Below are 51,519 nucleotides of genomic sequence, written 5' to 3'. Positions count from 1 at the left end.
CATCGTGAAAAACTCCGCACCAGAAGCCGTCATATCAGGATCCTCAGCAGGTAGCCCGAAGCGGCCAGGTAAGCTTAGCTCAGAACGGCCAGGTTAGCTTTGCTTCTATAATCAAAGTGCGCATAATCATGATTATGTTAAATAAGGTATCGCAATACGCACTCCAGACCATGACCGGCTATCTCCTGCTGAAAATATGCCTTCGCCTCACCCCTCATGCGCGCCGCCCCTCATCCAGTTTGTAATCTATCTGGCGCGGCGGCGCCATTAATCACTCAAGGCTTAAAACGACTTAGTTTGAAAATGCGTCCGACCAAATCAGGTGCAGCGGATTCCTGGCCAGGGCCGTAAACTTGTACTCCCGTCTGCAGGGCATTTTCCGCTTTCAATGCATCTTCTTTGATCGACCGCCCCATGAATTTTGGCAACAGATTGACACAAACCAGAATGGCGCCAAAAGATCCAAACACATAGGTCACAGCATAACCAATGGCGACGTTGCCCTGCAGGCGTGTGGCTTCAGCGGCGGGCAGCCCGAGTTTAGCGATGGCGTCACCTGCTGTTCCGATAATCGCTGATTGCGTCAATGCGCCAGCGGCAACGCCTGCAGCCAGGCCTTTGTCCAATTCAAACATTCGGGCTAAGACGGATTGGCAAAAAACTGCGGGCCTCCGCTGTATCCCAGTGCGAAGATAAACAGCATAAAGAAAACATTTTTGAGATCGGTATCGACAGAAATATGGAGTTGTCCAATTAATAAAGCGGCAATCAACGTTCCGCAAACACCGCCAAGCTGAATAGGCCCTAAACGGATCTGACCAATGGCGTATCCCACTGTAAGAGTGAGAAAAATAGCCAGGCCAGGTAGGGTCTGCAACGCTTGTAATATCGTGCCGTAAAAAGTACCATACATAGTCAAATCCCTGGTTATGGAAATGCGTCGATTTGAGACGGACGTAAGTTTACCTATCAATAATCTGCTTGAATAAGAAGCGCCAAATCGTCCTTGAAACTAACAAATCATATTTCAGATTGCTTTTATCAGAGGTTGTCTCTTTTGGTTTGCAATCAATATTCGTACAGCCTTTGATTACAGTTAAATATCAGTAAGGATGACAGTGATTACAATGAGAATAATTAGCATGCAATTTAATTAATACCCTGCTTTCGCAGGGTATTGAATTTATTTGTAAACTGTTGCGGTGCCCTGGACTTTGCCATCAACCCTTGCCGACGTGATAACGTAATACTTTCCGCCCTTCTCATCGGCTAGTTTTGAGAGTTCATCCTTAGCGTCTTTGGGATCGGTAAAAGTACCCGAAGTGGAGACGGTGCCCACTTCAGTATAATTTTTTGCCTCATCCTTAGAGATTTCTTGTGCGGCCAGAACAGAAAATGACATCGACACAAAAACAGTTGCTGACAATGCTATCGTATTGAATTTATTCATATCACCACCCAGATTGATGTTTGCCCCACATTAGTGTGTAGGCAGTAATAATGACTAGATGACAAACATAAGAAATGCAAAATAAATATGTATCGCTTTTGATTGTTGTCGGGGAGATATTTTACCCAGATAATCATTTTCTAAGTAATTCATGGTTTTAAATGGAGCATGAAATTTAAATCACCAAATAGGATTATTCCTAGTGAAGGATTTCATTATTCAACAGGGAAAATGGAAGGTAGACCTTTATCACAATTTTAAAATGGCACTTGGCATTCCAGTTTTAACCCGCTATTGTCTTTTCATAATCAGACACATCTCATGTCAGCTTATTTATAAAAACAAACCGTTATTTTCTGTCTTGATTAGCGGCCCACTTTCCTACTCCCAGCAAGATGTGACATCAGCCGTTAATAAATCCATGGCGGTGTGAATAAAATTATATAGCGTTTCATGTCCCGGGCGCATGTCTTATGCATGCTAGCTCATGGATTTATAAGTTTATTTTCGTTCATGACAATCTATCCAGGAAGGTTTGATCAGCGCGTTAACTCACGTCGGGTTAATTACGTCGGTCAAAACCTACCTTAACCGGAGTGCAGAAATGTCCAGAATCCCTTTTGGCAAATCGCTTCTCGCCTCAATGTTGTCGGCTGCTTGCTGTTCATGGAGTGCACATGCCGCACCTGATAACAATGCAACCCCCACCCCGCCGGAACAAAACACAGATAAACCCAATATCGTGGTGATCTTTGGAGATGATATTGGTTACTGGAACATCAGTACCTATAACCAGGGAATGATGGGATACAAAACACCGAATATTGACAGCATTGCGGCGGAAGGAGCGAAATTTACCTCTTACTATGCAGAGCAGAGTTCAACCGCTGGGCGATCGTCATTCATCACTGGACAAATGCCCTTCCGCACCGGGATGAGTAAAGTTGGGATGCCGGGCGCCCCGCAGGGTTTGCAAAAAGAAGACCCAACCATCGCCTCCATTTTGAAGCAACTCGGTTATGCCACTGGACAATTTGGTAAAAATCATCTCGGCGATCGTAATGAGTTCCTTCCTACCGCTCATGGTTTTGATGAATTTTTTGGCAATCTTTATCATTTGAATGCAGAAGAAGAGCCAGAGAATCCTGACTATCCGAAAGATCCTGAATTTAAGAAACAATTTGGACCGCGTGGCGTCATTAAGTCCACGGCTGATGGCAAAGTTGAGGATACCGGTCCCCTCAACGTGAAACGTATGGGGACTGTGGATGAAGAGTTCCTGGCCGCTAACAATGATTTTATGGAACGTCAGGTGAAAGCGAACAAGCCCTTCTTCACCTGGTTCAATACCACACGCATGCACAATAAAACCCATATAAAACCGGAAGACAAAGGCGTCACAGGCCTGGGGGATTATGCGGATGGCATGGTCGAGCATGACAAAATCATTGGTGAGGTACTGAGGAAAATTAAAGACCTCGGCATCGAAGATAACACCATTGTGATTTATACCACTGATAATGGTCCGATGATTGCCACCTGGCCTGATTCGGGGATGACCCCCTTCCGCGGTGAAAAAAATACCGGCTGGGAAGGTGGTTTCCGCGTACCGGCCATGATCCGATGGCCGGGTCATATTAAACCGGGTACGGTCATCAACGATATGTTTGGCAGCAATGACTGGTTCCCAACGCTGGTCGCCGCTGCCGGTGTGGGTGATATCAAACAACAGCTGCTGAAAGGCTATAAAACCAGCGCGATGACCTATAAGGTCCATCTGGATGGTTATAATCAACTCGATTTCCTGCAAGGCAAAGCGCCGGATCAACGTCACGAGTTCTTTTACTGGAGTGACGATGGAGACTTACTGGCAATGCGTTATGGCCGCTGGAAAGCCCACTTCATGATTCAGGAACATACCGGACTGGATCTGTGGAAATACCCGTTCACTAAACTGCGCACGCCGCTGATCTTCGATCTTGAGATTGACCCACTGGAACGCGGTGATGATGGCATGGACTATAACCACTGGTTCTATGACCGCTTGTTCCTGCTCGGTGGCGCACAAAAATATGCCGCAGAAATGCTGCAAAGTTTCAAAGAGTTCCCTCCGCGGCAAAAACCTGGCTCCTTCACCGTTTCTGATGTGCAGAAACTGATTGATGAAGGCAGTCCGGCCACTAACTAAGCTCGCCGATGACAACCGGGCACGCGCGTGCCCGGTTAATGGAGGTTGCGATGAAACACAGCACCACGCTGGCGTTGCGCCCATTGCCCAGCGCCAACAAATACAATGGTAAAGGTCCAGCTTACACCCGACGTTTTCATGTGATGGCCAAACCTACGGGTTCTCGCTGCAATATTGACTGCAACTACTGTTTTTATCTGCACAAAGAACAACTGCTTCACCAGGATCACAGCGTCATGAGCGATGACGTGTTGGAAGCCTATATTCGCCAGTATATTGAGGGGCAGGATGGAGACCAGGTGGTATTTTCCTGGCAAGGCGGTGAACCTACGTTGATGGGATTAGCCTGGTTTGAAAAAGTCGTCGAACTCCAACGGCGATATCAAAAGCCCGGACAGCGAATCGAAAACGATCTGCAAACCAACGGTATTCTCATCAACGACAACTGGGCACGGTTTCTCAAACAGCATCATTTTCTGGTGGGATTATCCATTGACGGTCCACAAGAGCTGCATGATCGCTATCGCCTGACTCGCAGTGGTAAGCCCACTTTTGAGAAAGTAATGGAAGGTGCTGCAGCGCTGAAACGACATGGCGTCCCTTTCAATGCATTGGTTACTGTCAATCGGACTAACGCGCGTTTTCCGCTGGAGGTGTATCGTTTTCTGACACGTGAACTCGGCGCAACCTACATCCAGTTTAATCCCTGTGTCGAACCGGTGGATTTCAAACAAACCGCCCCACAATTCTGGCGCGATGATAGCATCCCGATGACAGGTAGCCGGCGAGCAAAACCCGGCGATCTGGACTCGATTGTTACCGATTGGTCAGTTGATCCTGACGATTGGGGAAAATTTCTTATCGCGACGTTTGAAGAGTGGGTCAATAACGATTTAGGCCGCGTGCAGGTCAATCTGTTTGAAACAGCCGTTGCGCAGACCATGGGGATGCCTGGACAGATCTGCGTGACCTCGGAGTTTTGTGGCAAAGGCCTGGCGATTGAGAAAAACGGTGATATCTACTCATGCGATCACTATGTTTATCCCGAATATCAACTCGGTAACCTGAAACACACCAAACTCAGCCGTATGGCATTTTCCGAGCGGCAGAAAGCCTTCGGTATGGGAAAACGCGATACGCTACCTTCTGCGTGTAAACGCTGTCCTTATCTCAAATTGTGTTGGGGAGAATGCCCGAAGAACCGCATCGTGCGCAGCGAAGAAGGTGAACTCGGCTTGAACTACCTCTGCCCTGGTATTAAGGCCTTCTTTAACTTCGCACAACCCATTCTGGTGGGCATCGCCTCGCTGCTGCAGCCGCAACAACGGGAGGCGGAGCATGACACTACGCGATAAGTTTCTGGCGCTGGAAGTCAGCATGAATCAGCAGGTTTTAGGCCAGCAGGAGCTCGTTCGCATGCTGATCATCTCGTTGTTATGTGATGGACATGTGTTACTGGAAGGTTTACCCGGGTTGGCGAAAACCCGCGCCGTACGTGAACTGGCCAATCATATCGAGGGGGAATTTAAGCGCATCCAGTTTACTCCCGACTTGCTACCCTCAGACATTACCGGGAGTGAAATTTATCAACAAAACGCCGTTCGGGAAGAGGACCAATTCCGTTTCCGTCCCGGTCCGGTGTTTGGCAATTTGATCCTCGCAGATGAGATCAATCGCGCTTCTGCTCGCGTGCAATCGGCATTGCTGGAAGCAATGGAAGAGCGGCACGTCACGGTTGCCGGTAAAAGTTGGCCCCTGCCAGGCGTATTCATGGTACTGGCTACGCAAAACCCGGTCGATCAGGAAGGGACCTGGCCGTTACCCGAGGCCCAGTTAGATCGGTTTTTAATGAAAGTACGGGTGGATTACCCGTCAAAAGAGAATGAGCAACGCGTCATGCAATTAGTGCGCGCTGAGCAACAGGCTAAGTATTTGGGCGTGGCCGCGACGGATAAAAAACGTGATGAGCCACGTTTAAGCCAGCAGGATATCGCCGCTTGCTGGCAGGCAATTTCCGATGTGTATGTTGCTCCCACGGTTGAAAACTACATCGTTTCATTAGTAGAGATGACTCGCCAGACGGCGCGGGTCAGTGAAACTTTTGCCAGCTATGTTGCGTTGGGTATAAGCCCGCGCGGTACGCTGGCGCTTGATAGAACCAGTCGGGCGCAAGCGTGGCTGGAGGGCCGGGATGCAGTGTTACCACAAGATGTTCAGCGTGTTGCGCCTGCGGTTCTGCGTCACCGTCTTTTATTGAGTTATCAGGCAAATGCCGAACGCATGAGTGCTGATCATGTGGTCCAAATGTTGTTAGACGCAGTGGTGGCCTGATGAGCGAGGCCATCACAGTGACCCTGCCCGGCTTATTATCACTCGCCACCGAGGCTCAAAAGCTTCAGAATCCACCGGGCCAGCTGCCGCCAACGGCGATGGCTGGAGAACGAGTGTCACGACAACAAGGGCGTGGCCTTAACTTCGATAGTCTACGGCGTTATCAACCCGGTGACGATGTTAGGCTCATTGACTGGCAGGCTACGGCGCGGCTGCGTTCACCGTGGATACGTCTCTACAATGAAGAGAAAGAGCGCCCTGTATTCCTGCTGATCGATCAGCGTTTGGATATGTTTTTTGCCACCCAAGGGCAAATGAAATCCGTAGCGGCAGCCAATATCGCTGCACTGCTGGCATGGAGAAGTTGGCACGATGGTGATCGGCTAGGCTTTGCGTTGTTTGATGATCAGTCTGTCGCACTACAACGTTGCCGTTCAGCCAAATTCGCGTTGCATCCCTTACTCTCGGATATTGTCCGTTTCAATCAGGCTTTAGCGCCAGGCTATGCGCAAGAGCCTGTATCTTCTCTGCCATTACATGAGGTGCTGCAGCGCACAACCAGCCTGATTCCTGCTGGCACCTGGATGGCGTTGATCAGCGATTTTCACGATCTGAATAGCCAAAGCGAGGCTTTGATTGCAGTACTGCGCCGGCGTTGTGAAATCACCGCTTTCGTTGTGCTTGATGACCTTCATCTCCGCCTGCCCGCTCGGGGAAATCTGGCGGCCCGCTATCAACATCAGCACGTTTCTTTTGCACTAAGCCCAGCTTTGCGCGAGCAAATTAAACAAAGTGTTAGCGCGCGCCTGTCACATCAGCAGAACCGCTTATCCCGGCTGGGCGTTGACGTTCGCCATATCGTGGTCGGAGAACCCCTCATGGCGCAATTACATCGGGGAGATGATCATGCTGGCAAAAGGCTTTAGTGTTCCCACACTACAACATCCCGAATTGCCGTCTGCTGTTTCATGGTTCCCTTTGCCCGAGGGTTGGTGGTGGCTGCTCTCGGTGATGCTAATTTGTCTGATGGCATTTTTACTAGTGAGAGCTGCACGCTGGTATCGAAATCGCTGGCGCCGTGAAGCACGAACACTGCTGCATCATGTTGAGGATGCTGACAGTTGGTTGAATCTAATCAAACGGATTCAGCTGGTGCATCATCCGCGTGCACTTATCAGCGAGCAGAGTGAGCCGGAATCCATACTCGCCGAGCTTCCCCTGACGGAATCACTCAGGCAGCAACTCTGCCGGCGTTATTGCCAGGCGGACAATCACCTGAGCAGCGCAGATAACCAGCAATTGCGTCAACAGATACAACGCTGGCTGGAGGCACTGCCCGATGTCTGAGTGGATGAGCCGCGTTGATTTTGCCTGGCCATGGGTATGGCTGTTACTCCCAATACCGTTATTGGGTTACTTTCTGCCACCCACAAAACCGCCTGTCTCGCAGGAAGTTCGTGTTCCTTTTCTTCCCGTTTTAATCGAAGAATTACAACTGGATACGCCGGTTCCCGACAGGAATCGAAGCCTGTCACTGCTGTTTTGGTTGAGCTGGTTGCTAATGATCTGCGCACTGGCGCGCCCCGAATATCTTTTGCCCCCTCAGGTACAGACTAAACCGATGCGCAATCTGGTTCTGATACTGGATGTGTCGGGTTCGATGGAGAAGAACGATGCAGGTGGCGGCATGACACGTTTGCAGGCGGTACAACAATCGGTGCGCCAGTTTGTGCAGCAACGCAAAAAAGATCGTATTGGCCTGGTGATCTTTGGTTCGAGCGCCTGGCCGTTTGCTCCGATCAGTGAAGACAAAGAAGCGTTGCTGGCACGGTTACAACAATTATCGCCCGGTATGGTCGGGCAGCAAACGGCGATCGGGGATGCGCTGGGTGTGGCCGTGAAGTTGCTCGACAGTTCACTCGAACAGGACGCCAGCCGTATGGCAATTATGCTTACCGATGGCAATGACACCGCATCACAATTGCCTCCCGCGATGGCGGCGCAATTGGCAGCTTCTCATCATGTACAGGTTGATACCATTGCCTTTGGTGACCCAGCCGCGGGTGGCGAAGGCAAAGTGGATGTCGCCCTGATGCAAAGGCTGGCTCATACAACCGGGGGGACTGCTTTTCAGGCTGCGACTTCAGGTGTGGCGCTGCAAAGCGTGTGGCGAACCATTGATGCCCAAACCCCAGCACAAGTCAAAACCCTGGGTTTCGCGCTGCGACAACCCCTCTTTATCTGGCCACTGGCCATGAGTATGTTGCTCATGCTGCTCATGACTTTCATCAGTCAGATTAGGGAGCGTAGGTGATGAACGCATTCCACATATTGCATCCCTGGTGGTTAACAGGATTGCCATTGTGCCTGGGGCTGGCCTGGTGGTTACGCAGAACGGATAGTCAGTGGTCACGCATTCTGACAAAACCCTTTCATCTCTTGATTATCGGAAAGCGCCTGCCTGCTCGTGCCCTATTGCCGTGGTTGCTGGCAACGGGATTCGTCGCGCTTGCTGGACCCAGTTGGCACAAACAACCGCCTGCGGGCGAATCCCCCCAAAGTAATGTCATGGTGGTTCTGCAACAGGATCTCAGCATGCTGGCACAGGATCTGCCTCCTAATCGCCATGAACGCATGCAACATAAGCTGACGTTACTAATGCAGCAACTCCCAGGAAGTCGTTTTGGTCTGGTGGTTTACAGGGCTGGAGCCTGGCTGACAACACCAATGACCACCGATCCGACCTTTTACACCCTATTTTTACAAGCCCAACAACCCACGTTACTCCCTGACAGTGACGGTGATGGATTGCAGCCAGCATTGGCGCTGGCAGAAAAAAACCTACCCGCCTCACCCCGTTCGATACTGTTAATCGCAGATTCCCTGAGTGCGACGGATGTGAGTTTGCTCAATAACACGACTTTGCCCATTCAGCTTTGGGTACCGGGAACCGCTCGCGGAGGTGCATTACCTGAAGCGCTTGCTCAACGTGGTATCGATACCCGTCTGAATGTGGCCCGGTTCAAGCAAATTCAGCAGCACGGGTTGCCCGTGACACTGGCAACCATTGATGATGATGACCTTGTCAGCATACGGCGTCACATTCGGCAAACGGTTATTGCTGAGCAGAATGATCGCGTGGATCTGCCCTGGCATAACAGTGGATATTTATTGATCCCTTTGATGTTGCTGTTGTCGCTGCTATGGCGCCGGCAAGTTGTCGCTGCGTGGGCCATCCTGTCATGGATTTGGATTGCACCTCCGGCACACGCCAGTCTGATAGATCGTTTTATTAGACCTGATATGCAAGGTCAGCAGGCCTTCAAGCGTGGAGATTACACATCCGCTGCCCGGCATTATCAGGATCCCTTAAGACGTGGCATCGCCCTCTATTATGCGGGTGATTTCGCCGGGGCCAGCGCCGCTTTTCGTCTTGTCCCACCGACCCCGGAATCTCTGTTGTGGGCCGGTAATTGTGAAGCCCAACTAAAACACTGGCAGCAGGCATTGAATATATACGATCAGGCACTCAGCCTTCGTCCTGGCTGGCCTATGGCACAGCAAAATCGCGCCAGTATTGCAAAAATTGTCATGCAGTTAAGGCAGAAAGAACGCGACCGCCAGGATGCCCAGGGAAAAGAGCAGGAAGAGAGTGCGGATGCGATCAAAAAGGATCTGGCGAAAAATCAGGGCGTCATGCAAAAAGATATGCAGCCCTTGCAGCAAGCGTCCCCTCAGATTAATCAGTGGTATCAAAATTTAATCCTCTCTCCCAGCGGGCTCCTCGAAAATCTGTACCATTCGGAGTCGCCATGAAACTGCTCTTATTGTGCTTGTTTATTCTGGCCTTTCCCGCACGTGCGGCGATGGATGTTACACGTGAGTTAGTGGTGCCCGATCAACTCGTACCGGGTCAACCCCTGCGTGTTGCCATCACTTTTTGGACGGATAGCTGGTTCAATCCTCCACCTCAGTGGCCTGATTTTCCAATCGAAAATGGCAATTTACTGCCCACACCTATTCCTAATCAATTAGTCAGCAAGACAGAACAAGGGTTGAGCTGGAGTGGTGTGCGTATGGAACGTCAACTCATGGCCTGGGATCAGGGAAAATTACGTCTCCCAGAGTTGGATATTACGCTGCAATCTGCCGGCCAACCGCCGAAAACAGCACAGCTGCCGCAGCTGGAAACAACGGTTAATTGGCCAACTGATGTCGAACAACCTGATAGATTTTTACCTGCAAGTGCCCTTTCACTGACGCAAAAAGTGACGTTTTATCGCGCGCAAAGTGATCAAACTCTGCATGTTGGTGATGTTGTTGAACGTCAGGTAACGCTGCAGGCACATGATGTCATTGCTGCACAAATTCCGCCGATACTGGCTGACTTACCGGGCCCCACCACACAAAAACTGATCACACTTAATTCGCCTCTGATTGAAGGCAGGGATGAGATTGTCGGTAGCCAACATATTGAACGGCTGCGCTATTTACCCGACACCCCTGGTTCACTTGATTTACCCGCAGTCAAACTGCGCTGGTGGAATACTTCGCAACATCAATGGCGACTCGCTGAGTTGCCCGCGATCCGTTACACCATTTTGCCTGCACGGGCGGCGGGTAGTGAAATGACCTTGCAATCGTCCCATTCGCTGACAGCCTGGCAACTGTGGACGATCACCCTTCTGCTTCTCGGCATGGGCGTGCTGGTTTGGTTTACCCGGCGATGGATATGGCGCGCGGCTCTGTTCGCTTATCACATGTGGCGGCATCTATGGCACGTCACTGCCCTCCCTTTATTGGTCCCACAGAACAGGAAAAGGTTATGAAGGGAAAATTATTATTAGCCTCATTATTGCTATGGGGCTCAGCTGTCCAGGCAGACGATCTTTCTGCATGGCGTGACTCCGCTGCGAAGCGAGCTATCGCACAGTGGGTTCAGGCAACGACAGCGCCTGGTAGCCGCGCCTTCATTCCTGTTAATGAACGTTATGTGGTCTTTGATAATGACGGCACGCTCTGGCCGGAAGCCCCTCTCACTTTCCAATTACAGTTTGCGGTTGATGAAGTGAAGCGGCTCGCGCCTTCCCACCCGCAATGGCAGCAAGATCCCATGGTTCAGGCCGTCCTGTCAGATGATAAAGCGGCATTAGAAAAAGCCGGGAAACAGGGGCTGCTGAAATTACTAACCCTGACGCACTCCGGAATGACCACGGATGAATTCGCCCAGCGCGTAGCGCAATGGGTTGATACGCACCGCCATCCCCGTTTTGGCTGCCGTTACGATACCTTGAGTTACCAGCCGATGCGTCAGTTGCTGGACTACCTGCGTAGAAACGGATTTAAAACATGGATTGTGTCGGGTGGTGGCGTCGATTTCATGCGTGTACTGGCTGAAAAAATGTATGGGATACCACCGGAACAAGTGATCGGATCATTCTCTTTGTCCGAATTTAGCTTGAGTGATAACGGTACGCAGTTACGTAAAACCATGCACGGCGCGTTTCTTGACGACGAGGCCGCAAAACCTGTAGCGATCCACCTTTTTATGGGCCATCGCCCAGTTGCGGCGTTTGGTAACAGCGACGGTGATGTGCCAATGCTGCAATACACTTCATCCAATCCGAAGATGAAAACATTGGGCCTACTGATACATCACACTGATCCCGCTCGGGAATACGGCTATGACGCACATCCGCCTGCCAGCGGTAAATTGGTCTCTGGACTCACACTTGCCCCGCGCTATGGCTGGGTCGTTGTTGACATGCATCACGACTGGCAAACGGTATTTGATCCTACACTGTGTAAACCTGAATAACGCCGCTGGAGGCTCTATGTTTCGGAAGATCAACGCTTGCTCACTATTGGTAATGCTCCCATTTCTGACACTGGCGAAATCACCCTATAGCAATCTGTCCTATGCGTTGCGTGAGCAGCAGATTATCACCGACCTGCGTAACCACTGCCATCTGGCGCAAGATATTCCTGATGAACGCATTAAGCAGGTATTTTTAAATAGCTCAGAAAATCACGACGCAATTGTGAACGCGGCTGATGCGCTGAAAAAGAATAATCAAACAACCTATCATCAACATATTAAACAGGTCAGTTGTCCAAAACTGGCGATGTTTTCGGGCGTTAAACCGTAGCGTTACGTTGGGGTGCTGAGTTATGCAACGCATCATACTGTTGTTGATCTGCCTGGTCGCTTCGACAAACGGCGCCTGGGCGGCTGAACCGCGGCAGGCCCCAACGCCGCAGGAGCGTGCCCGAACACTGATATTACTTAACCAACCTATTGTCATGCTGCAGGCGACCTTTGGCTTGACGACACCCGAAGAACGAATTAAACGGATTGTCGGCAATGTCCGTGCATTAAGTGACGAAGATCTAACACATCCGGTTGAGATTGAAACGCTTCATCGTTACCAGCAACAAGTCGTTTTATTTACCATCAACAACAAACCTTTTATGTTACTGGCCGAGCAGGACCTCGATGAAGGTGATGATTTGACACTTAATCAGGCGGCGCAGCATGTGCAGATGCGATTCGAAAATTTACGCCATGCCCTGATACAACAGTATTCTAGCCACTATCTCCTAATATCAGCGGGTAAAAGCCTACTTGGGCTAGCCAGTTTACTACTGTTGATCGGTGGCGTAGTCGGTGCTAATCGTCTGATGTCACGTCGTCTCCAGATTCAGGCCTTGAATTCTGAAGTAAGCGTGTTTCTCCCATTACGGCAAATTCTAAGATCGATAATGCGGCAATCCCTGAACATTTTGTCACTCCTCTTCGCGTTAATTGTGACTTATATCTGGCTGAGTTGGACACTGCGGCTATTCCCCTGGACGCGGACCTGGGGACAGGATTTAGGTGACTACGCGATGGCGCTGTTGCAGGGGATTGCGCTGACCTTACTGGCAGCATTACCGGGGTTGACCGTGGTCGCGGTGATTTTCCTGATCACTGCTGGCATCATGAAGTTGATTAATCTTGCTTTGACGCGTATCGAGCATGGCAAACTGAGAGTCGCTGGTTTTCACCCAGAAACCTTAGGCGTCACGCGTCGATTGATTGGGCTGGCCATTTGGTTGTTGGCATTGTCAGCCGCTTATCCTTTCTTGCCGGGCGCTAACACTCTGGCATTTAAGGGGATCAGCGTTTTCTTCGGCCTAATGCTAACGCTGGGATCGGCCGGAGTGATGAATCATGCCATGAGTGGATTGGTGCTCACTTACTCACGCGCGTTGCGTAAGGGCGATATCATTCGTATCCTTGAGCATGAAGGTGTAGTGACAGATGTGGGAATTTTGGCGACAAAAATTCAAACACGAGAAAATTACGACGTCACCATTCCCAACGCAGTGGTCGTAAGTGGCAAAATCATCAATCTCAGTAGCGCATCGGCAGGTAAAGGACTGAATCTCACCACGTCGGTAACCATTGGCTATGATGTGCCCTGGCGCCAGGTTCACGCCATGCTACAACTGGCCGCCAGCAGAAGTGATTGCGTGAGCGCGTTAACTGCGCCGTTAATCAGGCAATTAGCGTTGCAGGACTGGTACGTGAATTATGAATTGCAGGTGAGTTTGCTACCGGGCACTGCATTGTCCGCTGCACGCACAGAACTTCATAGCCAAATTCAGGACGTATTTAATGAATATGGCGTCCAAATCATGTCACCTAACTTCATTAGCCAGCCCGATCATCCTGTTGTCGTGCGTCGTGAAGCCTGGTTTACGCCACCGGCTTCTTCCTCTGATTTAAGCTGATGTGCGATTCCGTCCACCCTTTTTTGCCCGATACAGCGCCGCATCGGCTGCGGCAATGAGCTCGTTGACTGCCACACCGCCCGCTGAAGCTGCAATTCCGATACTCATCGTCACATGCTGACTGACTTCGGAGGCCGCGTGAGGTATCGCTTTTACAAGCAATTGTTGCTGGATGCGTTCGGCGACCAGCATAGCCTGCTGCTGATTAGCATCCGGCAACACCAGCGCAAACTCTTCGCCACCGTAACGAGCGACTAAATCTTCAGGCGTACGTATGGCCAGTTTTAGCACAGTAGCGATCTGACGCAGACAATCATCCCCCAACTGATGACCGTAATGATCGTTAAAGCGTTTGAAGTAATCGACGTCGAGCATCATTAGCGCAAAAGATTGATGCTGATCCACCATCAACGCCAGGTAATCATCCAATACCCGGCGATTGGCTGTGCCCGTCAATCCATCCTGATGCGCCTGAAGTTCAAGGCGTGAGATTAATAATTGGTTTTCACTGTGTCGCTGCCAGGCTTCGTCAAACCAGCGTTGCAGCAGGAATCGTCCGGTAAATAAAATAATGCTGAAGAACAACCACACAACAAGAAAGCGCATATTCACGCCGTCATTACGATGAAGGCTGGCGACGAACAAGGTCAACCACAACGGTGTGATAAACAGTAATAAACCCGCCGGAAAAAAATAGAGTGCCACCAGTGCGGTGAGCATCAGGATAATGCAAAAAGGATAGGCAAAAGCTAACTGCCACTCGGCGATAAAGTAATAGGCACATATTGACCACAACACACTTTGCCAGCAAAGCAGAATAGCAATCGTTAACTGTCTTACATGGCGTGATAACCTGCGCACATGTCCCGTCAGGCAGGCGGCCAGCGCGAAAAAGAGCACCGTCACCATGGAGCCATCAATCACCCATGCAGTGTGCTGAGCCAGCAGCAAACCACGGTCATAGCCGGGAAATAGCATATTCCGGCACAGAATCATTAAGGCGAATCCGGCATTGATAAATGCCAGCCATCTCAGATTGCTAATCAGCGCATGATGAACCATCTCCGCTTTATTTTGCCAATGGGCTTTTTGATGCTCACTTCTACGGCGCCAATTCTCGCTCATCAGATTTATTCCACAAATGCATAAAATTTTCTTTACTCAGCTTATGACAGTTACATGAATCCTGTAATATCCCTATCCACTCTGCCCACCTTTTCAGCATGCACAAAGAGTATCAATGCGTAAAAGTGTCCTCTCAGATAGCACCCCTCGTCTGCTAAAGACTTCTCTTGGAAGAAGTATGGCCGTATTTCTGCTTTCCATCAGTTTACTGGTGGTGGCTATTAATGCCTGGTCTCTTTGGCACTCCTGGCAGCAACACCTGACAGAAAAAGAAGAGGATGCACGCAATCTCTCGCTCTCATTAGCCAAACAAGCTGAAGATGCCTTTTTACAGGTTGATATTACCCTCGCGGATGCTGTGCGCCAGTTACGTCAAAACGGCAACAGCTTTGCTGCAACACCGCAGTTCCTGCATCAAATCAAAGACCAGCAAAGCAAGCTCCCTCAGCTGCACGGATTGTTTGTTTACGACACCGAGGGACATTGGGTGGCTTCATCTGGCAACTTCACGCCAACCAATGCCAGTAACGCCGATCGTGATTACTTTGTCTGGCATCGGACGCATCCCAGTCTGGATATCCATATCAGCCATGTCATCCGCAGTCGCTCCACCGGTGATCTGGTGATTCCTGTTTCGGTACGCCTAAATGATAATGCGGGGAATTTTGCTGGTGTCGCCCTTGCGACGGTCAAAGTGGATTATTTCCGGCAGTACTACAGCTACTACACGCTTGGCGATAAAGATGCACTGGGATTGATCCTGGCGGATGCCACGGCCCTTTATATTCGCCCTTTTCCTGACTCTTATATTGGCCGGACCCTTTCCGGCAGCCCGCTGTTTCAAACCGAGCTTAAATCGGCGTCGAGCGGCAGCGCGACCTGGCGTTCGACGCTCGACGGTGTTGAACGTGTGTTCGGCTATGCTCGACTAGAGCGTTATCCACTGATTGTGACGGCTGGCTATGACCGTGACCGGCTTCGTATGGAGTGGATGACGGCCAACCTGACGAATGTTTTGCTCAACATTGTGCTGCTCTTAACCATTACCGGCATGGGCGTCTTTGTATTGCGTCAGGTGGGTACCAATGTGCGTAATCAAATTGAACTGACCCATGTTCGTGATGAACTGACCACCATCAACCATACGCTGCAATCCCTGGCGTTGGTCGATGGTTTGACCGGGCTGGCGAATCGCCGTCAGTTCGATGCTCTGCTGGAGCAAGCGCTGCTTCGTTCAGAAAAGCACGCTGAGCCGCTCTCGCTGGTGATGATCGATATCGATTATTTCAAACGCTATAACGACACCTACGGGCATGTTGCGGGTGATGAGTGTTTGCAGGATGTCGGCCTGGCGTTAAAGGATAGCGTGCATTATCAAGGCGATATCGTGGCACGTTATGGCGGTGAAGAGTTTGCGATCATTCTGCCCAGCACCTCAGCCTTTGATGCCAAAAAAGTGGCTGAGCGCGCGGTCAGATTTGTTGCAGAAACCGGCATTGCACATGAAAACTCAGATGTTCCAGCTGGCGTAGTGACCATCAGCGCTGGCTACAGCACGCTGACGTCAACTGGTAAAACCGGCGAAGCAGACCAGCTGAAACAGGACGCCGACAAAGCCCTTTATCTGGCAAAACGCAGCGGGCGTAATCAAATTAAGCCCTGATGTTCGCTATCAGTTCGCTCTATTTCTTCACGCTGAGAGACAGGTGTTTAGCGAGCAAAAACGGCCTTAAATAGCCAACAGCATTGGATAGCGGCAATACATCGGCATTGAGTTTAATGCCGATTTCATCGCGCAGGTAATCACGTCGACATGTAATTCGCTGCCAAAGTTTCGGATACGCTTCAGCGATCTTAGCCTGAAGTGATGAATCGGCCAACGCAACACACTCTTCTGCGCTGACACCGTTATAGCCCGGTACCGATGGAATGATATCGAGCTGCAATATCATGCCACTTCTCAACAGTTCGCCGGAATTTGGGTAAACCGGCGATGACATCCACTCTTCATCAGCAACCAGATGGCCAGGATTAAGATGCCAGCCATATCGGGCTTTGGGCAGTACATTTTCGATCACGTCATAAAGCTCACCGCCAGACATACCCACGCGGATATTTTCCAGCCAGGCTACCTGTGCAGAGAAGTAGGGTTTAGCGATTCTGTCTAACCAATCTTTCTGAGCGTCAGGCAGTTCAGCAGGACTGGCGATAACGAAAGCAGCTCTGCTGGACAAGCCACCTTTAAATCCTGTGGTCAGCGACAAAGGATCGCCGTGCTGCACCCTTTTGTATGTTGGATAAAGGTTAGCATGATCGAAGCGGACGCCGGTGGCAGCGATGGAGACAACAGTATTGTATTGGCCTTCCGCCGTCAGAAGCGCGCCCAAATCAATTTCCCGCACTCCTACTTCCACCGCGTCCATCGCATTAAGAATACAGTTAGATGCCAGATTGGCCCCATACTCATAATGCGCGATTTCATTGGCGTTGTTGGTCACTCTTGCACCGCCAGCGCCGCTAATAAATAAATGCGCTGCATTTAGCAGTTCAGCCTCTTTTTTCAACGTGCGTTGCAACGCATCAACAATAAAATAAGGTACATCGAAATAGGCAGAACCATTGCCTGCGGCTGGGGTGAACATTTTCCATCCCACCAGGCCTACTTTACTTTTGTTACTCAAGCCGGCAGATGCAAGAAGGTTTTCAAGCGGTGTTTCATGATCCATTGGCTGGTTAGGCAGCGAAAACAACGGGCAGTGAAGCAACGTGACAGGTACGCGTGAAAAGCGAGCCAGTTTGAGATTCTCATTCCCGAGAATAGCGGTACATTCTCCACTGGCATCAACGATCAACAGCCCCTCTTCAAAACGCGGGATGAACCCTGTTAAGTATTCAAAATTCCCGCCGTGTTCTTTGTCTGCATAAATGACCAGCGCATCAAAACCGCCCTCGACCATCCTTTGCATAACCTTATTTTTTCGCTCCAGCATAGTCTTGTCGGAGAGGAAAACGGGTTCAACCTGGGTAAATTTTATCGGTGCTTTAGTCGGGCCAAGCTGAATTGGGGGAGACATCATGATGAATGACCTCAGGTTAACGTGTTTAAGGCTGGAGTGGCGGAAACTGATTGCCGCAGGATTAAGCAAGCTAGCACCTATTGATTTTAATTGTGCACGGATAATGTCTTTCCCGATTCCTTTCTCACTTCAGACACACAAATTTTGTGTGAGGCCACCCTCAATTTTTTCACTCAATGCTGGTTAAGCAAGAAGCTCAAGGCGCAGAATGGAATATATAACCGTTAGTGAATATATATTCATACATTATTGTAGCGCCTCGGATTACCCTAATCCCTAAGGAGAATGTCTTATGAGTGGTTACACCTACCCGAAATTTGGTGCCGGTTTGTGGCATTTTGCTAACTACATAGATCGTTATGCCGTCGACGGATACGGTCCGGCGCTCAGCACGCTAGACCAGATCAAACTGGCTGGCAGTGTTGAAGACTTATCGTATGTTGATGTGCCCTATCCCTTTACTGAAGGTGTTACCGTTGCCCAGGTTAAAGAAGCCTTAGACCAGGCTGGGCTGAAAGCGATTGGCGTGACGCCTGAAATCTATCTGCGCCGCTTTTCTCGCGGTGCCTTTACTAATCCTGATCCCGCACTGCGCAAACAGGCCTTCGACCTGATGCATGAAGCGGCCACAGTCGTGCGAGAATTGGGTGCTAATTATGTGAAAATCTGGCCGGGACAAGATGGATGGGATTATCCCTTCCAGGTTGATCATAAAAATCTTTGGAAACTGGCGGTTGATGGCATGCGCGAACTGGCGAGTGCCAATCCTGATGTCAAATTTGCCATCGAGTATAAACCGCGTGAACCACGCGTTAAAATGACCTGGGATTCCGCTGCACGCACCTTACTGGGGATTGAAGATATTGGACTCGATAACGTCGGCGTGTTGCTGGACTTTGGCCACGCGCTATTTGCCGGTGAATCACCAGCGGACTCAGCCCAGTTGATAATTGACCGCGGCAGGCTGTTCGGTATGGACGTGAATGACAACCTACGTGGCTGGGATGACGATCTCGTTGTCGGCACAGTGCACATGACAGAAATTTTTGAGTTCTTCTATGTGCTCAAAATCAATAATTGGGATGGCGTATGGCAGCTAGACCAATTCCCCTTCCGTGAAGACCATGTTGAAGCCGCCAATCTGTCGATTCGATTCCTGAAGCATATTTACCGTGCACTGGATAAGCTGGATATTGCTGCATTGCAAGCGGCGCAAAGTGAACAAAATCCACTCAAAGCCCAGAAAATCATTCAAAATGCGCTGTTAAGCAGTATTGAAGACTAGCCCTGTAGTGCCCGGCACTTTTTTGCCGGGCAAGCCTATAACCTCCGCTCGCCACCACCAAAATCAATAAACCCTGCTAATATGTAAACCGGCTAAAATGTAAGGATTCATCACATTTTTCTCGCCAATTAGTCCAATTCTTCGTTTAATTCATATCCAATCAGCAAAACACATAAGTGGATCTAAATTTTCATCTCAAAGTAATTCCATTGTTCATTTTTGTTTATTATATTAGCAGTACTTTAACGTGGATGGGTTGAGGTATACCGTGTATTTATCAAGGAAATCAGTTATTAGCAGTGCGATATCTGATGGCGTACTTAATAAGAGAACGCATAGAATCTGCAAAATACTTAATGATATTGATGACAGGATCAGCATTGCACCTGCCACCGGTTTTATAGAGTTTCTCAAGGGAATGGAAATGACCAACGGCGAGTATCGCCGCACTGGCATAGTTAAAGACAGCCGCTCTATTTTCCTCTACAACGAAGGTCTGCTTAATCCAAACAGCACCCTATTCCTCGCGAGAAAAGAACAAGATATTTTGGGCACCATCAGCGTGATAGGCCGCCATGAAAACAACATCCCCTGCGCCACGTTGTTTCGTGAAGAACTTGACGCGTTGCGCCTGGAACAACGCAAAGTGGTTGAGTTAGGCACCCTCTCAGTAAAACACCAATCAGATAGCGACAATTTGGTGTTTATGCTTTATCTCAAGATCATGATTTACACCATATTTGTTGAAAAAGTGGATGATATATTCATTCAGGTTAAGGCAAATGTGGCCTCATTTTATGTGCGTAATTTCTTGTTCAAAAAGGTAGGGCAGAACAAGCTGCATCCGGATTACAGCAATCTTGAAGCCTCCCTACTACGTGTGGACGTGAAAAGCATTCGCGAAAAAATCTATGAGCAGAAGTGTTATGGCTCAAGGGGTTGGCTGCGCATCCTGAACGAACTTGGGTTGTTGAAGCAATATCGGGTTATCTCTCACCAATGCCGACAGTGCTCTCGATTCACGCCAGATAAACGTGATGCTGAAGTTTATCAATACCTTTGTAATCTTTAACTGCCCCCCGATAACAGATCTTTAGATGCGCGCGATAAACTGCTGTTTAGCTTCAATCGACGCAGTGGCTTACTGATGCGCATCTTTCAGTGATTTTATTGGATGTTGTAACTTAATCCCGTAATAAACAAACGGAGCATTGCCAGAAAAATTTGCACCCGGTAGCATTTCTATTCTCTTATTAGAATGCTTCGCCCAAATTTTGTGATCCAGATGAAGGAATCGATTTTTAACGCGTTGACTAATTTCTAGCCTCATCTGAAAGTAATGTTACGCGCTCAAGGTCACAGCGAAAAATATACACAGCACTGTGTGTTGATACGCAATTTATTGCACCCGGGTGCACAAATACCCTATCCACCTTACAGAGATACAAACATGAATATAATCAAAGCAATAATAATCGCCTGTGGTTTACTCAGTGTGTTTGTCGTGCAAGCCAAAACGTATATGGTGGGCGTTGCTCTGGCGAATCTGGATCTTAACTTTGTTTCAATCCTTCGCAGTCAAATGGATACGCAGTTGAAAGAGAAAGGATTGAATAGCCAGTTTGCCGATGCCAAAGGCGATGTTTCACTGCAAATCCAGCAGGTTGATGATTTTATTAATCAGGGTGCCGACGCGATTATCGTGAACCCGGTAGACACGCAAGGTGTTATGCCTGTGATTGCGGCTGCAAAAAAAGCCAACATCCCTCTGATTTTTGTCAACCGTAAACCTGAAGTGCCCCTGAGCGGTAAGATGGCTTACGTTGGCTCCGACTCTGCTTTGAGTGGAAAAATGGAGATTGAAGCGCTGGCAAAACGCATGAACAACCAGGGGAACATCGCCATCCTGATGGGTTCACTCTCTACCGAGGAAGCTCGCCAACGCACTAAAGCCGTTGAAGATTATGTCAGCGCCCATCCAGGTCTTAAAGTCATTCAAAAGCAGACCGCTAACTGGCAACGCAATGAAGCCGTCGATAAAACCCTCTCCTGGCTACAGGATGGCAATTCGATCAACGCCATTGTTGCTAACAATGATGAGATGGCAATTGGTGCGATTATGGCACTGGATCAGTTGAAGAAGAGCGATGTGTTAGTGGCTGGCATTGATGGCACACCGGATGGTTTGCAATTCATCAAGAATGGCAAAATGGCGGTGACCATTTTCCAGGATGCGAAAGGCCAGGCCATTGGCGCAGTTAATGTGGCAAGCGATATGCTGACCGGCAAGAAAACCGAAGCCTATAACTGGGTGCCCTATCAGACCGTCACGAAAGAAAATTACCAGGCGTTTACAGATAAGAATCAAAAATGAGACGGAAGGCGGCCCGCTGGGCCGCCGGGAATGACGTTCGCTTCCACAGGCAGAGTTTACCCTGCTTCAGGGGCCTGATGATGACAGCAGCAAAGCCAAAACGTGTGCCGCTTTCAGTGATATTTTGAAGAGCACCTTGTCAGGAAGGATGACTTAAAGGCAACGATCAGTACGAATTTTGTTGCTTCCATTGCAGTGGCAACCCGCTATGTTGAGCTAAAAAAATGGAGGTTAACATGGTAAAACCGTCTTCGCCCTGGTGGTGGGATCTTTCCACTCGGGAATTTAGTGAACTCGATATGGCAAACATAGTGGCTGTCTTACCGATTGGAGCCGTTGAGCAGCATGGTCCACATCTGCCGGTACGCGTGGATGCCGCCATTAATGCGGGCATTATTCAACGCGCCGTTGAACTCATGCCCGACGACCTGCCAATGTTGGTGTTACCCGCCCTGCCGATTGGCAAATCAGACGAACACCTGGCTTATCCTGGTACGCTTTCACTGCCGTATGAAGTGCTGGGCAAAGTGTGGTTTGAAGTAGCAAAAAGCGCCTGGCGGGCGGGCATTCGCAAAATCATTTTCTGGAATTCCCACGGCGGCCAACCGCAATTAATGGAGATTGTTTGCCGTCAACTGCGCATCGAACTGGGGATGTTTGCCGTTGGGGCCAGCTGGTTCCGGACAATTGATGCATCAGACCTGTATAGCGAAAAAGAGATGCAGCACGGCATTCACGGTGGAGAATCAGAGACCAGTATGATGCTGCATCTGCATCCCGAATTGGTGCAGATGGCATATGCTGATGATTTCGTCTCAACCTCAGTGGCGTTGGAGGCCAGTGGCGGGGTACTCACCCCTGAAGGCGGCATAGGATTCGGCTGGATGGCACAAGACCTTCATCTCTCAGGCACCACAGGCAATGCAGCCGCTGCAGATGCGGAACGGGGTCAGATTGCCACCGACCGTGCAGCACAAGCCTTAATCACCTTGGTTCGTGAGGTGCAAGCATTTAACCTGGACTTCCTCAAAGGTGAAACTGCCTTCCGATCTAAGAAGGTTTAAGCAGACGTTGAGGGCAACCAGACGGATGCCCTCAACGCTAACGCAATGCCGACATCATACCTTTTAGTGTCTCCGCAAATACGCTACCAATAGCGCTTGTTCCGCGATCGTGACCAATCAACATCAGCGTCTGTGTATGCTGCGCAAGCTCACGGACCGGGATATAGATCAATCGCCCGCTTCGTTGGTCTGATTCGATATCAATCGGTGTCAGGAAAGTCAGCGTCTGGTCCATCATCGCTGACTGGCGCATCACCTCAATGGAATTAGTTTCGATGACCGTTTGCAGATTGATCGATGCTCGCGCGAAAACCTCATTCAAGTATGGCCTGATGACCATAGATTTATCAGCAATCACCACGGGATAAGGCAGACAGTCACTAAGACGTAGGCTGGCTTTTTCAGCCAGCGGATGACCTGTGCCCACCACGGCCCCCAGTCGCACCGGTACACTGGCAAGTTTTCGATGCACAGGCTGCAGTTCAAAATCAAACCCAATCCCCAAATCTGCTTCACCGCTTGCTACTGCATTGGTGATATTTTCACCCGTGGTGAGTTGCTGAAGATGCAATTTCACTCGTGGATTAGCACGACGAAACTCCGCTGCCGTAAGGGGAATAAGATTGGCGGCCAGCCCGCTCATCATTGCTACTGTGACTTCACCGCGCCGCAGTCCTTTCAATTCCTCAATCTTCATCTGCGCTATTTCAATTTCTTTAAAACTCTGACGCACGTGATGAATCAAGGCTTCGCCCGCTGCGGTTAGCACCATTTTCCGTGGCAGTCTCTGGAACAAGGGTGTACCTAGCTCTTCTTCCAACGCAATCAGTTGGCGATTAATGGCTGAGGCCGAAATATGCAAACGCTCAGCGGCCTTGCGGATAGAACCGCTACGAGCAATCTGGTCAATATAAATAAACAAACGGTGCTGAAGCATGCTTTCCTCTGCGTTGCCTTTAAGGCATCAGTAAGTGCGAAAAATGATGCTTTTAAGATAATGCTCTTCCGGTGATTAATACATCAAAACCACACCAGGAGAACACATGATGGCAGACGTATCCCGCAGAAAATTTGCGAAGTTAGTGGCTGGCGCGCTGTTGTTACCGGCTCTGGCTCCCATGCTGTCGCGCAGCGCAATGGCAGCGAATAACACCATAAAAATTGCCCTGCTGCTGCCAGGCTCTGTTGCCGATGGTGGCTGGAGTTCACTGGCATTTGCTGGATTACAGAGCCTGAAAAAGGCCGGTTTTAGCGTCGCCTACAGTGAAAGCGTACCGCAAGCTCAAATGGAACAAGTGATCCGAGGTTACGCTGACGATGGTTACACCCTGATCATTGGTCACAGCTTCGAATACGGTTCCGCATTTGCCGAAATTGCGCCGGAATACCCAGAAACCTACTTCTTCGCCTCAACGTTCAAACCTGGTGAGAAATCGCCTGGTAACGTTGAGTACGTTAACCTCGCGTATTTACAAGGCGCCTATGCTGCAGGGGCACTGGCGGCACTGATCTCCGATAAAGGTAAAGCCGTCGGCTTTGTTGGCGGAGGCGATAACCCCACTCAGCAAGCCATGATGCGGGCCTTCATTCAGGCTGCAGAAAAGACCCGCCCCGGCATCAAAGGTATGGGTGTGGTCACTGGCGATTATGACAACGCCGCCAAAGGCCGTGAAGCGGCCACCACCATGATTGGCAATGGAGCCGATGTCATTTGGCATGCCGCTGATGTGACCGGCTTAGGCGCAATGCAGGGCGCTGCCGCGGGTAAAGTGAAGGCCATCGGTTGTTATGTCGATCAGCGTGATGTCGCACCAGATTATGTCGCGTGCAGCTTCCGTCAGAACCTCGACTGGATGGTTGAGCAAGTCGGCGAGTCAGTCGCCAATAAAACCTTCAAAGGGGGTGATGAATGGCATCCAACGGTGGGTAAAGCCTGGTCGGTGGTCAGCGGCAATGAACACTACAACAGCAAACTCGTCAGCGCGGATGCATGGGCTAAATTCCAGACCATTTGGCAGCAGCTCGACAGTGGCGCGTTGAAACCAACTGTTTAACCGGCGGGAACTTGTTATGACAGCAACAGCACCTGTTCGCGTGGCACTCAATCACATCACCAAACGCTTTGCTCGCGTCGTGGCCAACGATGGCGTTTCACTCAGCATAAAAGCCGGTGAAATCCACGCCTTGCTGGGAGAAAACGGTGCAGGTAAAAGCACCTTGATGCAGATTCTGTATGGCCTGTATCAGGCAGATGAGGGCGAGATTGTCGTGGATGGATTACCCCGGCGTTTTCGCGATCCGAGTGATGCCATTCACTGCGGCATCGGGATGGTTCACCAGGAATTCATGTTGGTACAGCCAATGACCGTGGTCGAGAACGTGGTGCTGGGGCTGAAAGAGAGCCGAAGTGGCATGCTTAATCTGCAGGCAGCTGCGCAACGGTTACAGGCGCTCTCTGACAAGCACGGTCTGGCGATTGATCCCTGGGCGAACGTGCAACATTTGCCCATTGGCGTGCAGCAGCGCGTTGAGATCCTCAAATTATTGTACCGCGACGCCCAGGTACTGATTCTTGATGAACCCACTGCAGTGCTTACGCCACAAGAAAAAGAAGGCCTGTTTGCCACGTTAAAATCACTGTGCGCTGAAGGGCGTTCCGTCGTGATCGTGACGCATAAATTGTATGAAATCATGGCCATCGCCCATCATGTTTCGGTGATGCGCGGCGGCAGAATGATCGATTCGGTCGATATCAATGACACTTCAGAGCGCGATTTGGCCCGCCGCATGGTGGGCCGTGATGTGGTACTTCGCGTGGAGAAATCCCCCTGTCAGCCGGGTAAAACGGTATTGCATGTCGACAATATTGCGGTCCGGGATGCCAGCGGTCAGCAAAAAATCTGGCGCGTTTCTTTGCAGGTTGCAGCCGGTGAAATTTTGGGTATTGCTGGGGTCGAAGGTAACGGCCAGTCCGAGCTTGCTGAAGCATTACTCAATCTGCGCAAGCTGGAGGCCGGGCGCATTTTGTTAAATGGGGCCGATATCAGCGAGGATTCCCCGGCAGTCCGTCGTCATAAAGGGATGGGATTGATCCCCGCCGATCGTCGTGGCGTCGGTTCAGTCACAGCGTTATCAATCACTGACAACGCCTTGTTAGGCCGCCAACACCGTTTCACTCGGGCAGGTGGTTGGTTGCTGGACCGACAGCGCATCAGCCAGCATGCCCGCGATATTATTGCACGTTTCGCTGTACGCACACCCGATGCGGATTTCGAAGCGGGAAAACTCTCTGGCGGCAATTTGCAGAAGCTCATACTCGGTCGTGAAGTGGCGAGCGATCCCTGCTTACTGGTGGTTGAACAACCGACACGTGGTTTGGATGTCGGCGCGATTGAGAGCGTGTGGCAAGGGTTAATTGCGGCGCGCGATCGCGGCTGCGCCATTCTGATGATTTCCGCAGAGCTGGAAGAGATTCTTAACCTGTCCGATCGCATCGCCGTGATGTACAGCGGACAAATCGCGGGCGAACTGCCTGCTCATGAAGCAACAGCAGAAAAACTGGGTGAGCTTATGGCGGGCGCTCATCTGCAAAAAGGAGGCGAACGTGAAGAAGCTGCTTGAGAGACGTCTCGCCCCTGCAGAATCCACTGGCGCGCTGATGCTGACCAGCATCTGCGGCATTATCGCCGCTTTCGCTATCGCGGGATTGTTGTTTATCCCCTTCGGCGGTAATCCGCAATCAGCTTATGGTTTCCTGTTCAATGAAGCATTCGGCTCTCTGCGCAGTCTTGGTCTGAGCATAGTCCAGGCCACGCCGCTCATGCTCATCGCGCTGGCGACCATTGTGGTGTGGCGAGCTGGACTGGGTTATATCGGCTTTGAGGGTTGCTTTTTACTGGGCGCTGCAGCAGCCAGTTGGATCGCGCTTTCAGGTACACCACAGGGTTTTCCGTGGGCCATCCCCCCTCTGTTTTATTGGCCGATGGTTTTACTGGCCGCGTTTCTAGCGGGTGCCATTTGGGCCGGATGGGTCGGTGCGCTTCGCGTCAAATTCGGCGGCAATGACGTCCTGATTTCATTAATGGCAAATTACGTTGCGTTATTCATCGTGCAATTCCTTGTTTCCGGACCGATGCGTGCCCCGGGCGACCTTCCACAAACGCCACGTTTGCCCGCCGATAGCTGGTTACCCTTTGTGATGAACGGTATGCGTGCGCATTGGGGAATCGCCATTGCTCTGGTCGCTAGCCTGTTTGTTTTCTGGCTGTTGCGCGCCACGCCGGCGGGCTTTGAAATAAAAATTGCTGGCCTGAATCCACGTGCTGCACGCTACAGCGGAGTTGATGTTAACCGTCGTCAGATGGGGGCCGTATTGCTCGGCGGAGGATTAGCTGCGCTTGCCGGGTTGTGTGCGGTGCTTGGCGTTCAACATCGCTTAATGGATGGCATTTCCGGAGGGGTGGGTTTTATCGGCGTGGTCGTCGCTTTGCTGGCGCGTCTGAATCCGTTACTGGTAATCCCTACTGCGATTTTATACGGCGGGCTCGAAGTGGGCGGCAGCGCCATGCAGCGCCAAACCGGTTTACCGACATCAGTGGTGCTAATCCTGCAAAGTCTGGTGGTGTTATTAATCCTTGCCGGTGATTTGCTGCGCTACTACCGCATTAACTTACCGGGCTTACGCAGATCCAGCCGTCCATTTGTGGAGGAGCAATCATGAATTTGCTGGCTAATCTCGATACCGCGTTCTTTATCAGCTGGCTTGCCGCCGCGGTACGACTTGCCGGACCGGTGCTACTTGCTGCGCTAGGTGAAATCTACTCCGAACGTTCCGGCGTGCTCAATATTGGCATTGAGGGCACCATCTTACTTGGCGCGCTGGCCAGTTACATGATGGCAGTTGAAAGTGGTTCTACGGCGCTGGGTTTTATCGCGGGTGGCGTTGGCGGCTTGATCGTTGGCTGCGTGCTGGCCGCGCTCTATCTGCGCGCACATGCCAGCCAGGTCGTGGTTGGCATTGTGTTTAATATTCTCGCTGCCGGGCTTGCATCGTGGATCTATGCCTTGGTGATGGGCAATGGGTCGTCGCCAACCATTCCTATGCTGGAGCCCTGGCATATTCCGGTGCTCTCATCCATTCCCGTCGTTGGACCGATTCTGTTCCAGCAGCCGCTGCCCCTTTACCTCACGCTGATTCTGGCCGTATTGGCACAGTATTGTCTGTTTCATACGCGCTTTGGTCTTTCGCTGCGCGCCGTTGGAGAAAACCCGCGAGCTGCGCATGCTGCCGGCCTGAACGTACTGAAAATCCGAACCTGGGGCGTGATGTTTTCCTGTGTCGGAGCGGGTTTAGCAGGTGGCTATCTGGTCACCGCGCAAATTGGCCTGTTTCGCGACAATATCGTCAGTGGTCAAGGGTTTATCGCGCTTGCTATCGTGATTTTTGGCCGCTGGAGCCCACTAAAAGCCCTGCTCGCCGCCTTTATCTTTGGTGCGGCTGATGCACTGCAACTCTCTTTACAGCTGTTTGAAAACACGCTGCCACCGCAGGTGCTGCTCGCTCTGCCTTATCTGCTCACGATTCTGGCGATGTCAGGTGTCGTGGGACGCACATTACAACCCGGCGCACTGACGCAGCCTTATCGAAAGGAATAAAGATGAAAACGTTTCGTTTCAATAATCTGAATGACGTTCAGGCTTTCCGTATTAGTCCGGACAGCACCAATTACTTCGCCATCCTGTGCGATAAAACCCTCGATGGCATTGAGAATATCTTTGTTGTAGAGATCTTTAACGTCGGCGGCGCGACGCCTCCTAATGAACATGCCACTGCCCATGAGTTTTTCTATGTTCTTCATGGCGAAGGCGTGGCGCGTTGTAATAATGACGAGTTGGTGATCAGGAAAGGTGATTCGTTGTTGTTACACCCGGGTAACGATCATGCCATACGTAACACGGGAACTGAAAAGCTGTATACGCTGACGGTCATGACGCCAAACGAGGGCTTTTCCGAACTGATTCGCAGCGGTGACCCTGTCACATTAGACAGTGAAGATTTGCGTATTCTGATGGGAGCCTGAAATGGGGTTAAACGTATTGGGCAGCAACCGATTTAACCAATGGCGTGTTTCAAAAGAACTCATTGATACACGTCGACCAACGCAAGTTTCACGCCCGGTCGAGCTTAGCACTGGCGAAAGGTCTGTGATTTTTGATTTGCAGCACACCGCGATCGTCGTGATTGATATGCAGAACGATTTTTGTCATCCCAATGGCTGGCTTGGCCACATCGGGGTTGATGTCACGCCTGCACGCGCGCCCATCGCCCCGCTACAACATTTGCTGCCGATACTGCGTCAAGCTGAGGTACCGGTGATCTGGCTTAACTGGGGTAATCGACCCGATAAGCTCAATCTCAGCCCTGCGCTATTGCATGTTTATAACCCCTATGGCGATGGCGTTGGCTTAGGTGATCCTCTCCCCCTTTCCGGTGCGCCTGTGCTGGAAGCCGGCAGTTGGGCGGCTGAAATTGTTGAAGAGTTAACGCCGGACTCACGCGATATCCGCATCAACAAATATCGTATGTCCGGCTTCCATGACAGCGAACTCGACAGCATTCTGCGTAACCTTGGTGTGACAACACTGCTGTTTGCTGGCGTGAACCTCGATCAATGTGTGCTGTGCACCCTTCAAGACGCTAACTTTCGGGGTTATGACTGCCTGCTTCTTGAGGATTGCAGCGCAACCACTTCACCCTCTTTTTGCCGCGACGCCACGCTGTACAACGTGCAACAGTGCTTCGGTTTTGTCGTTCAGGCATCGCAATTACAACAGCAGTTGGAGTGTGATTGATGAGTTATTTATTGTCCGATGGCTGGATTATCACCATGAACCCACAGCGTGAAATCCTGGAACAAGCCAGTTTGGTGATTGAAGGCCAGCATATCCGTGCCATAGGAACACGCGAGACGCTCAGCCTGCAATTTCCTGAGGCAGAGGTTATCGATTGCCGTCAACGCATTATTATTCCGGGTATGGTCAACACGCACACGCACCTGTTTCAGACGCTCTTAAAAGGGTTGGGCGACGACATGGTGCTGAAAAAATGGTTTACCTGTATGACCGGACCGAGTGCTGTCGCGTTAACGGAAGAGGATGTTTATGCCGCAGCCCTGCACGGCTGCATGGAGTCTCTGCGCTCAGGCGTCACTTCGCTGGTCGATTTTATGTATGCCCATCCCCGGCCGGGTTTGACCGCAAAAATCATTGAAGCTTTTGAGGTCAGTGGTATTCGCGGTCATGTATGCCGTGGATTCCTGACCACTGGCGCTGAACATGGCATCCCTGAAGCACTTATCGAAACGCCGGAAGCCGCGCTGGCAGACGCACGTCAGGTTATTCATCGATTTCATAAAGCCGACGGCCGCGTCAAAGTGGGCCTGGCACCCAGTATGATTTGGGCTCTGGATGAGAAAGTGCTGCGCGGTACCCGTGAGCTAGCCAATGAAACTGGCGTACTCATCACTACGCATGTGGCGGAAACTGATTTTGAAATTGAACAAGCCAAATTGCGTTTTCAGGGAACAGACACCGAATTCCTGAGTGATATCGGCTTCCTCGGTTCTGATGTATTGGCCGTGCACTGTGTGCAGTGCAGTTCTCGTGATATCCGCGCGCTAAAACATCACGACACACGCGTCTCACACAATCCATGCAGTAACTTGTATCTCGCGTCCGGCGTGCCTCCCATACCTGAAATGCTGGCGGCTGGATTGACGGTGGGACTCGGCTCCGACGGCCCTGCCAGTAGCAATAATCACAGCCTTTTTCAGGCGATGAAAGTTGCCGCACTCCTGCAAAAAGGGGTACACCGCGACCCCACCATTATGACCGCGGAGAAGGTGCTGGAGATGGCCACCATTGATGGTGCCCGAGCCATTGGTCTTGACCATCTGGTCGGTTCATTAGAAGTCGGTAAGCGCGCGGATGTGGTTATTGTTGATACTTCGCATCCGGCGATGACACCCATCCACCACCCAGTCTCATCGCTGGTATATTCCGCATTAGGTCATGAAGTCAGTGATGTATTTGTTGACGGTGCGCATTTGCTGCGAAATGGCGAATTTACTCAGATCAACCAGCAAGCCGTAATGGCGCGTTCACAACGTGCGGCACAATCACTGGCCGCACGAACCGGCAATGACACTCCACGAGGCTGGCGTTCAATGGCATTTTAATCGGTGTTTCTTATGGCTTTGAATGCCCCAATAAACAACCCCTTCACTCAGCAGGTGAGATTGAATTGCGTTAAATCAAGCGCTACCGAAGGTGGGCAGCCAGCCCACCCAGCTCAGTAACCAGGCGACGATATTCAGCACACCGAAAATCATCACCAGCACAATCGGAAGCGTGGAACGCGGCATCCCGGCAAAACGCTGTTGTGCTTTCCATGCCAGCATTGCCGGGATAAACACGGCCCAAAGCGTAGCAAACAGTCCTGCGAAGCCAATCGCGGCGACAAAGCCATGTGGCCAGAATAATGACGCCATCAACGGTGGCAGAAAGGTCAGGCAGGCGGTTTTCAGCCGTGCAGCAGGAGAATTGCCCCAGCCTAAACGATCGGCGATGAAGTCAAACAGACCGGCTGTAACGCCGAGAAAGGACGCAATCACAGCGAAATGCGAAAAGATCGACATCATCAATGCCAGTGCGCTGACGTGCAGATGATTGCTCAGCGCCGCCATTAGCGCGGCGATATCGCCACCCTGCTGCACGATTGCAGGAAATGCCGCGCGCGGCAAATTGCCCATGGTGCTGGTAACCCAGAACAGATAGAGTGCCAGCGACATTAGGGTACCGAGCACCAGCGCTTGAGTGACATGCCGTTTATTGCCGTGGTAATAACTCACCAGCCCGGTGATGTTGCCGTGATAACCAAAAGACGCCAGACAAAACGGCAATACCCCGAGAGCATAAGGCCAATAGCTTTCCCCAACTGGCGCCGCGCTGATCAACGAAGGCAAACTGACCTGCGTCAGCAAACCACCAAATAACAGGATCAACAGCAGGATTTTCGCCAGTACGCAGAAGGTCATTAAACGACTCACGCCAGTGGTACCGAGCCACACCACGGCGGCAACACAGAGCGTTAGCGTGATTTTCGCACCGGCGGTGGAGAGCGGCAGCCCCGCCAGATTGAGCGAGTGCTGATAAACCGGACCGCTGGCGGAGATGTAGGCATAAGTCAGGATGCCCAGCACAAACAGAATACTGAGACCGTTAAGCGTTGCCCAACCGCGACCCAGTAGATCTTTGGTTAAGGTGTCATAACCCGAACCCTGTGGGTAATGCAGGCTGGTGCGCATAAACAGCAAACCTGATAGCAACATCGCGCCCCACGTCACCAATAACAGCAGCAGCGCCCAACCAAACCATGCACCGGCCATCACAATTGGCAAGGTGAACATACCCGCACCCACCACCGTGCCGCAGATAATCATCGCGCCCCACCAAACGGAGGGTTGGCGACGGCTCAAGGTTAAATCCGTCATTTTGTAAAATCCCTGCAAACATCAAAGGCGGCGATATTACACGGAAAGCGGCGTGAGGGAGAGGCTACGGCAACAGGTCATGGTGCGGTGAGTGTCAGCTTAGGGTGACAGCGTCACTCGTCAGAGAGGTGTTCAGACTTGTTGTTGATGAATTCATCGAAACATTGGTAAGTGCTGGTATCAAATAACGAAATGGCCTCTACTTCATTCATTGGTATCACATGCCGGAAATGTTGCAGGTTCAATCCCTTTGAGTCCGCCGTAATCCCCTTCTTCAGATAGAGTTCGTAATAACGATGTTGTTCGTGATAATACAACGTGTCCTTATCCCGGTAGCCACTGATACAAGGGATGATAGACAGGTGCTGGGTGAGACTGTGCTCTATACGAGGTGCGGCGACATAACCAATGTAGACCTTGCGTGATTTAAGCGTAACGAAAATCAACATGTCCTCATCAATAGCCTGAACCAGCAGGGATTCAATCGCATCCAGGGCTGCCATTTCACGATAGGCGGCCTGACGGACGCGTTCGTCACGCAATGATTTTTGTGCGGCATCACCTGCCCTCCAGGCGATAAAACACCCTGCACACAAAGAGAGAATGAAAAACAGTGGATATGAGAGAGCCGTTTTGTTCGTTAACCACGAATAGAAGTCTTTGATGCCATAGGTGGACACAAACAGATGGGGGATTGAAATAATGAGACTAACAATGAGTAAAAACAGGTAGATGAACAGAACGAGGCAAAATCCCTGAATGACAAACTTGCAACCATGCATGGCAACATAAAAGTACGATGTCCAGCCATTAGTTCTGGCCTGGCGTATGCGTGATTGATAATGATTTTCTGTAAACCAAAAGCCACAGACCAATACCACCATAATCACCAAGGGACCCATCGTTAATCCTTAACGTTTCGCGGCCAATTCCTTCATGCGAGCCTGCATGGAATCGCGGACCTGAGGATTACTCATATTTAACCAGGCATTACCGTTCGCATCAGTGATAATTTTGCTGTCATTTGACTGCTCAATATCCTGCTGGTTGATTGATTGCATCAATCGCCCCGGCATGCTGAGAAAACGCTCCAGAAATTTTGGCATATGATCTCCTGACTTCACGAAGTTTAAACCGTCAACGGGCATCAACCGTTTCAACATGATGCCTCCTCAAAGTAAAAACTCAACCTTTCCTGAAATTTCGACATTTAAATGTGGGCAACATTCAATTCAAGTCTGAAAAAGTAGCCCTTTTATAAGGCAAAACAAGCCATCTCGCTTTAAATGAACTGAATATTTATACAGCACTTAGCGGTGAATCTCCAACGATAAATCAAGCACACTTTCTGACGCTGGCTACTGACACGGGCGCACCTGGTGCGCCCGTGTATCCATCATTGATAAAACGCGGGGCGTGGAGGCATAGTAATCGGCACAATTTCACCGTTGTTTTGCGCGGCAACACAAGCATCGGCAGCAACCGCCGCAGCATAGCCATCCCAGGCCGATGGGCCCGTCATGTTGTCAGACAACACATTATTAATGAAATCCTGCAATTCCACATCATAGGCATCGATGAAGCGCTTTTTCCAGTCGGTCAGAATTCCCGTGGAGAGTTTCGCCGCACTGCGCGTCTGAACGGACATCGGCTCAGGTAAGCTCGCAATCCCGGTCTCACCCACCACTTCACACTGGATATCATAGCCATAAGCACAGTTGACGAAAATTTCGACGTCAATACGCACACCTTTCGCCGTTTCCAGCAGCACTATCTGTGGGTCTTTCAGATGCGATGAGGCTTTACGGGTTTTACGCGGATAAATCACCTGAGCACTGACGTAATCGTCTTTCAGCAACCAGCGCAGAACATCCAGTTCATGGATCAGCGTATCGGTAATCGCCATGTCCGTGGTGTAGGCATCGCCGACTTCCGGGTTACGGTGTGCGCAGTGCAGCATCAAGGGTTCGCCAATGTCTCCGCTATCAATAACGCTTTTCAATGCACGATAGCCGCTATCGTAAGGGCGCATGAAGCCAACCTGCACGCGCTTTTTACCACTCGCGATCTCCGCCTCCACAATGTTCATACAACCCTGCGCCGTCACCGCCAGCGGCTTTTCACAAAATACCGCTTTCCCGGCTTTAATCGCTGCCAGCACAAATTCTTCATGTGTCGGGCCCCATGATGTCACCAGAACCGCCTGTACATCGGGAGCATTAATCAGGTCATGTGCATTGTCATAGATCTCGGCTTTGAGCGCGAGATCGGTCAGGATCTGCTCGCAGTTAGCACGGTTGATGTCATTCAGTGCAACCACGCGAGCGTTTTGCAGCACCTGACTGCAACGACGAATGTGTTCGCGCCCGATTGCGCCAGTGCCAATTACACCAATATTCAGCGTCATGGTTTGTTCCTTCGTTCTTCTGTACGAGTAAAATTAATGGTTCAGATAATCAATGCTGGTACGAATCTCACGCGCGATATCCGCTTCGCTCCACGCTTCCATCACTGACGAGAAGGGTTCAAACGCGTAAGTACCGGTGTAACCTCTCTCTTCCAGGCGCTGGACTTGTCTTTTCGATTGCAACATGTCATCAGCGCTGAGCATGATGCGTTCTTCATCAGTCAATTCTGCAGTTGGACGTGTATCCGTCACGCCAGACAGGTGAACCAATCCGATGCGGTTAACGTCAACGCCACCAGCGAAATCCTGTTCTGCGCCTTCATACAAATGATGATGGAAGGTATCGAGCACGATCTTGAATGGCACATCTGCCTGTTTGATCAACTGTTGTGCCAGTGCCGCCGAACGCAGCGAACTCTGTGGAAAGCCCAAAGGTTCCACCAGCCCTTCAATGCCGTATTCGGCGAACAGCGGCGCGAGCGTTTTTAAAGCGGCAACCGTTTGTTCACTGGAGACCACCGTTCCGTCATTGAGTGGGCACAGCACCAACGCTTTCGCCCCGGTTTCACGTGCGTCTTTTAATAAACCCCGTGTTTTTTCCAATATCTCAGCGGATAACTGGTTAAAGGGATACACCGCATTGATTGTTTCGATGGTCAGCGCATGTTGATTTGCCAATTCACGAATTTTCTCGCCCCCTAAACCATCCGTCACACTTCCGCTCTTCATATCATTACGAATCTCGACCTTATTTATCCCTAAATCTTTCACCAGGGTGAAAAACTGATTAACAGTTAAGTTCGGCGCAATTTTTCGATTAATACAAAAACGGTCACGGCTTATTTTCTGGATCATGTTATTTCCTGAAATGATTATCAGCGCATTGTGTTTTGGTTATTCTGTTTTGCTGCAGTGTTTAGCGTGTTTGATAGTAATTTATCTTCTGGATTTATACTGCGTCATCGTTGAGTGATTTACATCAAGCTCGCGAATCCATCCTAAGGCTTGCCGTCATACAGCGCGAAGAAGTAATGCTCGACCTGTTCCAGACTGCGCCCTCGCGTTTCCGGAATGGTGCGCAGCACAAACATCGAGCCACCAATACCGATGATCGCGAAGGTGAGGAATGCCCCTGCAAGACCAAAAGCAGCCAGCAATATCGGAAATGCCATTGAAATAGCAAAGTTGGCCATCCACAGTGCGAACACCGCGCCGCCCATGCAGATCCCACGCATGCGCGCCGGGAAGATCTCCGAAAGCAGCAGCCAGGTCACCGGGGAAAGTGCGCCTTGCTGGAAACACAGGAACATCAGCATGCCAGTCAATACCAGATAGGCACGCAGCAGATTGACCTCTCCGCCTGCCAGATATTCCGGCATGAAGAAGCACACGGCGGCAATAAAGAACAGGCAAGCCGTACAGCCCATCTGTCCCACCAGCACCAGCGGTCGACGACCGATTTTGCCTATCATCCAAATCCCGACCAGGGTCATCAACACGGAAATGACGCCGTTGGCAATGGTGGCAAACAGCGCGGCATCATTGCTCAGCCCCGTTGCTGTCAGCATGGTCGGCGCGTAGTACATAATGGTGTTCACGCCTGTCAACTGCTGGATGGCAGCGATACCAATACCTAACAGAAACACCTTACGTAGCCAGGGCGTACGCAGATCGCGCAGCCGACCTTTACCTTTCTGCCGGTTTTCTTCAATGGTCTCTTCAATCTCTTCTAACTCCCACTCAACATCCTCTGCTGCACGGGTCTTCTCCAACACATGCCTGGCTTCGCGGACATTGCCTCGCATCACAAGCCAGCGCGGGCTTTCTGGCATAAAAATCATGCCCAGCCACAACAGCACGGCGGGAACAGTCGAGAGTGCCAGCATCCAGCGCCAGGTATGTTCACCCCCCCAGATTTCATTGAAGGTTGCATTCGAGACATACGCCAGCAGTTGACCCGATACAATCATCAACTCCTGTAAGGTCACCAGTTGGCCGCGTTTATTGGCTGGCGCGATTTCAGCGATATACACCGGCACAGTCGCCGCAGCACCGCCCACGGCAATGCCGAGGAAAAGTCGTGACATAATCATCGACACAACATCCGGCGCAAAGGCTGAACCGACTGCGCCAAGGGCAAAAATAAACGCCAGAGTGATGATGATTTTGCGCCGGCCCATGGCATCAGCGAAATGTCCGGCCAGTAAAGCGCCGAATGCGGCTCCAAACAGTAACGAGCTTGTCACCAGGCCCGTGGTGAAGGGCGTTAATTGCAGGTCACTGCGCATAAATAACAGCGCACCCGATACCACCCCAGTATCGTAGCCAAATAATAATCCGCCGAGCGTTGCCACCAGCGCAATAATCTTCACAAAAGGCTCAGTTCGCGTCACGCTATTCGGGCCTGACGCGGTATTGGTCGAGATATACAGTTCTTTTTCCATAACCTCTCCTGGTAAAAACGCATTTGGAAATACAGCAGAACAAAACAGAAAATGACGCTATCGGTATTTTTATTTCATGTTAATTTTTATTTGAAATTCATTTTCCGAAATGTGATATCAAGCATTCTGGCTGATTTATTTTGATGGTTAAACATCAAAAGGGAGCATTAATTTAAACAGTGAGAGGCGAGGATGGATTCGAATAACCCTGGACTGAGGTGGGCGATATTGATTAATAGCGACGTGTATGTATTTAAACATTCGAGAGAGGAAATAAGAAAAACCTTACGCCAATGGGTATTGGCGTAAGGTAAACGCGATCAGAATTGCCAGCGAACCCCGCCGTTATAGCGCCAGCCTTTTGTACCGTTACCATCAATTTCCTGACGATAGTCGGCCTCGGCATACAATGAGAGATTTCCTTTTAGCGCGGCCGTACCACCGATGCCCACATCCCACATCTGTCCGAACTTCCCGCTGTCGAAACTGACACTGTCCGCGCCGCCGTTAATGCCCGCTCGTGTAGTGGCCGCCCCTCCCCAACCACGCGTGTAGCTGGTGCGCAGATAAGGCGTATATTGCTGGCCGGCTGTATCTTGCCAGGTGCGATCCAAACGCGCGCCCACGCGGCCAATGGTTTGATCGTAATTGCCCCAACTGACGCGTGTGTTATCCCGATCCACCAGATCATCCATGTTAAGTTGCAAGTACATTAACTGCGCCTGCGGTTCGAGACGTACGCCATTGCCCAACTGCCACGGATAGCCGGTTTCCAGTGAGGCGCCCCAACCATTGCCTTTCAGTTTGCCCACCTCTTTTTGCCGCGCAATATCGGTATCGCCACGATGCCAGTCGAATGACAGAGCCCCATCAACATAGAAGCCACTGTCACGCAGCCAGGTGCCGTACAGCGACAAGGTATCGCTATCGAAACTGGTCGAGCTGTAACCGTCCGCTGCATCGGGACGAATACGGGCATTACCGCGCGTATAGGCCACCCCGGCTCGCAAACTGTCGCTGGCGCCTTGAAGATGAATCAGATTGCCGCCCAGTTGCACTGCGCTGTAATCAAGATCGAAATCGTAGCCGTTTTGACTCAGGCTGCGATCCGTCTTGTAAGTGAGATTGGAACCCAGATAACGGATAAACATCTCACCGCCATTGCCCGCGCTGCTGCCTGAATCCTGACGTAGCTCTCCCAGTCGCTTATGAAGATCGTCCATCACCGCCATGTTGTAGTAGGCCAGCCCGACCGGCGCAGAAATATAAGATGGCATCTGGGGCGTAAGTTGTGGACGCACCGCATTACCTGCTGCATCGCTGACAAAGTTACTCGCGAGACGAAAATCCTGACCGGTTCCGTTTGAACTGTTGTAAAGGCCATATTGATAAGGACCCGCGGCGACATAGCCCTTTGCCAGCGCGAAGCTGTTAGCACTGGCATTGCCGGTTACCTGCGCCAGTGCAATGCCCTGTTCAGGCGTCATCACCGCCAGACGGTTCCCCGTCGGGTTAACATCCAGCAGAGTGGTGCCGCTGGTATTGCCATTCACACGTACACTGTCACTAACGCCTGTATCAATTTCCGTATTGAGCTTCACGCGTCCGCCAGCTGAGTTGAGAACCCCATCGATGGTTAGCGTGTTGCCCGGAACACCATTGCCATTAGTCAGATCCAGCGTACCGGCATTATTCACTACCAGCGAACCGTCGGTGGCGCCACTCAGCAGTGGATTGACGCCGTTGCCCGCATACAACGTTGAACCTTCACCGATATTAATGGTGCTGTGCGCCAGTTTCAGATTATCGGTCAACGTCCATTGGGTGTTATTGAAGTTAATAGTGCTCCAGCCACCGCCAAGGTTGGTGCCTTTGCTCAGGTCATCGGCGCTAAATGACCCGCCGCGCGCATTGATGTCATTAAAATAGAGCGTGCTGCCTTCGCCATTCTGCGTGGTGATGTGCCGGGTATTAGCCAGATCAACCTTCTCCACCAGCGCCTGGTTAGTGTCGCTCCCCATTGTCACGCTGCCATTAAGCGTGCCGCCGGACACCTGCACGATGTCGTTACCGGCCCCCGTATTCACATCCCCCACCACGCTGCCTGACATCAGTGCAATGCGGTCGTTGGTCGCGCCGCCCGCCACCACCTCAATATCCGGGAAGGTGGCACTGATTTGCCCCTGGTTGATAAACAGTGTTTGCCCTCCGCGCAGATCAATCACCGGTGAGACTTTACTGTTTGAGACGATACTGCCCCGGTTAATCACTTCACTGGCGGTGTCAGTGACAATCGCCGATCCGCCACTAAAGTCAAACACACCGATAAAGCCTTCGTTGATCACTCTGCCGGTCGTATTAGCGCGTACGCCGGTAGTATTGGCACCCGAAAGGAAAATGGTGTAATTGGGACCGAGGGTCAAATCGTTGTGGGTGACAGAACCATCTTCATTAGCAAACAGATAGCCGATACCGGGCGCGTTGGTCAGGCTGTTGCTGCTGACGTTGATATAAACATGGTCGTCATAGCCGAACGACGTTGCCGAGCGAATGCCATTACCGCCATTGACGTCCAGTCGCACATAATTCAGGGCGATATTGCTGGTTTCTGCGCGGTTATTAATAAGATTGCGGGCACCACTCAATTCCACATGATCGGCGCTAAATCCTGCGGCACCGTTATCAATCAACACCGTGTCTGCGTCACCGCTGGACCAGATATTGCTGCTGTAACTGTTGTACTGTTCGCCTTGCCCATCACCAATAATGTTAAGCGAACCGCCATTGCCAACACGAATGGCAGCGGTCCCTTCGGAATAGATCTGTCCACTGTTTTGCCGATAAGTTGACGCTCCTGATGAGGCATCCAAAGCCACACCTTTATAAGCGGAAATCGAACCACTGTTGACCAGAAGGCCGCCATCCGTCAGTGCAACCGCGCGGCTGTTGTTGCCATTGACGGTGACGGTACCCTGGTTATTGATATAGCCGCCGTCGCCTGCACTCAGTAACGAGATGTTCTCCGCATCCGTCGTCAAATTGGAGCTGTTGCTAATGCTGCTAAAGCCTTCAAGCGCCTGATAACCGATTTGATTGGCAGCATGGAATGCAATTTGACTGCCTTCACCAATCACTACCGTTCCGCCATTGCCCGCCTGTGCGCCCACCGCATGTTCACCGTACAGATTGATGGTGCCATTTTGGTAGAAATAAGCTGCGTCCCCAAAAGCTACGCCGCCCACGGAAGGCTGTGTCGCGCTGGCATTGCCGGCGGAGACATTGATCGTGCCGTTGTTGGTCGCACGAGCGCCAACCGAATAGGTATAACCCTCGGTGTAAAGCCCGCTACTGCCATTCGTGATCGACACAGTGCCATTGTTGGTGGCATTCCCGCCGAGCGAGCCAATCCCCACCGTGTTGCTGCCTTCCAGTGCGATATCACCGTTATTGATCAGCTGCCCAGAGCTACTGGCAATAAAACCAATCTGCCGATCCTGCGAGCCATAGATATTGGCATTGTTAGTCAGCAGCGTGTTGGTGTAAGGCAGCGTTGTGGAGTTGGTAATATTGCCATTGAAGTCGGTACGATTGCCTTGTACCTGTGCCACGATGCTATGTATGCCATTCATATTGACGGTGGTTGCAGCGTCAATCGTGCCCTGCGCAGCACCCTCAATACGCAACCCGATGCCATTTTCGCCGAGATTAAAGATGGCATTGCCAGTGCTGACCGTGGTGTTATCGCCACTGCCCAGGACGGCGGTGGAAAGGTTGCCGTTTGAAGTTAACGTCATGCCACTGCCATCAATGCTCGCGCCATCCTGCACACGAAAGATGGATGCGTTCTCTCCCGTTACGCCGTAGTGGCCATTCTCAGGCAGTAAAATTTTTGCGTTCGGCCCCATAGCGAGAAAGGTGATTTGATCGGCACCGCTATTACCCGTGGGTAGAGCCGCCTGCGACACATTCACCGTGGCATTGCCTTCCGCGCGTATCCCAATCGCGCCAACTCCGTTTAAGGTGATCGGTCCGCTGATCTCCGCCGAAGCGACGCCGCTATCGATACCGTTCACCCATACTGCGGTGTTACGTGTTCCTTCCGTGACATTTGCATTGCCAGCAATATTGATTTGTCCATCAGACCAGGCGTGCGCAAAACCACCGTCATTCGCCGTCACCAACAGGCCGGTACCGTTATCGCCATTCAGGTTAATCACTCCGGCATTGCCCACCTGACCGCCGCTGCCAGAGTCCATCACCGCCAGTCCAGTGCCGCGACCATTGACATCAATGACGCCATTATTCAGGGTGACGGCATCCGCGCCGCCAGACACGCTCATCGCCGCGCCGCTTTGTACGCCCGAACCCATGATGATGTGGCCGTTGTTGACTGCGCTGTTGCGACCCAACTGAAGGATACCGGTGGCGCTATCCAGCATAATGTCAGACGTTGCATCACCGGGATGATTTTGCGGCGTACGGCCAAGATAGATTGTGCCGTTATTAGTAAAGGTGCTCGCATTGCCGCTGAGCGTCACCGCTGTCGCACTGCCGTTGTCGCTGACCAGATTGATGGTGCCGTTATTCACCCCTTCGCTGTTATCCAGCACAACGGCTGATCCCGCGCTGTTGATAATGCCGTTGTTGATAAAGTGACTATCACTGGCATTTACCGCTAATCCGTTAATGCCGAGCGTGCTGGTATCAATGCCATTCCCATCGGCGTTATTAAAGAAACCGCTATTAATCACACCGTTGTTGATGCCGCTGCTGCCATTGGTTAATACCAGAGCATCATTATCGGTGATTCCGCTACCGGTACTCGCTAACTTGCCGTTAATGGTTGCGGTGGCACCATTGTCCGCGCGCATCGCTCCGCCGTTGGCATTCGCCACCTCAAGGGTTTTTCCTGCCTCAATAGTGGCATGCGCATTGGCACCGTCAGCGCTGAGCACCACGCGCTCGCCTATTGGCAGGAAAGCTTCATCGTCATCCGGGGTATTCACTCCCCACACCACCTGCCCGATGCTGAGCGTTACTGCTTTATTAAATTCGTTATTGTAGTCAGCGGAACTGATTTGGCCATTCTGCAGTTGCTCAATCAGCCAGTCGTTGTAATTTTGCAGGTCACTCAACGACGTCACGTTAAAGTCGGTGGTGTCGCCATACAGGCTGGTTACACTGAATGTGCCGTTATAGGTCACCAGATTGTCCACATTCAGGCCCCATCGCGACACGGCAGGAATCTGCGTCGCGGTGAATGTGATACGGTTATCCGAATCCCAGTTCATGTTGCCTTTGTTGCTGGCAGTGAATAAGCGGCTCTGCTTTGCCGCCATCTCCCAACCATTTGCCACCGTGCTGGCTCCCTCAGTGCCTGGTTGCACGTTGATAGTGCCATTACTCACTGAGGCAACACGCGAATCGATGTACTGCTGATTCTTCACCTCTTCGAAATCGGTGACCAGGGTGCTGCTATCGACCGGCGCGAGATTGCTTAACGCGGCAGTGTTATAAGTCTGAAAGTTGCTGTAAGAGCGGTGATCCTCATTAGGCACGGAGATCGTGAAATCCTGCGCCCCCAGACTCAACCTCTCTTTACCCAATAAGTTGTTATCTGTCACCAATCGGCCTTGATCCTGTAACTCGCCAATGGAGACCTGCAATTCGCCACTTTTACCCGGCGTAAATTGCGGCAACCCCGTTAGCGATTGTGTGCTGCCGTTGCACACGCAAAACACCCCCACTTTGTTGTCATTTTTCGCAGGGTCAAAGGGTTGAATCACGGCGGCATTGGTTTGCATCGCAGGAATCATAATGCCTTGTGCAGCCAGCAAACTGATAACCAGCGGTTTTAATTTAAATAACATCCTTTCCTCCAGAGAGAAAATAATATTTTCCGCGCGGCAAAAACTAATACCGCGCATGACGATTGGTTTAATAAACGTGAGAACAAGAATGGAGAGTGCATTATGTCGAGTTATCTCACCATTTCGTAAAGAAAACGTCTAGCTGGAGTTAAGGTGAGCAGGAAGGTTTAAGTCAAATTAAGAATTAACCCTTGAAAATCAGCAGGTAACGCGGGGTGACTTAATGGATTCATCTTCATTTATATCAATGCATTAGTCTAAATTTAAAGTCCATTCATTACTGGGTTTATTGAGGCTTATATATTCTTATTATCGATATTCGCAGATAACAGAAAAAACGATTTCCCAGTGAAACAGATCCATTCTATTTTGAATATTAATGTTATGAAGATTAATAAGCGCAGCGCTGTAGCGGGTCGGAAATAATTGACTCAAAATTGATATGCTGTCGATTCTCGAAGGCAGGAATCAAAGCGAGGATGTAAATTCGCGCCATCGTAAATTTGTGATCGTTCGCGCAACAAACCAACAAACATCCTTGTATGGTAGTCTAAAATTATAAACCTGCAGGATTTTGACTATGGCATCTTCCACTTTTACTCAGACCCAAACGGTACAGGGAAATCACACCTCACTCATTCGTCGTGTCGCCAGTGCTTCGGCGATTGGCACCGCCGCGGAATATTATGATTTCTTTGCCTATGGTACGGCTGCAGTGCTGTTTTTTGGCCACCTGTTCTTCCCCAGCCACGACCCTTTGATCAGCACCCTCGCCGCATTTGCGACTTATGCGGTTGGCTTCCTCGCCCGGCCGATTGGTGGCATTGTTTTTGGCCATATTGGTGACAAAGTGGGACGTAAAAAAGCGCTGGTGGCCACCATCCTGATAGTGGGTCTCGGTACTTTTTGTATTGGCTTGCTGCCAACCTATGAAAAGATCGGCATCTGGGCACCGGTGTTGTTGATCGCTATTCGCCTGCTGCAAGGTTTTGGCGTGGGCGGCGAACAAGCTGGCGCGGTCCTGATGACCGCAGAATATTCGCAAGCGTCACGTCGTGGTTTTTTTGCCAGCTGGGTACAAATCGGTGCGCCGGTTGGGTTCCTGCTGCCGCTGGCACTGTTCGCAATTCTTAATGCCTCCCTGAGCGCGGAACAAATGATGGATTGGGGCTGGCGCGTACCCTTCTTACTGAGTGCAGTGCTGGTCATCGTGGGTTTGTTTATTCGTTTACGCATCGATGAATCGCCAGTGTTCGCCGCCATTCGCGAAACCAAGGCCGCCGAATCGCGTCCGTTAAAAGAAGTGATTCGCGGTAATCCGAAATTAGTCATCAATGGTGTGGCGGCTAAATTAATTGAAGCTTGCGCCTTTGCCCTCTTCACGGTGATTATCCTGGCGTGGGGCAAAGCCAACAATCTCGACGCCGGCATACTGATGAACAGCATGATTGTAGCGGTGATTCTCGAGGTATTTGCCATTCCGCTGATGGGGGCGTTATCCGATAAGATCGGTCGCAAACCGGTATATATGATGGGTGCACTGCTGATTGTGATTTCCATCGTGCCGTTCTTTTATGCCCTGTCCCAAAACAGCTACTGGCTAACGCAAATTGCGATGATTGTCGCGCTGACGCTGGGCCACAGTATGTGCTACGCCCCACAGGCTTCCTGGTTCCCGGAACTGTTCCCGACGCATATTCGCTGCAGCGGCATTGCAGTGATTTGGCAGGTGGGATCGTTAATTGGCAGTGGCGTGCTTGGCTTAGTCGCGGTGAAAATTCTGCAGGCCACCGATGGGCACTGGTACGGCCTGGCGCTGTATGTTGCAGTACTGGGGGTGATTTCCGTTGTAGGCCTGCTGCGATTGCCTGAAACGGCTCCAGGCCGACGTGATGGCGAATATCATACCTGGGAACAACATTAATTAACGATGGGCGCACTAAGGTGCGCCCATATGCTTTATTCAGATATGCAATGCCATTTAAAGCATTTGCCAGATCCCCTTCTTGCAATAGCATGACTTTTCTCTTCTTTATCCTCACAGCTGAATCGCTAGCCCATGCGCAAACTGTACCAACGTTGCCTCTCGTTAAATGATTTCGAGAAATATGCCCAAAAGCGTCTGCCCCATCCGCTGTTCGCTTATGTGTCCGGTGGTGTTGAGGACAATATTGCGCTCCATCACACTCAGCAATCCTATGCTCATTACGGCCTGATACCGGAAAACATGGTCGATGTGTCGCAACGTAATACTGAGGTAGATCTGTTTGGGCATCACTATGCGGCGCCTGTGGGTATTGCGCCGATGGGCATCTCTGCCATCACCGGTTTTCAGGGCGATATTGCTTTAGCGCGGGCAGCGTCGAGCAAGAACGTGCCCTTTATTATGAGCGGTTCCTCGTTGATTCCACTGGAGGACGTGGCTGCGGCTAATCCAGCGATGTGGTTCCAGGCCTATTTGCCAAAGACGCTGGAAGAGATTGAGGCGTTGGTGGATCGCGTCAAGCGTGCGCGCATATCCGTACTGGTCGTGACGGTGGATACGCCGGTCAAAGCTAACCGGGAAAACAACGTGCGCGCCGGATTTTCCACGCCATTCCGCCCCAGTCTGGCCTTGGCGTGGCAAGGCGTTACTCATCCCCGCTGGCTTTACGGCACGCTGTCGAAAACCTTACTGACCTCGGGCATACCTTATTTCGAGAACAACAACGCAGTGCGTGGCGCACCGCTGTTTTCCAAAAATGCCGTGCGTGACTTCAGTGGGCGCAGCCATCTCACCTGGCAGCATATCGAACATATTCGTCAGCGCTGGACGGGCGCGATGGTTATTAAAGGAATTCTGAGTCGAAATGATGCATTGCGCTGTAGATCCATTGGCATCGACGGCATTGTGGTCTCGAATCACGGCGGTCGTCAGTTGGATACGGTGATCCCGCCGATTTGTGTCCTGCCCGAGATTGTCACCGCTGCGGGAAATATGACGGTGATGATGGACAGCGGCATCCGACGTGGCACCGACGTCATCAAAGCATTGGCGCTGGGGGCAAGGGCCTGCTTTGTTGGCAGGCCTTTTAACTATGCAAGTGCAGTAGGCGGAACATCGGGCGTTGAGTGGGCCATTGACCTTATCACTAATGAAGTCAGTCGCGATCTGGGCATGCTGGGTGCACCCTCGCTCGCAGACCTCAGTGAAAAGCATTTACGCCTGATAAAGTGACAGTGTCACGCCATGTAGCTCGTCGACGAAATGTGGTCCCCGCTTTGGTTCCATGGGGACCGCCTGCCACATCTAATGTTCTGCGGCTAAGGTTTACGCGGCAGTGAAACGCACAACAATCCAAACACAATCAATACAACACCGGCAAAACTGCTCCAGCGGAAGGCTTCACCGAACATTGGCAATGAAATAGCTGCCAGCCACACCAGCACATAACTCAGGCTCAGCAACGGATAGAGGCGGTTAAGCTGCATATGACGTAGCGCCAGCATCCAGCACAGCATCGATAATGCGTACGCACCAAGTCCCAGACCGAGCAGGAGCAGCGGCTGCAGATGCTGCCAGAATTGCGGGCTAAGGATTGCAGTCAATGGCGGGAAATGTAGCATCGCGGCACGCAGGACCAATTGCGCCAGCGACACCAGCAGCACGCTACACAGTGCGAGGATCACCCCTTTCATAGGTGGCTCCCCATCAGCGCGACCCCGGCAACAATTGCCAGCGTACCGAACCATTGTTGCAAGGTGTATGTCTCGCGCCAGATCAACTTAGCTGCGATGGCCACCAATACGAAGTTGAGACTCAGCATCGGATAGGCCACGCTGACCGGCACCACACGCAATACCAGCAGCCATAGCAACATCGCCACGCCGAGCAAAAAGAGGCTCAGCGCAATCCACAAGATGAGCTGCTTCTTGCCGTGGCGCATCCCCAGATACGCCGCCTGCTTTTGACAAAGCTGGGCGGCGCAGCTCAACAAACTGACCAGAAGAATAAGCAACAGGTTCATGGTGTCGCGTTATAACCGTAATAGACCAGTCGACCTTGACGATAAACGTCATCCGGCGTTGGTATTGCAGGGTCAGGCCCGTTCTCGCCCGAGTTGAGCATCATCACTACGGACACTTTGCCATGGCGACGATGTTCACGCAGCCAGTCAGCAAATGCTGCGCCATCAACATAGCGCGTTTTCGCATCGGGATAGCTAAGACCGTATTGCAGTTCGCCTTTGGCATCATAGAAAGTGATATCACTGCGCTCGGTTTCCCATGCCACCGCAGCCGCGATGCCAGGATTGTCAGCCAGCAGATAACGGCTGTCTGCCAGTTGATGATGCACAGCCTGTACAAAACTCTGCGGCTGTTTGGAATCACGAACCTTCTGCGGTATCGCGAAGCCGATCAGTAACGCCAGCGTTACCGGACAAAGCGCCGCCAGTTGCCAACGGCAGGCACCCGGTTTGAGACTGAACCACCCCATAATGCCCCAGCCAGCAAAGGCCAGTACGCCACAGATTAAAGGCAGTATTTCATCATGGGTATAAACGGGCTTGTGCGCCAATCCCCATGGCGCAAGCACCACCAACAGGACTAAGGTGGTTATGGCGCCAAACAGCAGGTTTATCCAGCCATTAACTTTAAACACCTTCACTAACTGTGCAGAACCACTGTGGGCGTAATGCGCCATCAACAGTGCTAAAGGTGCAAAGCACGGCAGAATGTAGGTCGGCAGTTTCCCTTTAGCGATGCTAAAGAACAGCAGTGGCAAGATCACCCAACTTAACAGGTAAACGGCTCCCGCATGTTGACGACGCTGGCGCCATGCGCCCATCAGTGAGCCCGGCAGCAGCGCCAGCCACGGCAGGCATCCCGCCAGCAACACCGGCAGGTAATACCAGAAGGGGGCTTTGTGCTGTGCATCTTTCTCTGCAAAGCGCTGAATATGCTCAACCCAGAAGAAGTAATGCCAGAAATCCCCTTCCTGGCGATAAATGGCCAGCGCCCACGGCGCACTGAGCAGTGCGGCAACGATGATCGTCAAAGGTCCCCAGCGTAATAGCTCGCCGAAGCGTTTTTGCCAAATCGCCCAGGGCACTATCGCCAATACCGGCACCGCCAGCGCAAGGAAGCCCTTGGTCATAAAGCCCATCGCGCAGGCTGCGCCCAGCAGCACATAACCGCAGAGACGCTGTTGCGTAGTAGAAGCTTGCGCCACCAGCCAATAGCTGCACATCGCGGCAACCATCCACAACAGCAGAATAGGATCCAGCACCGCGTAAGTGCCAATGCCATACACCAGAAGCGAAGTGAGAAAAATGATGCTGCCGGTCAGAGCGATTTTCCGGCTGGCAAACATCTGATGACCCAGCCAATAAATCAGCACTGCACTGAGCGTGGTGCAAAAAATCGAACCGGCGCGGACACCGAAGTTGGTATGGCCAAACAAGAGCTGGCCGATATTGTTGACCCAATAACCCGCTATGGGCTTTTCGAAATAACGCAAATCAAAGAAGTGCGGTACCACCCAATTGCCATTGACCAGCATTTCACGGCTGATTTCAGCGTAGCGGGTTTCATCCGGCTGCCACAAGGCGCGGAATTCGATCGGGATAAGATAATAAAGCGCGAAAAGCGCCAGGAGCAGCGCCGTTTTGGTGCCTGTACGCATCCGTGGTTCCTATAAAGTTTCCTGTTAACGTTTAGCGCTGGCAGCCCAGCCAGCCTTCGCGTCCGGGTATATGCCCACGTACCAGATTGCCCTGCGGGAGTGTGCTGAGATCGTCAGGTAACAACTCGCTCAGAGGACAGAAGTGAATGCCTTGTTGCTCCGCGCGGGTTAATAACTCGCCAAACGCCTTAGAACCGATAATGCCTTCAACTTCAGCATGAATGGTGTACACCGGCGATCCTTCGGCTGCGAGCATCTGCTCAAGAATGAAATCGTTATAGTCAGCGGCGCTAACCGACTGTCCGACTACTTCATCCCAGGTAGGCAATGTCACGGGGATTTGCACCGTGCCTAAGCTGCCATCACGCAGACGCGGCAAGAAGGGTCCAGTACCACGACAATCACTGTTGTAGCTGAAACCGAAGGTCTGCTTTGCGGCGACAACGCGGCCATCCGCACGCCATCCGGCCACGGCAGAGCAAGTGACAGCGTCACCAATAATCGTTTCCAGTGCGGCTTTCCCACGCGAAATCTGTTCCAGCAACTTCTCTTCTGACCACACGCCTGCCCAGGTTTGCCAGGCAAAGTGATCCCAGGCGTGCAGACCGACTTCATGATGATCGGCTGTGGCGCTGATGATCTCCTCCAGACCGCGGCCAATCTCACGTCCTGGCCAGGCCGTACCAGCCAATAAAATATCCCAGCCGTAGAGTGAAGCTGCGCGCGAGCGCAGCATTTTCCATAAGAAGCGCGGTTTCATCAGGCGCCACAAGTGGCGCCCCATGTTATCCGGCCCAACGCTAAAGAAGAAACTGGCCTGCAACTGATGCAGGCTAAACTGCTCTAGCAGCGCCGGAACGCCGAGTTTGGTTCCACGCCAGGTATCAACATCTACGCGCAAACCAATTTTCTTCATGGCTTATCCTGCAACTCAACGGTGCGCAGGAAGAAATCCAGCGTGTTATCGATCGTGGTATCCATCTCAATGGTCGGCGTCCAGTCCAGCAAGCGACGCGCATTTTTGATTGACGGCTTACGATGCTCGACGTCCTGATAACCTTTACCGTAGTAGCTGCTGCTCTCTACTTCGCGGAAACCGGCGAACGGCGGGAATTGGTTGCGCAGCGGATGACGTTCGAAGCTTGCCAGCAGACGTTCCGCCAGCTCTTTGATGCTCGCCTCATTTTCCGGGTTACCGATGTTGACGATCTGACCGTCGCAGTTGTTGTTCTTGTTCTCAATGATGCGGAACAAAGCTTCAATACCATCACGAATGTCAGTGAAGCAGCGCTGCTGTGCACCACCGTCGATTAACTTGATCGGCGAACCTTCCACCAGGTTGAGGATCAATTGGGTGATAGCACGGGAGCTACCAATACGCGCAGCGTTGAGGTTATCAAGACGCGGGCCCATCCAGTTGAAAGGACGGAACAGCGTGAAACGCAGCCCTTCTTTTTCGCCATAGGCCCAAATCACGCGGTCCAGCAGCTGTTTGGAAACCGAATAGATCCAGCGCTGTTTGTTGATCGGCCCCACCACCAGGTTGGAGTGATCTTCATCGAAGTGTTTATCAGTGCACATGCCGTACACTTCTGACGTGGAAGGGAAGATGATGCGCTTTTTGTATTTGACGCAATCGCGGATTATCTTGAGGTTCTCTTCAAAATCGAGTTCGAACACGCGCAGCGGGTTGCGGGTGTATTCAATTGGCGTAGCAATCGCCACCAGAGGCAACACCACGTCACATTTTTTGATGTGATATTCGATCCACTCTGAGTGAATGCTGATATCACCTTCAACAAAGTGGAAGCGCGGCTGATCGAGGAAACGGCTGATAGCATCAGAGCCGATATCCAGACCGTAAACTTCAAAGTTGTCATCCTGCAGCAAACGTTCGGTCAAGTGGTTACCGATAAATCCGTTTACACCCAGGATCAGTACACGCGTACGACGTTTAACGGCTGCAACCGGCTGAGAGTACAACAGTGCGCCCGGCACCATCCCCAGACTCTGCGCCAACTGGCTGCCGTTCATATAGACGCCATTTTCACTTTGTCCGGTCACCACTTCCAGTGCACCTTCCCCGCAAGCAATCAGGAAAGGCTCAACGGAAATCACTGTGCCTGGCTTCGCTTTTGGCGCATCAGCATGTACGCGCCCTTTCCACACGACAAACTTCACGGTTCCCGCGAAAGCAAATGCGCCCGGCCATGGATCGGTGACCGCACGAACCAGGTTGTTGATTGACTGTGCAGACTGTTCCCACTTAATGCGACCGTCTTCTGGTGTGCGACGTCCCACCACCGTCGCCTGGCTGTAATCCTGAGGAATTGCCGCAATTTCACCACGTTTCATCGCTGGCAGTGCCTGCTCCAGCAGTTGTGTAGCACAGGCTGTCAGTTTGCGATGCAGAGTTAAGGCGTTGTCTTGTTCATCAATGGCGACACGCTGCTGTGCCACGATATCGCCTGCATCCGCGCGTTTTACCATGCGATGCAGGGTCACGCCGGTTTCAGTCTCGCCATTCACTAACGCCCAGTTAAGTGGCGCGCGTCCACGATATTTAGGCAGCAGTGAACCATGCAGGTTGAAAGCGCCCAGGCGCGCGCTGCTCAGAATGCTGTCGTTGAGCAGGTTGCGATAATAGAAGGAAAAAATGTAATCCGGCGCCATGGTTTTAATGCGATCGACCCACAGCGGATGGTTGGCATCTTCCGGCGCATATACCGTGATACCTTGTTCAGCCGCCAGACGGGCGACTGAACCAAAGAAGTGATTTTCGTTAGCAGAATCAGCGTGAGTAAAGATCGCACTGATTTCAAAACCCGCATTTAACAGCGCAGTAATACCTGCACAGCCCATATCGTGATAGGCGAAGACGATAATTTTCATTGCTCAATTTCCTGTACGGA

At 51.4% G+C, this 51,519-nt stretch carries 42 protein-coding genes and 1 pseudogene (1 of these 43 cut by a window edge); 25 read left to right on the top strand and 18 right to left on the bottom strand.

The genetic code is table 11. From position 1 onward, the window contains the following. Positions 1 to 275 precede the first annotated feature (275 nt). Both WFP70_RS06630 and WFP70_RS06625 read right to left on the bottom strand, forming a co-directional pair. A pseudogene (locus WFP70_RS06630) lies at positions 276 to 913 on the bottom strand (hypothetical protein). A 270-nt stretch (positions 914 to 1,183) separates the two neighbouring features. Continuing rightward, entirely contained in the window at positions 1,184 to 1,450 is a 267-nt protein-coding gene (locus WFP70_RS06625; RefSeq protein WP_337023034.1) for a YdgH/BhsA/McbA-like domain containing protein, read from the bottom strand. Between the two features lie 604 nt (positions 1,451 to 2,054). Here WFP70_RS06625 and WFP70_RS06620 point away from each other — a divergent pair. Genes WFP70_RS06620 through WFP70_RS06570 form a run of 11 tightly spaced genes read left to right on the top strand, consistent with a single transcriptional unit; the run spans position 2,055 to position 13,745 of the window. Beyond that, entirely contained in the window at positions 2,055 to 3,638 is a 1,584-nt protein-coding gene (locus WFP70_RS06620; protein WP_337023033.1) for an arylsulfatase, read from the top strand. A 50-nt stretch (positions 3,639 to 3,688) separates the two neighbouring features. Beyond that, on the top strand, positions 3,689 to 4,993 hold the full coding sequence (locus WFP70_RS06615; RefSeq protein WP_337023032.1) for an anaerobic sulfatase maturase: 1,305 nt from the start codon (positions 3,689 to 3,691) through the stop codon (positions 4,991 to 4,993). Continuing rightward, entirely contained in the window at positions 4,977 to 5,969 is a 993-nt protein-coding gene (locus tag WFP70_RS06610) for an AAA family ATPase (protein WP_337023031.1), read from the top strand. Before WFP70_RS06615 ends, WFP70_RS06610 begins: the two co-directional genes overlap by 17 nt. Beyond that, positions 5,969 to 6,895, top strand: coding sequence for a DUF58 domain-containing protein (locus WFP70_RS06605; RefSeq protein WP_337023030.1), 927 nt, complete (start codon positions 5,969 to 5,971; stop codon positions 6,893 to 6,895). Before WFP70_RS06610 ends, WFP70_RS06605 begins: the two co-directional genes overlap by 1 nt. Continuing rightward, positions 6,876 to 7,316 carry a DUF4381 domain-containing protein gene (locus WFP70_RS06600; protein WP_282996609.1) on the top strand — a complete coding sequence of 147 codons (441 nt, stop codon included), beginning with the start codon at positions 6,876 to 6,878 and terminating at the stop codon, positions 7,314 to 7,316. The genes WFP70_RS06605 and WFP70_RS06600 overlap by 20 nt, the downstream gene beginning before the upstream one ends. Continuing rightward, positions 7,309 to 8,283, top strand: a complete 975-nt coding sequence (locus WFP70_RS06595; RefSeq protein WP_337023029.1) for a VWA domain-containing protein — start codon at positions 7,309 to 7,311, stop codon at positions 8,281 to 8,283. Before WFP70_RS06600 ends, WFP70_RS06595 begins: the two co-directional genes overlap by 8 nt. Further along, positions 8,283 to 9,785, top strand: a complete 1,503-nt coding sequence (locus WFP70_RS06590; RefSeq protein WP_337023028.1) for a VWA domain-containing protein — start codon at positions 8,283 to 8,285, stop codon at positions 9,783 to 9,785. Before WFP70_RS06595 ends, WFP70_RS06590 begins: the two co-directional genes overlap by 1 nt. Then, a complete protein-coding gene (locus WFP70_RS06585; protein ID WP_337023027.1) occupies positions 9,782 to 10,798 on the top strand; it encodes an oxygen tolerance domain protein in 1,017 nt (338 codons plus the stop codon). Before WFP70_RS06590 ends, WFP70_RS06585 begins: the two co-directional genes overlap by 4 nt. Continuing rightward, positions 10,795 to 11,787, top strand: coding sequence for an HAD family hydrolase (locus WFP70_RS06580; RefSeq protein WP_337023026.1), 993 nt, complete (start codon positions 10,795 to 10,797; stop codon positions 11,785 to 11,787). The genes WFP70_RS06585 and WFP70_RS06580 overlap by 4 nt, the downstream gene beginning before the upstream one ends. Before the next feature lie 16 nt (positions 11,788 to 11,803). After that, positions 11,804 to 12,118 (top strand): YicS family protein, encoded by a 315-nt coding sequence (locus tag WFP70_RS06575; RefSeq protein ID WP_337023025.1) that lies wholly within the window; start codon positions 11,804 to 11,806, stop codon positions 12,116 to 12,118. Positions 12,119 to 12,140: 22 nt separating this feature from the next. After that, a complete protein-coding gene (locus tag WFP70_RS06570) occupies positions 12,141 to 13,745 on the top strand; it encodes a mechanosensitive ion channel family protein (protein WP_337023024.1) in 1,605 nt (534 codons plus the stop codon). Here WFP70_RS06570 and WFP70_RS06565 read toward each other — a convergent pair. Then, positions 13,737 to 14,870, bottom strand: a complete 1,134-nt coding sequence (locus tag WFP70_RS06565; protein WP_337023023.1) for a GGDEF domain-containing protein — start codon at positions 14,868 to 14,870, stop codon at positions 13,737 to 13,739. The two genes, WFP70_RS06570 and WFP70_RS06565, sit on opposite strands and share 9 nt — an antisense overlap. Positions 14,871 to 15,048: 178 nt before the next feature. On the opposite strand from WFP70_RS06565, the gene WFP70_RS06560 reads away from it, so the two are divergent. Beyond that, positions 15,049 to 16,533 carry a sensor domain-containing diguanylate cyclase gene (locus WFP70_RS06560; RefSeq protein ID WP_337023022.1) on the top strand — a complete coding sequence of 495 codons (1,485 nt, stop codon included), beginning with the start codon at positions 15,049 to 15,051 and terminating at the stop codon, positions 16,531 to 16,533. 19 nt (positions 16,534 to 16,552) lie between these two features. On the opposite strand, the gene WFP70_RS06555 is transcribed toward WFP70_RS06560, so the two are convergent. Next, positions 16,553 to 17,947, bottom strand: a complete 1,395-nt coding sequence (locus WFP70_RS06555; protein WP_337023021.1) for a M24 family metallopeptidase — start codon at positions 17,945 to 17,947, stop codon at positions 16,553 to 16,555. 292 nt (positions 17,948 to 18,239) lie between these two features. Here WFP70_RS06555 and WFP70_RS06550 point away from each other — a divergent pair, with 292 nt between their 5' ends. The 4 genes from WFP70_RS06550 to WFP70_RS06535 all read left to right on the top strand — a co-directional run bounded on the left by WFP70_RS06550 (position 18,240) and on the right by WFP70_RS06535 (position 22,670). Beyond that, entirely contained in the window at positions 18,240 to 19,232 is a 993-nt protein-coding gene (locus tag WFP70_RS06550; protein WP_097117921.1) for a sugar phosphate isomerase/epimerase family protein, read from the top strand. A 424-nt stretch (positions 19,233 to 19,656) separates the two neighbouring features. Continuing rightward, positions 19,657 to 20,304, top strand: coding sequence for an N-acyl amino acid synthase FeeM domain-containing protein (locus WFP70_RS06545; RefSeq protein ID WP_337023020.1), 648 nt, complete (start codon positions 19,657 to 19,659; stop codon positions 20,302 to 20,304). Between the two features lie 378 nt (positions 20,305 to 20,682). Continuing rightward, the gene (locus tag WFP70_RS06540; protein WP_337023019.1) at positions 20,683 to 21,606 is read left to right on the top strand and encodes a substrate-binding domain-containing protein; all 924 of its coding nucleotides are present in this window, start codon (positions 20,683 to 20,685) and stop codon (positions 21,604 to 21,606) included. Between the two features lie 236 nt (positions 21,607 to 21,842). Continuing rightward, positions 21,843 to 22,670: a creatininase family protein gene (locus WFP70_RS06535; RefSeq protein WP_337023018.1), complete on the top strand. Its 828-nt coding sequence runs from the start codon at positions 21,843 to 21,845 to the stop codon at positions 22,668 to 22,670. A gap of 37 nt (positions 22,671 to 22,707) precedes the next feature. Here the strand turns inward: WFP70_RS06535 and WFP70_RS06530 are convergent, their stop codons facing one another. Further along, positions 22,708 to 23,607 (bottom strand): LysR family transcriptional regulator, encoded by a 900-nt coding sequence (locus WFP70_RS06530; RefSeq protein WP_034830131.1) that lies wholly within the window; start codon positions 23,605 to 23,607, stop codon positions 22,708 to 22,710. Between the two features lie 106 nt (positions 23,608 to 23,713). Between WFP70_RS06530 and WFP70_RS06525 the strand changes: the two genes are divergently transcribed. Genes WFP70_RS06525 through WFP70_RS06495 form a run of 7 tightly spaced genes read left to right on the top strand, consistent with a single transcriptional unit; the run spans position 23,714 to position 30,907 of the window. Beyond that, complete coding sequence (locus WFP70_RS06525; protein ID WP_034830133.1) at positions 23,714 to 24,724, top strand: BMP family protein; 1,011 nt, start codon at positions 23,714 to 23,716, stop codon at positions 24,722 to 24,724. A 16-nt stretch (positions 24,725 to 24,740) separates the two neighbouring features. After that, complete coding sequence (locus WFP70_RS06520; RefSeq protein ID WP_337023017.1) at positions 24,741 to 26,291, top strand: ABC transporter ATP-binding protein; 1,551 nt, start codon at positions 24,741 to 24,743, stop codon at positions 26,289 to 26,291. Then, positions 26,275 to 27,390, top strand: coding sequence for an ABC transporter permease (locus WFP70_RS06515; RefSeq protein WP_337023016.1), 1,116 nt, complete (start codon positions 26,275 to 26,277; stop codon positions 27,388 to 27,390). The genes WFP70_RS06520 and WFP70_RS06515 overlap by 17 nt, the downstream gene beginning before the upstream one ends. Continuing rightward, a complete protein-coding gene (locus WFP70_RS06510) occupies positions 27,387 to 28,325 on the top strand; it encodes an ABC transporter permease (RefSeq protein ID WP_337023015.1) in 939 nt (312 codons plus the stop codon). The genes WFP70_RS06515 and WFP70_RS06510 overlap by 4 nt, the downstream gene beginning before the upstream one ends. 2 nt (positions 28,326 to 28,327) lie before the next feature. Then, the gene (locus tag WFP70_RS06505) at positions 28,328 to 28,750 is read left to right on the top strand and encodes a cupin domain-containing protein (RefSeq protein ID WP_337023014.1); all 423 of its coding nucleotides are present in this window, start codon (positions 28,328 to 28,330) and stop codon (positions 28,748 to 28,750) included. 1 nt (position 28,751) lies between these two features. Then, positions 28,752 to 29,522, top strand: a complete 771-nt coding sequence (locus WFP70_RS06500) for a cysteine hydrolase family protein (RefSeq protein WP_337023013.1) — start codon at positions 28,752 to 28,754, stop codon at positions 29,520 to 29,522. Next, positions 29,522 to 30,907: an amidohydrolase family protein gene (locus tag WFP70_RS06495; protein ID WP_337023012.1), complete on the top strand. Its 1,386-nt coding sequence runs from the start codon at positions 29,522 to 29,524 to the stop codon at positions 30,905 to 30,907. The genes WFP70_RS06500 and WFP70_RS06495 overlap by 1 nt, the downstream gene beginning before the upstream one ends. A 75-nt stretch (positions 30,908 to 30,982) precedes the next feature. Here WFP70_RS06495 and WFP70_RS06490 read toward each other — a convergent pair whose 3' ends face one another. From WFP70_RS06490 to WFP70_RS06460, 7 genes are all read right to left on the bottom strand, one after another. Continuing rightward, a complete protein-coding gene (locus WFP70_RS06490) occupies positions 30,983 to 32,221 on the bottom strand; it encodes an aromatic amino acid transporter (protein ID WP_337023011.1) in 1,239 nt (412 codons plus the stop codon). 113 nt (positions 32,222 to 32,334) lie between these two features. Continuing rightward, the gene (locus tag WFP70_RS06485) at positions 32,335 to 33,123 is read right to left on the bottom strand and encodes a hypothetical protein (RefSeq protein ID WP_182058516.1); all 789 of its coding nucleotides are present in this window, start codon (positions 33,121 to 33,123) and stop codon (positions 32,335 to 32,337) included. A gap of 9 nt (positions 33,124 to 33,132) precedes the next feature. Continuing rightward, positions 33,133 to 33,327 (bottom strand): hypothetical protein, encoded by a 195-nt coding sequence (locus tag WFP70_RS06480; RefSeq protein ID WP_034830156.1) that lies wholly within the window; start codon positions 33,325 to 33,327, stop codon positions 33,133 to 33,135. 290 nt (positions 33,328 to 33,617) lie between these two features. Next, entirely contained in the window at positions 33,618 to 34,628 is a 1,011-nt protein-coding gene (locus WFP70_RS06475; protein WP_160833845.1) for a Gfo/Idh/MocA family protein, read from the bottom strand. 33 nt (positions 34,629 to 34,661) lie between these two features. Further along, positions 34,662 to 35,483 carry a TIM barrel protein gene (locus WFP70_RS06470; protein ID WP_337023010.1) on the bottom strand — a complete coding sequence of 274 codons (822 nt, stop codon included), beginning with the start codon at positions 35,481 to 35,483 and terminating at the stop codon, positions 34,662 to 34,664. Positions 35,484 to 35,626: 143 nt separating this feature from the next. After that, positions 35,627 to 37,072 (bottom strand): sugar porter family MFS transporter, encoded by a 1,446-nt coding sequence (locus tag WFP70_RS06465; RefSeq protein WP_337023009.1) that lies wholly within the window; start codon positions 37,070 to 37,072, stop codon positions 35,627 to 35,629. 320 nt (positions 37,073 to 37,392) lie between these two features. Next, the gene (locus tag WFP70_RS06460) at positions 37,393 to 42,942 is read right to left on the bottom strand and encodes an autotransporter outer membrane beta-barrel domain-containing protein (protein ID WP_337023008.1); all 5,550 of its coding nucleotides are present in this window, start codon (positions 42,940 to 42,942) and stop codon (positions 37,393 to 37,395) included. A 580-nt stretch (positions 42,943 to 43,522) separates the two neighbouring features. Here WFP70_RS06460 and WFP70_RS06455 point away from each other — a divergent pair. Both WFP70_RS06455 and WFP70_RS06450 read left to right on the top strand, forming a co-directional pair. Next, the gene (locus tag WFP70_RS06455) at positions 43,523 to 44,866 is read left to right on the top strand and encodes an MFS transporter (RefSeq protein ID WP_337023007.1); all 1,344 of its coding nucleotides are present in this window, start codon (positions 43,523 to 43,525) and stop codon (positions 44,864 to 44,866) included. A gap of 135 nt (positions 44,867 to 45,001) precedes the next feature. Beyond that, a complete protein-coding gene (locus tag WFP70_RS06450) occupies positions 45,002 to 46,159 on the top strand; it encodes an alpha-hydroxy acid oxidase (RefSeq protein ID WP_337023006.1) in 1,158 nt (385 codons plus the stop codon). An 86-nt stretch (positions 46,160 to 46,245) separates the two neighbouring features. Here the strand turns inward: WFP70_RS06450 and arnF are convergent, their stop codons facing one another. The 6 genes in view from arnF to arnC are tightly spaced (at most 31 nt apart) and all read right to left on the bottom strand, a layout consistent with a single transcriptional unit that may run on beyond the window. Further along, a complete protein-coding gene (arnF, locus tag WFP70_RS06445) occupies positions 46,246 to 46,620 on the bottom strand; it encodes a 4-amino-4-deoxy-L-arabinose-phosphoundecaprenol flippase subunit ArnF (RefSeq protein WP_097117907.1) in 375 nt (124 codons plus the stop codon). After that, a complete protein-coding gene (arnE, locus tag WFP70_RS06440) occupies positions 46,617 to 46,949 on the bottom strand; it encodes a 4-amino-4-deoxy-L-arabinose-phosphoundecaprenol flippase subunit ArnE (protein ID WP_034829847.1) in 333 nt (110 codons plus the stop codon). The genes arnF and arnE overlap by 4 nt, the downstream gene beginning before the upstream one ends. Further along, positions 46,946 to 48,607, bottom strand: coding sequence for a lipid IV(A) 4-amino-4-deoxy-L-arabinosyltransferase (gene arnT, locus WFP70_RS06435; protein WP_337023005.1), 1,662 nt, complete (start codon positions 48,605 to 48,607; stop codon positions 46,946 to 46,948). The genes arnE and arnT overlap by 4 nt, the downstream gene beginning before the upstream one ends. 31 nt (positions 48,608 to 48,638) lie before the next feature. Further along, a complete protein-coding gene (arnD, locus tag WFP70_RS06430; protein ID WP_337023004.1) occupies positions 48,639 to 49,523 on the bottom strand; it encodes a 4-deoxy-4-formamido-L-arabinose-phosphoundecaprenol deformylase in 885 nt (294 codons plus the stop codon). Further along, positions 49,520 to 51,499, bottom strand: coding sequence for a bifunctional UDP-4-amino-4-deoxy-L-arabinose formyltransferase/UDP-glucuronic acid oxidase ArnA (arnA, locus tag WFP70_RS06425; protein WP_337023003.1), 1,980 nt, complete (start codon positions 51,497 to 51,499; stop codon positions 49,520 to 49,522). The genes arnD and arnA overlap by 4 nt, the downstream gene beginning before the upstream one ends. Next, positions 51,496 to 51,519, bottom strand: partial view of an undecaprenyl-phosphate 4-deoxy-4-formamido-L-arabinose transferase gene (gene arnC / locus WFP70_RS06420; RefSeq protein WP_337023002.1) — the end only. It continues 963 nt past the right edge of the window; 24 of the gene's 987 nt are visible here — the last part of the coding sequence; the start codon falls outside the window, past its right edge; it ends in the stop codon at positions 51,496 to 51,498. Before arnC ends, arnA begins: the two co-directional genes overlap by 4 nt.

It is taken from the genome of Pantoea sp. USMM079, assembly GCF_037153115.1.
GTDB lineage: Bacteria > Pseudomonadota > Gammaproteobacteria > Enterobacterales > Enterobacteriaceae > Pantoea > Pantoea communis.
Note: the sequence above shows the minus strand (reverse complement) of the source record. Positions and strands in the feature narration are given on the sequence as shown.

Bases quoted from the DNA above. Each gene is read 5' to 3' on its own strand.
- WFP70_RS06570 (WP_337023024.1), top strand. From the start codon at position 12,141: ATGCAACGCATCATACTGTTGTTGATCTGCCTGGTCGCTTCGACAAAC.
- WFP70_RS06600 (WP_282996609.1), top strand. From the start codon at position 6,876: ATGCTGGCAAAAGGCTTTAGTGTTCCCACACTACAACATCCCGAATTG.
- WFP70_RS06605 (WP_337023030.1), top strand. From the start codon at position 5,969: ATGAGCGAGGCCATCACAGTGACCCTGCCCGGCTTATTATCACTCGCC.
- WFP70_RS06485 (WP_182058516.1), bottom strand. From the start codon at position 33,123: ATGGGTCCCTTGGTGATTATGGTGGTATTGGTCTGTGGCTTTTGGTTT.
- WFP70_RS06490 (WP_337023011.1), bottom strand. From the start codon at position 32,221: ATGACGGATTTAACCTTGAGCCGTCGCCAACCCTCCGTTTGGTGGGGC.
- WFP70_RS06545 (WP_337023020.1), top strand. From the start codon at position 19,657: ATGACCAACGGCGAGTATCGCCGCACTGGCATAGTTAAAGACAGCCGC.
- WFP70_RS06475 (WP_160833845.1), bottom strand. From the start codon at position 34,628: ATGACGCTGAATATTGGTGTAATTGGCACTGGCGCAATCGGGCGCGAA.
- WFP70_RS06555 (WP_337023021.1), bottom strand. From the start codon at position 17,947: ATGATGTCTCCCCCAATTCAGCTTGGCCCGACTAAAGCACCGATAAAA.
- arnA (WP_337023003.1), bottom strand. From the start codon at position 51,499: ATGAAAATTATCGTCTTCGCCTATCACGATATGGGCTGTGCAGGTATT.
- WFP70_RS06510 (WP_337023015.1), top strand. From the start codon at position 27,387: ATGAATTTGCTGGCTAATCTCGATACCGCGTTCTTTATCAGCTGGCTT.
- WFP70_RS06500 (WP_337023013.1), top strand. From the start codon at position 28,752: ATGGGGTTAAACGTATTGGGCAGCAACCGATTTAACCAATGGCGTGTT.
- WFP70_RS06470 (WP_337023010.1), bottom strand. From the start codon at position 35,483: ATGATCCAGAAAATAAGCCGTGACCGTTTTTGTATTAATCGAAAAATT.
- WFP70_RS06530 (WP_034830131.1), bottom strand. From the start codon at position 23,607: ATGCTTCAGCACCGTTTGTTTATTTATATTGACCAGATTGCTCGTAGC.
- arnF (WP_097117907.1), bottom strand. From the start codon at position 46,620: ATGAAAGGGGTGATCCTCGCACTGTGTAGCGTGCTGCTGGTGTCGCTG.
- WFP70_RS06495 (WP_337023012.1), top strand. From the start codon at position 29,522: ATGAGTTATTTATTGTCCGATGGCTGGATTATCACCATGAACCCACAG.
- WFP70_RS06620 (WP_337023033.1), top strand. From the start codon at position 2,055: ATGTCCAGAATCCCTTTTGGCAAATCGCTTCTCGCCTCAATGTTGTCG.
- WFP70_RS06465 (WP_337023009.1), bottom strand. From the start codon at position 37,072: ATGGAAAAAGAACTGTATATCTCGACCAATACCGCGTCAGGCCCGAAT.
- WFP70_RS06575 (WP_337023025.1), top strand. From the start codon at position 11,804: ATGTTTCGGAAGATCAACGCTTGCTCACTATTGGTAATGCTCCCATTT.
- WFP70_RS06505 (WP_337023014.1), top strand. From the start codon at position 28,328: ATGAAAACGTTTCGTTTCAATAATCTGAATGACGTTCAGGCTTTCCGT.
- arnD (WP_337023004.1), bottom strand. From the start codon at position 49,523: ATGAAGAAAATTGGTTTGCGCGTAGATGTTGATACCTGGCGTGGAACC.
- WFP70_RS06560 (WP_337023022.1), top strand. From the start codon at position 15,049: ATGGCCGTATTTCTGCTTTCCATCAGTTTACTGGTGGTGGCTATTAAT.
- arnT (WP_337023005.1), bottom strand. From the start codon at position 48,607: ATGCGTACAGGCACCAAAACGGCGCTGCTCCTGGCGCTTTTCGCGCTT.
- WFP70_RS06580 (WP_337023026.1), top strand. From the start codon at position 10,795: ATGAAGGGAAAATTATTATTAGCCTCATTATTGCTATGGGGCTCAGCT.
- WFP70_RS06540 (WP_337023019.1), top strand. From the start codon at position 20,683: ATGAATATAATCAAAGCAATAATAATCGCCTGTGGTTTACTCAGTGTG.
- WFP70_RS06595 (WP_337023029.1), top strand. From the start codon at position 7,309: ATGTCTGAGTGGATGAGCCGCGTTGATTTTGCCTGGCCATGGGTATGG.
- WFP70_RS06565 (WP_337023023.1), bottom strand. From the start codon at position 14,870: ATGAGCGAGAATTGGCGCCGTAGAAGTGAGCATCAAAAAGCCCATTGG.
- WFP70_RS06615 (WP_337023032.1), top strand. From the start codon at position 3,689: ATGAAACACAGCACCACGCTGGCGTTGCGCCCATTGCCCAGCGCCAAC.
- WFP70_RS06535 (WP_337023018.1), top strand. From the start codon at position 21,843: ATGGTAAAACCGTCTTCGCCCTGGTGGTGGGATCTTTCCACTCGGGAA.
- WFP70_RS06525 (WP_034830133.1), top strand. From the start codon at position 23,714: ATGATGGCAGACGTATCCCGCAGAAAATTTGCGAAGTTAGTGGCTGGC.
- WFP70_RS06590 (WP_337023028.1), top strand. From the start codon at position 8,283: ATGAACGCATTCCACATATTGCATCCCTGGTGGTTAACAGGATTGCCA.
- WFP70_RS06480 (WP_034830156.1), bottom strand. From the start codon at position 33,327: ATGCCAAAATTTCTGGAGCGTTTTCTCAGCATGCCGGGGCGATTGATG.
- WFP70_RS06455 (WP_337023007.1), top strand. From the start codon at position 43,523: ATGGCATCTTCCACTTTTACTCAGACCCAAACGGTACAGGGAAATCAC.
- WFP70_RS06520 (WP_337023017.1), top strand. From the start codon at position 24,741: ATGACAGCAACAGCACCTGTTCGCGTGGCACTCAATCACATCACCAAA.
- WFP70_RS06585 (WP_337023027.1), top strand. From the start codon at position 9,782: ATGAAACTGCTCTTATTGTGCTTGTTTATTCTGGCCTTTCCCGCACGT.
- WFP70_RS06450 (WP_337023006.1), top strand. From the start codon at position 45,002: ATGCGCAAACTGTACCAACGTTGCCTCTCGTTAAATGATTTCGAGAAA.
- WFP70_RS06550 (WP_097117921.1), top strand. From the start codon at position 18,240: ATGAGTGGTTACACCTACCCGAAATTTGGTGCCGGTTTGTGGCATTTT.
- arnE (WP_034829847.1), bottom strand. From the start codon at position 46,949: ATGAACCTGTTGCTTATTCTTCTGGTCAGTTTGTTGAGCTGCGCCGCC.
- WFP70_RS06610 (WP_337023031.1), top strand. From the start codon at position 4,977: ATGACACTACGCGATAAGTTTCTGGCGCTGGAAGTCAGCATGAATCAG.
- WFP70_RS06460 (WP_337023008.1), bottom strand. From the start codon at position 42,942: ATGTTATTTAAATTAAAACCGCTGGTTATCAGTTTGCTGGCTGCACAA.
- WFP70_RS06625 (WP_337023034.1), bottom strand. From the start codon at position 1,450: ATGAATAAATTCAATACGATAGCATTGTCAGCAACTGTTTTTGTGTCG.